Below are 51,811 nucleotides of genomic sequence, written 5' to 3' on the forward strand. Positions count from 1 at the left end.
TCAAGTATCACGCTTTTAGGAATAGCCCGAAAGCTGTCCATGTTAAGTTGGTCTATATCAGAAAAAGCCTTCTCCTTTGGCCTATTGTACACTTGCCTGAACATCTCCTTTTGGAGTTGCTTTTTCTCTTCCTTCTCTTCCTTCTGTCTCTGAATCTGTCTCTGAATATCCCGTAATATAGCCATCCTTGGGATTCTTCTCTTTGTCATCATCCATCACTCCTTCGATCTACATCATTTTACTTTTCATTTCCCTCGCGAAATTCGTCCAGCGTTGGAAGGCTTCTTCTGTAGCTTCGTCCCTTTTGAACCGCAAGAATACGTCCCCGTGTTTGCCTCTTCCTACCGCTACAGGACGCAGGCCACAGTCTAAGAAGAATTGAGCCTGAACCAAGTTATAAACATACACATCCCCTCTGTTTTTAGTTCGGGTCATCGTTCATCACCTCATCTTTCCACTTTTTGTCCCTCCCCCTTATTATACAAATGAGGTTAATTTCATTAAGGGAGGAGGAGGAGGAGGAGGAGGAGGAGGAGGAAGGATAAAACCATATATAACATTATGAATTTGTGCTGACCCTCTACGCCAAGACAGGGGAGATCCGGGATTATTTGCACATCGAGGCCTCAGCCGACGGGGAAGCGTGGTCGAAAGTACCCTATACAGTGGAGTTGGTCTCCGACGCGGATACTGCTTGGCAAAAACTCGCAGTACAGGGCGTAATCCCCAGGGATCTCGGTGCCCAGTTCTTCCGAGTGTCCTTTGCCGGTGACGGCTTTGCCCCTGAAGACTTGCAGCTGGGCCATGTGTACTTGGCCGGTGTGGCCATTCCCGAAAGCCTGGAATTGCTTCCCTATTGATTAATACATCCGAAGGCCCATCGGGGTTGAGCCTCCTCGATGGGCCTTCGACACAGGCGATTCTAGACAGAGATACCATACCCTTGACTTCGGTCTAGGCCCGTGTTAAACTAGACTCGGGTATTCAAATAGTAGATATAGTATCCACTGTGTGGATAATGGTGGATAGGTAAAGGTTTGACGGAAAAGCAAAAGCACTTCCGATCAAAGGGTCGAGAAGAAAAAACAGGAGGCGCAAAGATGCGCCACAACAGGGAGGGTCAAGGGTGCGGCGACCTCTGGTACTGATGCTAATTTCATTAATACTCTGCATTTCTTGGACTGGGGAAATTGCCCTCATGGAAGAACCAATCACGAACAACGACAAACACAAACCCGGTTGGCGCCTTGTCTTTGAAGACGATTTCGACGGCGAGTACCTTGATCTCACAAAGTGGAACTACCTCAACGGACCGCGGCGGGACGGCTATTGGTCTTCCTCGGAAGTCTTCCTAGACGGTAACGGCCACCTGATCATTCAGGTGAGCGAACGGGACGGCCGGTATTACTCCGGTGCCATCAACACCCGGAACAAATTTGAACAGGCCTATGGTTATTACGAAATCCGTTGCCAGTTGCCGAAGGAAGAGGGTTTCTGGACTGCCTTTTGGCTGATGACCGACGGAGCTCACCTTGTGGGAAACGAAGGTCGGGACGGCACCGAGATTGATATCTACGAATCGCCCTATCCCCACGAAGACCGCATCCAACATGCTCTCCATTGGGACGGCTATGGCCCGGAACACAAAAGCGCAGGCCATGCGCCCTATATAAAAGACATCTACACTGGGTTCCACACCTTCGCCCTGGAATGGAACGAAGATGAGTACATCTTCTACGTAGACGGACGGGAAACCTGGCGTACCGCGGCCGGGGGTGTCTCCCAGGTACCTGCCTTTGTTAAGATCACCGCGGAAGTAGGAACGTGGGCTGGAGATATTCGCAAGGCTAACTTACCCGCACAATTGATCGTGGATTATGTACGGGTCTACGACCGGATCAGGGAAGTCACTATCGAGTCTCCAGTGGCGGGCAGTACAGTCTTAGCCGATGCGCCCGTTCGCCTTTCGGTGCAACCGGATGTGAAAGTAGCCCATCTAAAGGTCCTGCAAAACGACGTGGTCATCTATGAGGGGAAAGAGGTGCCTAAGGACCTGCGGCTTTCCGCTCCGCTGAAGGAAGACGATGAAGAACACCGCCTGATGGTCCTGGTCACCGATCAAAGCGGGCAAGTCTTTACCCAGGTGGCAGATTTCAAGGTTAGACGTACCCACATCCATCTGCCGGAAACGGGTACCCTCTACGTGCAAGGACTCCTAGAAGTCCCCGGGCAGGTGGGCCTCGCACCCCAGGAGAAACTGGAAAACTGCACCCTACTTCTTCATCCTGTTCGTGCCTTTGAAGAATCGGAACCCATTGTGCTCTATTCTGCCGAAACCTGGCCTGGGAGCTTCTCCCTAGACACCCTGGCCTTCGCGGACGGTGCCTATGACCTCATCCTTCAGGCCCGCACAACCCTGGGCAACCTTTCCGAAGCAGTACGCCGTTTGGTCATCCGTAACTGGGAACGGCTCGAGGAGAACTTTGAACCGCCAGGCAAATGGTTCGGTGGTACCTTCGATCGATTGAAGACCATAGAGCGTTCCGCCGGTTGGGAATTTCCCACGGACCAAGGGGATATCTTCTTCGGCGATACCACCCGTATCGCTTCCTCCGGGGTAGAAGGGGAGTTCCTGCTGTGGGAACATCCTAGGTTGAGGAGTTTCCGCTTGGTTGTCTATGCCCGGGATGAGGCGGTGGTAGCCGATATGGAACTTGCGGTCTCCGCCGATGGGGATCGGTGGCAGATGCTCGAACCAAAAGTGGAAAGCAAAGAACAGGGGGACCAAGGTTGGAGTAAGATCTCCCTCATGGGCGAAATCGACCCAGCTTACGAACACAACTATTTCCGCCTGGGACTGCCTGCGGCTATAGATAAAGAGCGATTACAGATAGGTTACCTGGAGCTATGGGGCGTAGCCTCCGGGGCCACAGAGAACTAGCGCTAGGTCCAGAGGAAGACCAAGGGGAGTCCCGTTGGAGTATCAAACAGAGGGGACGGGGAGAGGATTAGGGATCACTCCGTTCCCAGGTCCACTCTGCATTAAGTGGATGTGGATCCACATTTCGGATCAAGGATCCAAACTTGTGGGGAAAAGGGGAGGAATCGCAAGGGATGTGTCGAAGTAGTCCTGCAGAAGACCCGGAGAATTGCCGTTCTGTATCGTGGCGGAACTATTAACGCAGAAACCTATACAATTACCACCGCATCACATAGATAGGCAATTACCTTCTACAATTGAGTTGTTCAGAATCTTTTGATGTATAAGAAGAATCCCAAGACTATCCAGCCGCCAACCTTTCGGGGGCAACGTGAGAGTGATGCATACGCCGGTGCCACAGACCAAAATTTGCGCCCGCACATCCACTCTAGAGTGGGGATGTTAGGCCCCGCCAATGAAAAGTAGATAGCTAGAACAAATACAGAAAGGAAAATCCCGGCAGAAGTCCGGGAGAGTATAAGGAGGCTTAAATTAATGAAACTACATCATCTCCAAAGAACATCAGTCTTATTCATCCTACTGCTGGGACTTCTCTTTCCCTTTGGGGCCTTTGCTGCCGATGAGATCGAGATGACCATTTGGGTTAACAATTGGCAGTAGAAGGTGATTCAGGGGATTAGGGAAGTGGCAGAACTCTTTGCCGAGCGGCACCCCGAAGTCAAGAGTGTCAGCGTGGTGGAAGGGGACCAGAACTCCTTGGCCGAACGGTTGACTTTGCGGATCGTCTCCAATACAGCACCGGACTTAGTGGCCCTGCCGGCACCGGCAATTCAGTACGCGTTGGCTGGACTCCTGCAGCCCATTGATGAATTCATCGCCGCCAGCGACATCATTTCCCTCGCGGATTACCCACCGATGGTGGTGGAATCCTTCGCTGGCCACGACGGGCTGTATGCCCTGCCTTCTCTGGAAGTGGGACCAGGCCTGTGCCTCATCTACAACAAAGATCTTTTCGCCGAGGCCGGCGTGCCGGACCGGGGACCGGAGACCTTAGACGAATTGTACCAGATTCACCGGAAGATGACCGTACTCAGCCCTGAGGGGAATATCACCCAATTGGGCTTCCAGCCCCTAGATGCCATGGGTTCCGCCTATTTCCCCACCATCTGGGCCACCATCTTCGATTTTGAGTGGTTCGATGCGCAGACCAATACCGTGGATATATTCGCCTTTGAACCAGCGGTGGAATTCATCAAGGATATCTACGATACCCCCGGTTATGAGCTAATCATCGGAGCCGGGACCGGTGGCTGGGCCGGTGCCATGGCTAGCCAACGTCTGGCTATGCAAATCAACGGCTATTGGCTACCGGGAGAACTCAGTGGATTAGGGCAGGATCCCTCAAGGTACGGCTACACCTGGGTGCCGACCGTGAAGGGTGACAAAGCCACCGCGATCGCACCTTGGGGCTTCGGCATTCCCAGTGGTGCCCAACGGCCGGATCTGTCCTTTGCCCTGATGGAGTTCTTTGCCACTCCCGAAGCCGCCCAGATTATGTTTGATGCCTGTGGTTATCTCAACGGAAATATCGCGGCTATCCGCGAGCTGGATATCACCCAGCTGTCGGTGGTGGCGCCGATCGTAGCCATGTTGGACGAAGCAGATCGGATCAATGCTCCGCCGCCGGCACCTATGCTAGAGCAAATCCGGGCCCAAATGCGGAACGAACTGGTCAAGGTATGGCGGACCGAGGAACCGCCCAGTGTGGCCTTGGATAATCTCCAAAGGCTCGTCCAGCAGCAGATTGACGAAGCCCTGGCACCCAAGGAATAGTGGTTATAGCCCCAGTATCCTGCTATCCACAGCCAGGACTGGCTGTGGATAGCCTTCCCCGAAAAAGCCCCTGGGGGTTTGGCTTACTTCCCCACACAAGATCGACACCCACGACTTTCCCGAGGGTTTTCGTACCGCACTGGGAAGCTTTTCCCAGGGCAAAGAACCGGCCTGCACCGGTGATCCCTTCCAAGAGAATAACGACTTTGCTCCCCGTTAAATGGTAAACTTAGATTAAAGTAGTGTAGCGCGACAAACAGGGAGGTTGAGTGGATGCAATTGTGGTATGACAAACCCGCCGGGGAATGGAATGAAGCCCTGCCTTTAGGCAACGGACGGATCGGTGCTATGGTCTACGGCGGAATCACCAGGGAGGTCATCAAGCTCAATGAAGACACCCTTTGGTCCGGTGGTCCCCGGGACCACGACAATCCGGAAGCAAAGACCTACTTGCCCCGGGTGCGCGAACTCCTCTTGGGCGGACAGTACGAGGCAGCCCACGAAATGTGCAAACGCATGATGGGACCAAACACCGAAAGCTATCTTCCCGTTGGCACCCTGAAGTTGGAGCTGGCCCACGGCAATGAGGTTTCCCAGTATCGCCGCACCTTGGACCTTTCCACCGCGGTGGCGGGAGTGGAGTATCTTGCGGATGGTTGCCGTTACTCCCGCCAAGTTTTCGTCTCCTATCCGGCCCAGGTCCTCGTCCTGCATCTACAAACGGACAAACCAAGGAGGTTACATTTCACAGTAACCCTAGACAGTCCCTTGTACCACCGGCTCAACACTGTACCGCCCAGACTCCTTTTAGAGGGTCGGGCACCCAAGAGTAATCCCAACTACTATCCTTACGACCCCTCCAAAGGCCCTAGGGAAGGGGGCATGTTCTTTGCTGCCCATCTGGCTCTGTTGACGCCCGACGGGGAGCTAAGACCAGGAAATGCCTGTCTCCAGGTGAAAAACGCCACCGAAGCAACGATCTTGTTGAGTCTGGCCACCAGTTTCGCCGGTTTCGATGTGCCCCCGGACAAAACCAATCGGGATTCCAACCGTATTGCCGAGGATTACCTGCACAAAGCTATGGAAAAGCCTTGGTCGAAGCTCTTGGAGGAGCACGTCCAGGATTACCAGGAGCTGTTTACGCGGGTCAGTTTGCACCTAGGGCCGGGACGGGGAGAGAACCTGCCCACGGACCGCCGGATCCAGCAATGGGGGGCAGCGGATCCGGAGCTAGTAGCTCTGCTGTTTCAATATGGCCGATATCTCCTCATCAGTAGTTCCCGCCCCCAAACCCAACCGGCAAATCTGCAAGGCATCTGGAATGCATCCCTCCAGCCTCCTTGGAATAGTAATTATACGTTGAACATTAACACGCAGATGAACTACTGGCCTGCGGAAGTATGTAACCTGAGCGAATGTCATACACCCCTTTTTGACCTCATAGAGGAATTGGCAATCAGGGGAGCCCGCACCGCAAAGGTGAACTACGGTTGCCGGGGTTGGGTGGCCCACCATAATACCGACCTTTGGCGCCAGGCAGCACCGGTGGGGGACTGGGGGAAGGAGGATCCCGTCTGGGCCACCTGGCCTCTGGCTGCAGCCTGGCTGTGCCAGCATCTTTGGGAGCACTATCTGTTCACCTTAGACGAAGAGTTCCTAAGGGAACGGGCCTATCCCTTGATGAAAGGGGCAGCCCAGTTTTACCTGGATTGGTTAATCGAAGATGCCGATGGCCATTTGGTTACAGCCCCTTCCACCTCCCCAGAGCATAAGTTCTATACAGAATCGGGCCAGCTGGTGGCGGGAAGTGTTGCCACCACCATGGACCTTTGCCTGATCTGGCAGCTGTTTACCGACTGCCTCGCGGCCCAAAGGCTCTTGGCAGTAGATCCAGAGTTACAAAGGAAGCTAGAGGAAGCTAGAAACCGGCTTTATCCCCTACAGATCAACGACAAGGGAGAACTACAAGAATGGTTTCAGGACTTCCCACCCCAGGATCCCCAGCACCGACATCTATCCCACTTGGTGGGGGTCTATCCAGGCCGACAGATCACCGCCGAAACGCCCAGACTCTGGGAGGCAGCACGGAAGGCCCTGGAATCCCGGCAGGATTTGGGCACCGGCTGGAGCCTAGCCTGGAAGATCAACCTCTGGGCCCGATTCCACGACGGCCAACGGGCCCACCGTTTGGTTGAGCTTATTCTAACACCGGTGGCACACAGTCCCAACAGCAGTGGTGTTTATCCAAACTTGTTGGCCTCCCATCCGCCCTTCCAAATCGACGGCAACTTCGGATTTACCGCGGGCATTGCCGAAATGCTGTTACAGAGCCACGGGGGTAAGCTCTTTTTGTTGCCTGCACTACCGAACAGCTGGCCCCAGGGAAGGGTGACGGGTCTGGTAGCCCGGGGTGCCTTCGAGGTGGACATCGCCTGGAAGGGAACCACCCTGCGGGCCAAGATCCTCTCCCGCAAGGGGGGGACCTGCTGGGTTACCGCCAAGGTGCCCTTGAGACTTGCCCCCGGTCAAAGGGTGACAAACCTGGTGAGTGCCCAAGGGAGCTTACGTTTTGATACCAAGGCCGGAGAGGTCTATGAAATCGTCTCCCTTTAGTTACGGATATATATAGATAAGAAGGGTTCGGTTCTGGGGGAAGGAGCAACCTAAAGGAGCAACCCGAACCCTTAAGAAAGGATGGAATCAATGTATCTGGAATGCGGGTTAGTTATCGTTCTCATTAGTTTAATCCTTTACTTAATGGAAAGTAGGGCCCACGCCCAAGAAAGGGATCCTATGGGTGAAGAGGTGGTGACCATCCACCTGACACAGTGGGGCAGCCTGGCCGCCGAACGGGAAACCAAACTTTTTGCGGGCCCCAGTCGCAATCTACCCACCGGGGTGTACAAAAAGCCCGGCGAAGCCATCACCATCAACGTAAGTCCCACGGACCAAAAGGAGCTTCCCCGGGTGGTAATTTCGGATCCTATCCTGAAGGACTACCGCGATGGAAATGCGGAAGGGATGGTCCTGCAGCCGGGGGAAAACGTGCTGTCTATGCCCGAGGGAGGCGTGGTACACCTGATTAACGAAAGCCCGCCCACCGCCGAGCCCCCGGTGGTCACCATAGCCGGTGGTACGAAATTGGCCTGTTTCGTATTGGGCCGACATACCCTCGCCGACTGGCAGAGGATGCTGGCTCTGTACAGGGATGTCCCCGCCATCGAACTGGTCGGTAACCGAGTAATGATCACCGCCGGTTACGAGACCGCAAGGGACATCGATGATCCCATCCGCTTGTTACAGTATATTGACGAGGCCATCGCGGTACAAGACAAGGTGTCGGGACTTGATGCAGAAGACCCGGATCCCCGTCATCGTCCCTGTCCCTACCGGCAGCACATGCGGGAAAACAACTCCCCGGGCACCTATATGTATATGTACTACAATCACACCGGGTACAACTCCGCAGCGATGAAAACCATCCTCAACACCCAAAACTTTACCCAGGACGGGTGGGGACCCTGGCATGAGTTGGGGCATACCTATCAACAGCGGCCCTGGAAGTGGGATGTGGTGGGGGAAGTGACTGTCAACATCTACTCCCTCTTTGTACAACGACACTTCGGTAACCAAAGCCGGTTGGAGGCTGAAAACTACTACGACAAAGCCTTTGCCTATCTGCAACAACCCACCAAGGATTTCAATAAAATCGAAGACCATTTCGTGAAACTGGTGATGTTCTGGCAGTTGGCCCTCGCCTTTGGCGATGACTTCTACCCGCAGTTGCATCGGGTGTATCGGGAGATGCCCCCCTGGCAACATCCTACCAACGACCATGGCAAGATCCAAACCTTCATAATCATCAGTTCCCAGGTAGCCGGGGTAAATCTTAGTCCCTTCTTTGAGATGTGGGGACTCGCCCCAGACAAGGCCACCAAGGAACAAATCCACCACTTGCCGGTCCTTGCCCGGCCCCTTTGGAAGCTGCGGGATAGGAACGTCCAGGAATTCTAGAGTAGGGGGCCCCGCGCCCCCTAGCCAAAGGATCTCAAATAGATGTGTTTTACCCCAGCCGCTCTGGGGGTGTATTTACAACCAAAGGCGCATGACCACCGTGGGTCCACCCCCTACCAGCGGAATCCTCTAGCCTGAGCAACAGGTTTGTAGCGACCAGCTCCCCGGGTCTTGCTTTGTGAAAGGGAGATAAATCTCCTGTAATCCGGTTCTTTGGTGGTTTACCACAGCGAGCCTTCATTTTGATCAGAAATTCTCATTTTATCTCTTGCAGTCCAGGGGTAATTCTGTATAATTATTGATCGTAACCGGAGGATTCGGTTATGCCCAGGCAATTAGCTGCCAGGTCTTGGACAAGGCTATGGTAACCGGCTAAAAGTAGGGCAAAATATCACCTAGTAGGGGGGCGACAACGATAGCAAACAACGTTATTGTCCGCTTTGAGAATGTCACCAAGCAATATGACGATGATCCACCGGTGTTGGAGAACGTCAGCTTCGAGTTGGAGAAAGGTAAGTTCTACACATTGCTTGGTCCTTCCGGTTGTGGGAAGACCACAATCATCCGTCTAATTGCTGGATTCACCGAGCCCACCAAGGGGAGAATTTATCTCAATGGACAGGATATTCGGACAATTTCCCCAAGGCAACGCAAGGTGAATACTGTCTTCCAGGACTACGCTCTATTTCCCCATCTTGATGTCTTCGAAAATGTAGCCTTTGGTCTTAGGGTAAAGCGCATGAGCCGCGATGTCATTGCCCAAAAAGTGATGGAAGCTTTAAGGTTTGTGAACCTCGTGGGATTGGAGAACCGGGAGATCAGCGGTTTGTCCGGCGGACAAAAACAGCGGGTGGCCATTGCCCGGGCCATTGTCAATGAGCCGGAGGTGTTACTCCTGGACGAACCCTTGTCCGCCCTTGATTTGAAGCTGCGCAGCGAGATGCAGTATGAATTGAGGGAAATGCAACGGCGATTGGGTATCACCTTTGTCTTTGTCACCCATGATCAAGAGGAAGCACTGGCCATGTCCGACGAGATCTTCGTGTTGAACAATGGTCAGATCCAACAAAGCGGAACACCCATGGACATCTACGACGAACCCATCAACAGGTTCGTGGCCGACTTCATCGGAGAATCCAACATTGTCCCTGGGAAGATGATCAAAGACTACCTGGTGGAGTTTGTGGGACACCAATTCGACTGTGTGGACGGTGGTTTTAACCCCAACGAACCGGTGGAGATCGTAATCCGTCCCGAAGACCTGGATTTGACCACCCGGGAAGAGGGCAAGTTGAAAGTACGGGTAGATTCGGTGCTCTTCAGGGGTGTACACTGGGAGATTTGTTGCTACGATGAAGAAGGGAACGAATGGCTGGTCCATTCCACCAAGAAAGCCACAGTGGGAGATGAGATCGGTCTGAACTTCGAACCTGAGGATATACATGTGATGCGCATAGGGGAGACCGAGGAGGAGTTCGACCGCAGGATCGAGGAATATGGAGAGATGCGCCATGTATAAGCGGACCCGGAATATCTACTTGGTGCCCTATGTGCTGTGGATTGTGCTCTTTGTAGTGGTGCCCATCCTGTTGGTGGCCTACTACTCTTTTTTTGACATTGAAGGGAATTTTACCCTGGCGAATTATGCTCGGTTCTTTTCGCCGATTTACCTGAGCATGGCATTACGTTCCTTTTTCTATGCCTTGCTGATCACCTTGTTTTCGTTGTTGGTGGCCTACCCGACGGCCTACTTCCTCACCAAGGCGAAACATAAGCAGCTATGGTTGCTGTTGATCGTCTTGCCGTCGTGGATGAATTTGTTGCTGAAGACTTACGCTTTCATCGGATTGCTGGGAACCTACGGGCCCGTCAATGCCTTCCTGGAGGTGGTGGGGATAGGTGCGCGGCAGATCCTGTTTACGGATTTTAGCTTCATCTTTGTCGCGGTCTATATCTTCATCCCCTTTATGATCCTGCCCATCTTTGGGGCCTTGGAAGAGCTGAATCCCTCCCTGGTAGATGCGGCTTATGATCTGGGGGCTTCCCGCTGGACCACCTTTTGGCGGGTGGTGTTCCCCCTCACCCTCAGTGGGGTGGAGTCCGGGTGTCAGGCGGTATTCATTCCATCGTTGTCGCTGTTTATGATCACCCGGCTCATTGCGGGCAACCGGGTCATCACCCTGGGTACCGCTATTGAACAACATTTCCTCGTGACCCAGGATTGGGGTATGGGTTCGGCTTTGGCCATCGTATTGGTATTGATTATGGGGCTTACCATGGTCGTAACCACCGGCAGGAAAAGGATCATGCTCGGTCTTGCCACCATGGTAACTAACGGAAGAAAGAAGGTGAACGAAGATGCGTAAAGGATTCAGGTTTTCCACTATCTATTTGATCTGCGTATTTGTGATCCTTTATGCACCGATCCTCTACCTCGCGTATTACTCCTTCAACAGCGGGGGGACGATGTATCAGTTCGAAGAGTTCACCTTGGAATGGTACCAGGAGGTTTTTCAGGACACGCGGTTGATCGTCATCCTGCTCAACACCGTGGTCATTGCCTTGCTATCGGCGGCCATCTCCACCATCATCGGGGTGGCGGGTGCCCTGGCCATTCACAACGTCCGACGGAGCGGTCTTCGCAACGCTTTGTTGACCTTAAACAACGTGATGATCGTGAGCCCAGACGTGATCATCGGAGCCTCGTTCCTGATCCTGTTTGCCATCATCGGGCTACAACTGGGATTCACCTCGGTGCTCATCGCCCATATTGCCTTTAGTGTGCCCATCGTGGTGTTGATGGTTCTGCCGAAACTACAGGAGATGAGCCCCACCTTGATCGATGCCGCCTATGATCTAGGGGCCACCCGCCGGGATGTGCTGACCCGGGTGATCATTCCCTATATTACCCCAGGGATTATGGCGGGCTTCTTCATGGCGCTTACCTACTCCCTAGACGACTTTGCCGTGACCTTCTTCGTCACTGGCGCGGGCTTCTCCACCTTGTCCGTGGAGATCTATTCCATGGCCCGCCGAGGGATCTCTTTGACCATCAACGCCCTATCAACCCTGGTCTTCTTGGTCACCTTGGGCCTTGTGATCGGGTACTATATCATTAGTAAACAAGGGGCGAAGCCCAACAACCGGGTGGAGGTGAGCCGATGAAAAGGTTAGTGCAGCTTTTTGTAGCCGTCTTTGCGGCGGCGTTCCTGTTGATCTATATCACGGCGCGCTTAAACTCCCTGCAAGGGTATACCGGGGGAAATACCCTCACCATCTACAACTGGGGGGACTATATTGATCCTGACCTCATCACCCGGTTTGAAGAGGAGACAGGTATCAAGGTCATCTATGAGACCTTTGAGTCCAACGAGGCCATGTTCACGAAGGTCACCCACGGGGGCAACGCCTTCGATATTGCGGTACCGTCGGACTACACCATCACCAAGATGAGGTCTTTGGGGTTGCTGCATCCTTTGGATCACAGCAAACTGCCTAACTTACAGTATATCGATCCCCGGTTTTTAGACTTATCCTTTGATCCCGGGAACCAGTATTCCGTTCCCTATTTCTGGGGCACCGTGGGCATTGTGTACAATTCGAAGATGCTAGGGGGCAAGGTCATCGAAAGCTGGAACGATCTGTGGGATGAGGACCTACGTAACCAGATCCTCTTGGTGGACAGTGCCAGGGAGGTACTTGGCATGGCCCTAGACAGCCTCGGTTACTCCCTCAACGAGACCGACACCGCTCGCCTTTTGGAGGCCCAAAGTCGTCTCTTTGAACTGGTGCCCAACATCCGCGCCATCGTGGGGGACGAGATCAAGATGTTGTTGGTAAATGAGGAGGCAGCCATCGGTATCGTCTGGTCCGGTGATGCCCTCACCATCATAGAGGATAACCCCGATCTGGACTACGTGATCCCCGCAGAGGGCACCAACGTCTGGTTTGATAACATGGTGATTCCCACCACCGCCAGAAACATCGAAGCGGCCCACCAGTTCATCAACTTCATGCTGGATCCCGAGGTCGCGGCCCAAAATGCGGAATACGTGGGTTACGCCACCCCCAACCAAGGGGCCATGGAGCTATTGGACGAAGAACTGATCGAGGATGAAAGGTTCTATCCGGGACCGGACATCACCGATAAACTAGAGGTGTATGAAGATTTAGGGAAGAAGATGAACGCGTTTTACAACGAGCTCTTCCTTGAATTTAAGATGCACCGCAAGTAAAACATGGGGCTAGGGTGCTAGCCCAATAGCACCCTAGCCAATTCATTCTGCACTAGCACCGCGCCGTCTTTCACTACCCGCATGCTGTCCCCTGAGATCTCATCAATCAGAATGGGCTTGCCATCCACCCGCCCAAACTCGTACTTGATATCAATCAATTCCAGACCCTTTTGGGCGAGGTCCTCTTTGATCAATGCGGTAATCTTCTGGGCAGTGTCGTGCATATACTGAACCTCTTCTCGGGAGGCAATCCCCAGGGCCACCATGGTATCCACCGTGATCAGAGGGTCACCCCGTTCATCGTCCTTAATGGTAAACTCTACCAAGGAGGGTAGAGGAGTGCCTTGGGTGACGTATTTGGCATAACGCCGGACAAAACTACCCCAGGCCACCTCCCGGCAGATTACTTCCAACCCATAGGAGTCGGCCGCCCGCACAATCAGACTGTTTTCCTTTGGCCCCACCTCGACAAAATGGGTGGCGATCCCATCCTGCTTCAGGAGGTTGAAAAAGTACAAAGTGAGACGGTAGGAGGAATTCCCTTTTCCCGCCACTTCCCCGATCACTTCATTGCCGCCGGCATCCAACTGGCCCTCGGTGCCCGTGACCGCGTCCTTGAACACCAACAGGAGGTTACCGTCCTCCAAAGCATACACATCCTTTGTCTTTCCTCTGTATCTTACCTGCAACAAGACTCATCCCCTTAGTTTGGACTACATAGACTACGTGCATATTTTAACACAGGCCCCATAGGTCGCCAAGATTGTCCCCAGGAGAAAACCAAATGCGATTATGCCCACTAGACCGGTACATTCAAAAAAGTTCACAGGCTGGAACTATTCTAGAAGGATTTGCAAGATAGACGTCGAATAACTCATTAGACCATTGTTGACCGGTATAGTACATAGACCCAGATCTAACGAGTCAACACGTTGTGTGTAAACGTATAATCAAGTATTCATCAAAGATAAGGAGGGATCTGTACCACACATTCCTGGACAGTATACCGGTATAACCGACTTCACAAAGCTGGAGCAAGGGAGGAAGGATCGTGACCGATAATTACAGCTGCTTGCTATTGTTTTCCCTCGTTCTTTTGGTGGTCGTGGCAATCTTCGGCTGGTCTGTTCACCCGGCCAAAGCCCAAGACCTTGCTTACAAATATGAACCGGACCTGTTTCCAGACTATATCCGGATCCCCATGGATCCTGACCAGTGGAAACAGAGTGGTGCTGCCGACCACTACTTTGTCGCACCAGGGGTGCGAAACTCCACCGCCCTTGGGATTGAAACCAAGACCCCGGCCACTTTATTTTGGAACCGCACCCTCGATCTGGACTGGGAAGGAGGCGCCAGTTACCTGGTGGCCTGCGCCTTCCAGGGGGAACTGCACGGTGTGGACAACGGGATAAACATCGTCCTGCGCTTTCGGGACGCCCAAGGTCGACTAATTTCGGGCGGCACAACCTACATTGACAAACGGCTCTTTGCGCCCTGGTGCAACATGTTGGGTTACATAGACACCCGGGGCACGTGGCAGGAGTATCGGTGGGTGGTGGAAGTCCCCGAGGGTACCGCCACGGTGGACGTCCATCTGGGCGTAATGAGCGCTAGCGGGAGAGTACTCTTCGACGATTTGCGCATTGTTAAGGTAGCCAGCGCCGAGGAGCGAAAAGCCTTCTACGATCAACGTCTCCAACGGGCTCAACAACGGGTGAGCGAGGATTTGACCAAGATCATCCGAAACGCCAACACCTTCAGGGAAAAAACCTTGGCCTATTACGAAGAATCTAGAAACCGGGCCGAGGACAAATTCCGACAGGTGGTGGCCATATTAGATCAGTGGATCACTCCGCAGCTGCAGGGCCAAACCCTCGATGGAAGCGCCAACCACGGAAACTTCCGGGCCGGCACCACCATGTGGGACTACCGCACCTCCGCGGAGCTCTCCTACGTACTCAGCGTCCTGTACAATCTCCCCGAAAGCAAGTTCTACCAGGACCAAAGGGTTCTAGAGGCCCTGAAGGCTGCAGGAGAATTCATTGCTAAGGGCTTTTTACCCCGGGGCGATGTACCCGGCCATCCCAACGACAGCTACAAGGACGAAAACGTCAACCGCTTTACCCTTTGTGCCTGGGTAGATGCATACATCATGATCGCCCCGTGGCTCAGTGAAGAGGAACACACTCAGTGGCTTACCAGTTTCTTCTTGGGAGCCGAATACCAGTTAGAGCAATACGCCCTGCGGCCGGTATACTATCCTAACATGGATGCGGCCTTCACCCTCTGCGTTGGCCTCATTGGCAGTCTCTTCGAAGAACCGGTGTGGCAACGGGCCGCGGCCTACCGCGGTGAGGGGTTGCGAGACTTCATCCGTCCCCAGGGGGCCTATGAGTATATGGCCCAATGGAATCCTGTACCGGTCTATCAAGATGTGACCGTCATGTACCTAGGACGATATTGGCGCCTACTTGAAGAGGAGTCCATCGGGGACCAACTGGCCCAGACCAGGGATTATTATCCCACCTTCTGTGAGGTGAGTGGATTTCTCTCCAACGGACTGAATACCCATTGGAAGCAACCGGCCTATCCCGAGGAGCAGGGGTGGGAATACTACGTGCATCCCGCAGGGCCAGAACTGATTGCCTATCTCACGGATTGTCCCTACAACGCCTACATCGCCCAGTTGAACCTTTCACGGGCCAATGGCTATTGGGGAGCCCTGATGCTTCAGTGGTTGACGGATCTAGCACCGGAGGCACCCTTGGACATCCCCGTTTCCCCAAGCCCCGATATCCAGGGTTTTCTGACCAAGTCGGAAGGGTTTTCGGGATATATTACCGGTGCCGATGAACCGCGCTTCAATTTCGCCACCGCCGTCGTGGTGGAAAGCAACCGGGCCAGTCAGTTTCTAGGTACTTGGTATCAATTCCAGCATCAAGGTAGGACCTATGCTCTGCACACCCATCACCGGCAAATTAGTCAGAATGTGGGGGAACAGTTGGCGGTGCAGCATACCGTAAGCACCCTCCAGTACAACACCTCTGGTCTTCCCCAGGTAGCCCCCGTGACCATTCAGGAAACCTGGATCCTGGGCCAAGACTTCCTCATCGGTTGCGATTGGGTGGAGTTTACAGAAGACTGCCCGGGCAGCGAACTGATCCTGGCTTACCGGTTCAACCAAGGGGCCACCAGTCTTTCTCCCAACGCTGGAAAGATATCTTTCCGCTATGGCGGATTGGCCGCGGAACTGCGGGCTGACGCCCGGTGGGACAGGAATTTTGAGCGGGGTTTTGTGGTGGACCTGGCACCGGGATCCTATCGGTTGGATGTTTATACGGCTAACTTCCAGTTCCGCCGGGAACCGGTGGATGTCTTCGTGAACGGTATACCTGTGGGACGCATCGAGGGAGGTGAAATGGGAGAAAAAACTGTGGAATCCTTCGACGTGGTCATCGAAGAAGGACAACTGCGCCTGAGCTTTCACGAAGAACGCAGTTGGGGTGTGGCTCTGGTGGGTCTTGGGCTGTACCGCCAGGATACCCAAGAGATGGTCTATCAGTTCGACTTTACGCAGGGTAGCGGAGCTGCCGTCTCCGGCTGGATCCCCGTTCCAGGCACTACAGTCTATAACCCCACCCGGGGCTATGGCTGGACAGAGGATGTGGGACGCTACGTCAGAACCAGCGGCGAAGGGGGGATCTGGGGTACCTGGGTCTATATACCCTTCCTGCGCAATCTGACTATCCCAGTGCTGAGCATCACTGACCCGGAGACAAAGGCTAGACTTTCTGCCTCCATTGTAGTGGTGCCTTTCCAGAACAGGGAACGTTTACCGGAGCTTGTGGTCAAAGAACAGGAAGAGCTCCTGGGCTTTGTCCTTGAGGGAGAATATGTGGTGGTGAATCGCAGTAATCAGGAGATCGGCATCAAAGAGGCATTGCAGCGGCTTTATCCCGACTTGTCGGTAACCACCGAAGGGACGATTGCCCCCTTCGGAACTCTAATCCTTAAGGAGGGACTGGAATAATGACCAAAAGACTAGTTCCATTGGTTGCAGTGTGGCTGTTGCTGGGGATTGCCGCCAGCACTTTGGCAGCGCCCACGGGGAAGATCACTGTAGGGTGGAAGGGTTACGATCCAGTGATTGAACAGTTGGCAGCGGAATTCGAAGCCCGGTACCCGGGTACCACCGTGGAGATTATCGACATGGCCGCAGGAACGCCCTGGTTGGAAAAGTTACAGGTATTACTCATGAGCGGCACGGCCCCCGATGTGGTCCGGGGCGAGATCCTGCGCATGGCTCACTTTATCGAACAGGGGGCCTTCCTGGCCTTAGATGAGCTCATTGCCCATGATCCCGAGTTTCGTCTCGAGGACTTCTTTGAACCGGCCATTGAGATGTACCGATACAAGGGGAAACTCTACGGACTACCCCGGGAGGCCAACGTGATGTCCATTTTCGTCAATAAGGATATCTTAGCAACCTTAGCGATCCCCATGCCCGATTATAACTGGACCTACGATGATCTGATTGAAATGGGTCGCAAGATCGTATTGGACGTCGATGGGGATGGTATCTGGGAACGGGTTGGTTGCGTATCCCGCCAGTGGAGCACCCGGATTCACAGCTTTCTGTTGGGGTTCGGCACCGATCTACTCACCGAGGACGGCAGCTGGTGGCGCCTGGAAGAACCTCGGGCCATCGAAGCGTTACAGTTTCTGCAGGATGCGGGCATCAGCGGGGCCATCGTGGCCGATAGCCGCTATGACTTCCCCGCGGGAAACACGGCCATGAAGCTCTCCGGTCCCTGGCGCAATCCCGCCTACCGGACGGCCGACTTCGAGTGGGATATTGTACCGGTACCCGAAGGACCCTACGGACGGGGTAGCACCCTCATTGGCGACGGATACTGGATTACCAAGGAAAGTCAGAACGTGGAGCTAGCCTGGGAGTTTATCAAGTTCCTTACCTCGGCAGAGGCTCAGCAAGCTACTGCGGGAGCAGGGGAGCTGATTCCCAGCAATAAGGAAGCCTTCTTCAGTCCCTGGTTCCTATTCCCCGAAGAGGCACCCTTTAACATTGATGCCTACGAAGTTGGGCTGCAGTACGCTTCCTCCATTCCTGCCGCACCGCGCTTTCGGGACTTTGAAGTGGCCATCGAGCCTACCTTACTGGAGATCCTCACCGGCCGGATCCCGGTGGAGCAGGCCCTGCACCAGCTAGAGCCGGTGGTTAGAACGATCCTACAATAATAAGGAGGTCAACCATAATGAAAAGCCGAGTACTGCTTACCGCCCTTTTCGTCGTATTGCTCACCGGTCTTGTGTGCTATGCCAATGACGTGATGATCAATGGGGATTTTGAAGTGGTAGATCCGAACAACGCTGACCGACCACTGGCCTGGTCGCCCCAGGCCTTTTCCACCAACAGCTCCTTTGCCTACGTTTACGACCCGGCCGGCGCCTTCAGCGGTAGCCGCTATGTTGCCATCACCGTACCCACCCGCGACGATCGGGGCCAGTGGGGGCAAGAGTTTCGGGATCTCCCCGCCGGGGACTACAAGCTTTCTTTGTACTACCGGATCGATGAACCATTGGTTACCGTGGGTAGTGCTGTTGGGTCCAGTGTCCGGATCCTTCGCTTGACTAAGTCTTGGGAAAAGGTCTTCCCCGACACCATGTACGATGTTGATAACTATACCTTTGGTGAGTGGGAGTATGCAGAATTCATCTTTGAAGTAACCCCCGAGGTAGAGGTCATATGGATCGAACTGTTCAACTGGTTTGGCGTAGGCACTGTCTACTTTGATGCGGTGAAGCTCGAGAAGGTGAACTAGATCAATGAAAGATGGAGGTGACACCCTTGAAACGGGCATTACATCTTCTCATCCTTTGGATGCTGGTCTTGGTGTTTGTCGGCTGCACCTTGGTATCTAGACCCCAGGTGAAAGTGGACGCGGGCCATGATTTTAGCACCATCGTTGGTCGCGAAGTACTTTTCGATGGCACCAAGAGCGTAGTAGGCCAGGCTAAGTCCCTCAAGTACCACTGGGAAATCAACGGGGAGACCTTGGTGGGACAGCAGGTCAGCTACGTGTTTACGGAGCCGGGCGAGTATCAAGTGCAGTTCGTGCTCACGGTGGATGGGGTGGAATTCACCGACAAGATCCGGGTCTTCGTGGCCGACACCAACCTTCTTAACAATGGAGACTTCAGTCAGATTAACCCCGACACCGGCATCCCCGTGGGCTGGGAACCCCAGGCCTTTAGCACCGAGGGCGAAGCCTTTGTGGTAAGGGATGCCGATGACGCCTATATCGGCCGCAACTATGTAGGAATCACCGTTACGAAGACCCAAGACCGGGCCCAGTGGTCCCAGCGGAAGGATAATCTGGAACCGGGTATGTATCGGGTAGCTGGTCGTTACCGGATTGATACGCCGATTGCCCAGCAAAACAGGGTCCACGTTCGGCTCCTGCGGGTGACCAAAGAGTGGGAGAAGATCTTCCCTGATACCTACTTCTATCTGCAGCAGGATACCGGTGGAGAATGGTTCTACTTCGAACAAGACTTTGAGATCACCGAAGAGGTGGAGGTCACCTTCCTAGAGTTCCAGCTCTTCCACGCCATCGGCACCGTCTATTACGATGATCTCATGTTGATGAAACTTCCGTAATCAGGCATAATTCCCTTAGGGCAGCTGAACACTGCCCTAAGGGACACAGTCTGTAGGTGAAATCGAATATGGTTCAGCAAAGTAAAGGGCCACGGCCGGTGTTCGAGCCAGTGGTGGAACAGATCAAGCAGGGGATTATCTCCGGCAAGTACAAGCCCGGCGATGCCATCCCCTCGGAACGGGTCCTCAGTCGTCAATTCAAGATCAGCCGGATGTCGGTGCGGAAAGCCATCGACACCCTAGTGCAAGCAGGATACTTGGTCAAGAAACCGGGATTGGGCACCTTTGTCCCCGATGAAAGCACCCGCCAGGAACAGACAGGGCAAGTGGAACTAACGGTGGAACACAATCCCTACCCAAGATCGGGATTGATCATGCGGATCATCGCCAAGAGCTTTGAACGACACAATCCCTGGGTGCGGATTCGCTTTGTCCCCAGCAGTGGATCCGCCGATGTGTTGTTCGGAGACGAGATCCGCCTCCGGGAGTTAGGCCAAGGGGGAAGTATCCTTCCCTTGGACCAGTACGTGGCCAAGGATTTGGAGCTAGATGCGTATTTCTCCCGACTCTTCACATTCTTGACCCATGAGGGCCATTTGTACGGTGTTCCGGTGGTCTGGTCCCCGGTGGTGGTATTGTACAACCGAGAGATCCTGGAAGAACTAGGTCTTGCTCCACCGTCTGATTCCTGGTGCCCTCGGGATCTTGTAGAACTTTGCAACGCGATCACTGACCCAGCGGAACGACGGTTTGCCTTTGGCTGGACCGAAAACTACAAACGTTGGGTCCCCTTTGTTTGGAACTGCGGGGGCCGGATCTATGACCAGGCCAAGGATCGCATAACCATCAGTGAAAAAGAAACCATCGAGGCCCTGGTTACCTATCGCAAGCTTTTGGAACACAGCCCCGCCTTCCGGATCAAACGGGACTTTTTCAGCAGCGAACAGCTTTTCGTGGCCGGTGCGGCCGCCGTGGTGCTAGGGACGGCCTATCTGGTGGGGGAACTGAAAAGGGGTCGTCTCCAGTTCGGCTGTGCACCCATGCCTACTATAGAAGGTGTCCCGCCGGTCAGCGCAGTGGCCCTGGAGGCTTTGGGCATCAGTGCCGGCTCAGAGAAAAGGGATCTGGCCTGGGAATTTGTGAAGTTTGCCCTGACCGAGGGACAGAGGGAATATGCCCATTGCCGCTATGGACTACCGGTACTTAGACAGTGGGAGGATGAGCTTTGCAAAGAAGAGCCATACTACCGGGTGTTTTATGCCCAGGAACCCCACCTGGCCTCCGTTTGGCCCTTACCCGACGTTCGACTCTTGGCCATGTTTAGCAACAGCATGACCATGCTCTGGTACGGACAATCGGAGGTGGAAAACGCCGCTCAGGAAGTGGAGGCCGTGATAAACCTGGCCCGCCAAAGAAATATGTATCAATTGCCCTTCGGCTGATCTCAAAGGAAGGAAAGATATCGATGATACGGAAAACCGCAATTCCCACACCAAGACAACTGGAGTTTCAGGACTGGGAGATGGGACTGTTTGTCCACTTCGGCATCAGGACCTTCTATGAAGGACACCGGGATTTCGACGGAAGACCCATGGACCCGCGCCAGTTCAATCCCGTCGGCCTTGACTGCAACCAGTGGATCCAAACCGCGGCGGAGGCAGGGATGAAGTATGCCATCCTCACCGCAAAACATCACGATGGCTTTGCCAATTGGCCTTCCAAGTACACCAAGTTCTCCGTAGCCTCATCCCCGTGGCGGGAGGGGCAGGGCGATGTGGTGAAGGAATTTGTGGAAGCTTGCCGACGTTATGGGCTGAAGCCTGGGCTCTACTATTCACCCGCCGATGTGGACTGCCCCTTGTACGCTGATCCCAAAGCCTACGATGATTATTTCATCAACCAGATCTCCGAGATCCTCACCGGTTACGGCCCCATTGACCTCCTTTGGTTTGATGGCTGTGGGTCCGAGGGACACGAATATGATTGGGAACGGATCGTTGGCGAGATTCGGCGGATGCAACCGGACATCCTGATTTTCAACATGGGAGATCCCGACTACCGCTGGGTCGGCAACGAATGTGGTCTGGCACCTTACCCCTGCTGGAACACGGTGGATGCGGTGGCTTTCAGTATCTATAAGGACCAGGAGGAGTTGCAGGAACCCCTGTGGTTACCGGCGGAATGTGATTGCCGGATGCGGTTTTCCAACTGGTTCTACAGTGATCACGATGCCCATACGGTAAAGAGCCTGAAGGAACTGATGGGCCTTTACTACTATTCCGTCGGTCGGGGGGCAAACCTCCTGATCAACATCGGTCCTAACCGAGAGGGACTGTTGCCGGAACCCGATGCCCAGCGCCTGAAGCAATTTGGCGCGGAGATCCGCCGCCGATTCGAAAGACCCTTGGTCAGCTTCTCCCAGGGACAACTTACCCCCCAGGGCTGGGAGTGTACCGCGGAAGAACCCGTCCTCATCGACCATATGATCATCCAGGAGGATTTGCGGCAGGGCGAGCATGTGGAAGGTTTCACCATTTCCATTTTACCCACCCACGGCTCCCAAGAGATCGTGATCTATGAGGGAAAGAACATTGGGCACAAGGCCATCTGTCAGTTTCCACCCGTACGGGCCCGGAAGGTGAAACTGAACATCACCGCAGGAAGTGAGGACTTCACCCTGCGCTCCGTGGCCCTGTATTGTGTCGAAGACTAAAGCCGGGGAAGTATCCTTGTTTTTCCCGGAGGGATGAACGATGATTGCCCTTTTGTGGCTGTCCAAGGGAAAGGCCCTGGCTAGTCTGCCCAAAGGCCTTTTCCCACAAGTTGCCTTCGGTACGGTTGGATAATGACGAAGAAGACTCAACGGACCGGTTATTAATATCGGTGGTTAGAAACAAGCGGAAACGGGGTATCTTCTTGGAGGCGGAGCAGGGTAGAAGACCGGGGCTTCTTTTCAAGAGGAACCCAAGTGGAAACGGGTAAGGTATTACCGGATGCTTCATTGCTGCCTTGCTCGTCGAAGTTCAGGAAACCCTGTGGATAGTTTTTCTCGCGGGAGGAGTACCAGGTGTCTTTAAGCGGCGGCTTCTTAGTCTTGGGCCTGGTTGCATCTTTCGATAAGGTGCGCTATCATTAGGGTTGAACGTTAGGTAGAAAGGATTAGGTTGTAGGCACCGATGAAAAACAGCTAATTCAGCAAGAAACAAAGGATCGTCTTCTAAAGGGGTACGGATACAAGGTACCCTTAGTGTCCTTTTGTTCTTTTTTGTGCTGGATTGGCTGTAGTTAAGACTGTATCGTTTACCATGTCTACTTGTGGCCTCTCCAGCACAGGGGAATTGTGAAGGGAGAGGCCTTTTTATGCTCCTGTTAGAAGCTAACCAAATCGAAAAATACTACGGTGACCGTCTAATCCTAAGTGTCCCGACGTTCAAGGTATATCAGGGGGACCGGATCGGACTGGTGGGACGGAACGGTTCCGGAAAGACTACCTTGCTAGAGATCCTGGCCAGGCGACTTACCCCCGATCGAGGACAGGTAAGACACTACTGCCCCTTGGCCTACATCCGTCAGTTTTCCGCGGAAGAAATCACCGCGGATAGGAGGTTGCTAGAGGAACTTGGCCTCAGCAATAAGGTGAACCAACCAACCTACAGCGGAGGGGAGCTGACCCGGATCCGGATTGCCAATGCCTTGAGCTATGAGCCTGTTTTGCTCCTAGCCGATGAACCTGGAGCGAACCTAGATCACACGGGAATAAGACTGCTTAAAGAAAAGCTGCGTTCCCTTGAGTCCTTTATCCTCGTGAGTCACGACCGGACACTGCTCGATGAGCTTTGTAACAAGATTGTGGAAATCCAGGAGGCCACCTTAACGTGGTATGAGGGGAATTTCACGGCTTACCTCCTCCAAAAGGACCGGGAACTTGAGGAACAAAGGCGGGCCTATGAAAACTATGTACAAGAAAAGAGACGGCTAGAAGCAACCATCCGGGAACGAATGCAAAAATCCAGTACCATGCAGAAGCCTCCCCGACGGATGGGTCCTTCGGAAGCCCGCCTCCATAAGGCAAAGGGCCGGGCCAAACAGGAGAAAGTCCACCGGGCGGCAAAGACCTTGCAAACCAGGCTGGAACAACTGGAAGCAGTCCCCAGACCCCAAAAGTCTCCCGAGGTCAAGGTGGATCTATCCCTGACAGACCCGCCAGAAAACCCGATCCTCCTCCGGGTTCATAACTTAACCTTCGGGTATGGTCCCAAGGTGTTGGTACAGGGGGCCTCCTTCCATATTCCGCGGGGGTCCAAAACCGCCCTTTGGGGAGCCAATGGCACCGGTAAAACCACATTGCTGAACCTGCTATTTAGCGGGACCCATGAAAGGATCTTTTGGGTGCCAAAGGCAAAGCTAGGCTACCTCCACCAGGGCTTTGAGAACCTAGATCCGAGGAAATCGGTGTTGGAGAATGTGATGGAAAGCAGCGTGCAGACCGAGACCGTGGCCCGCACCATCTTGGCTCGGCTGCTCCTCCGGGGAGATGAGGTGCACAAACCGGTGGCGGTACTGAGCGGTGGGGAAAAGGTGAAGGTGTCCTTAGCCAAACTCTGCGTCTCTTCCGCTAATGTTCTGCTGTTGGATGAGCCCACCAACTATCTGGATCTGGCGTCCCGGCAAGCCGTAGAGGGTGTTTTACAGGACTATCCGGGCACCGTTCTTTTCGTTTCCCACGATCAGGCCTTTGTAAACGCGGTGGCAACCCAATTACTGATCTTTGAAAAGGGTACGATCCGGCCCTTCATGGGAAATCTAGAGGCCTTGAAAAACAAAGAAGAGAAGGGACCGGACCAGGGGCTAACCGAGATGATCCGAAAAATGCGCCTGGCTGAACTGAGCCAACGGTTAGCGGAACCGGGGGCGGACAAAGCCGCGTTGGAAGCCGAATGGGAACGGATCATCAAACAGTTGGATTAGTCAGGACAGACGGGATACCCCGCTCCTAGAAGGGGTGTGGGTCCCGTCTTTGCTCTGTCCCACTAACGTTCGAGAGAATATCCCTACCACTGAGAGCTCTTCCCCGAGAAGGTGGAGAAACTAAAACAAGTTCCGATCAACCCAGCTTGTTCCCAGAGTCTCTCCGTAATGGGCACTGGTACTGACCCCTTCTTTGACAAAAGACAGAATGTAGAGTTGCACACAGGGAGACTACGCCGCGATCTCTTCGTTGGAGACACTTCACACCAAAACCAGCAGCTCAAACAAGAATCCTCAGGTGACTCAACAGAATCCGCAAACCCATGCCAATGAGGATTACTCCACCGGTGAGCTCCGCCTTCGCTTGATATCTTGCCCCAAAGACATTGCCAATACCTGTCCCCAGCAAAGAAAAAAGAAAGGTGGTCACACCGATCAAAGCCGCGGCGGGGAGAATGTTCACTTGCAGGAAGGCGAAGGTGATTCCCACGGCCAAGGCATCGATACTGGTGGCAATGGAAAGAAGGATGAGGGATTTGAGGCTGAGATTTGTGCATTTCTTTTCTTCCCTCGGTTTGCGGGCTTCATGGATCATTTTCAGACCAATGAAGGACAACAACAGGAAGGCCAGCCAATGGTCGACGGAGGTGATGTAGGCTTGAAACTGTACCCCCAGCGTATAACCCACCAACGGCATCAGGGCTTGGAAGCCGCCGAAGAACAGGGCCACGAGGGCACACCGACCCAGGTTCCTGTTTCCCATGGACAAGCCCTGGCAAATGGCCACGGCAAAGGCATCCATGGATAGCCCCACGGCTATTAAGAACAATTCTAGAAATCCCATTTGGAAGTTCCTCCAAAGCAGCCTTAGCTTGCCATATTCTTAGTATGGACAACATACGATGAATATTATAGCATAACCTACCAGGCAGGGGGGACAAACCTCCGGTGTCCTTGTGGGAACGACCGGAAACTGCTATCCTAGGGCTTAGGACAAAGGCAAAGGGAGATGGCCCACAATGGCCAAAAGGCACCACTACGTCTATATCCTCCAGTGCCGGGACGACACCCTCTACACCGGGTACACCACGGATCTCATCCGGCGACTGGGACAGCACAACCGGGGTAAAGGGGCCCGGTACACCAAGGGAAGAATACCCGTGCGGCTGGTCTATTGGGAACAGGTTCCCTCGAAGGAACTGGCGTTGGCCCGGGAACACGCCATTAAACGCCTATCTCGGAAGGAAAAGCTAATGCTAATTCGAAACCAAGGGGGTGGGACGGCTATGCTGAAAGTGGCCTTTGTGTGTATCCACAACTCCTGTCGATCCCAAATGGCTGAAGCCTTGGCCAAATATTTCACCCCATACCTCTTTGTGCCTTACTCTGCGGGAACGGAGCCAGCCGCGAGAATTAACCCCGATGCGGTTCGGATCCTAAAAGACCTTTACGGGTTGGATCTGGAGAAGGACCAATACCCCAAGTCCGTCGCCCAACTACCGCCGGTAGACCTTGTCATCACCATGGGTTGTGGCGTGACCTGTCCGACGATACCCCATCGGTACCGCGAGGATTGGGGTATCCCCGATCCCACCGGCCAAAAGGATGAGGCCTTCATCCACACGGCGCGGCTCATCGAGACCAAGATAAAGGAACTGCGTAGACGCCTTCTTGCAGGGGAACTGGTCCTCGATTAACCTAGCGGGGAAGGCCAACAGAGTCACCCCAAGGACCCCAGGCGAGAAAACTCAGCAGCCGCTACAGGGAATTCACAGGGTCGAGCCCAATCCCTACCGGGTAGGGCACAGGATACTCCCGACATCAGATCCGCCTTGCAGGTGTGCATACTTCCAAATCCGTCCTCCTGCCTAGGCCCACCCGGCGGCCTTCTTCACCCACCTGCCGAAAGACACTGTGGGCCTGAGCGAAGGTCCATCAGGAACTCCATACCTCTACCGGGTTTCCCAAATACCAACCCTAGAACTCGCCGTCGCAATTCGATAGGCTACCCGGGGGATTCCTGGTGCTAACCACCAAGACATCCCGCATCCGGGATAGCCAATATGCAATGAACAGATGAAGGGAGTAAGCACCGCCACCAAGATACCCCCGGTAAAGGGTAAACGGCCCCTACAAACGGGGGAAGAAGGGAAGGGGAGAAAGCATCGCAAACACATCCCCAGGACAATTAGGAATGCAGTCAAGACACTAGCAAGGAGCAAGGCACAAGGACCAAGGAAACCACCCACCGATCGTTCAATGATTGACTAATATGGTGGACTCAAGAGTCGCACCAATCAACGCACGTGAGACTGGCAGAACAGGAAGACTCATAGCCTACTCCCGCACAGATTTGGCGGAACATCCACTGTCTAGAATCTCGCAGAAAAACGTCCCTTACGGCAGGAATCACTATCACCACACAAGGGGGTTGTCCCACCGCCAGGACAATCCCCCTAGAATTCCCTTTGGACATTGGTAAGAAATCGGTCCTGCTCACTGTCCTGAAAATAGCAATAATCCAGGTTTCCTTCCCTCATTAATCGCTGATACTCCTCCTCCGCATCTTTGCGACACTGTGGACAGGCCAGCCAAGGTACCACCACGGCGCCGATCCGGGTGGACCTCCCACTCATCCTTAAGATCCCCACCTGCCTGGTAGCGGTGGAATAGATATGGCGCCAGCCCGAACACTGTGGGCATAGACGAATCCTCTCCTGTTGCTCTTCAAAGATCCCATCGGTGTCGTAGTAAATCTGGCGCTCTCGGTGGTAAAAGGGTCCATCACCAAAGGCCCGTGAGTGCCCCGGATCCTGGCGGGACTCCCACAGGACTCTCACCTGGGCGACGGTGTCCCGAATGGCTGCAGTAACGGCTTTACTTTGGGTCACTTTGGTCTCGTCCCAGTCCGGTTCTCGCACCTGGCTATAGTCCAACCCCCCAAGGGCCAAAAGGATCCCGACGTTTACATAGGGCAGGGCCCCTTCGATGGAATAGCCGCCCTCTAAGATCACGATATCGGGATTGAGCATTTCTGTAAGCCGGGCGTAACCTTGGGCACTGAAGCGCATGTTGGTCAGGGGATCCGAGTAATGGTTATCTTGGCCTGCGGCATTGATCACCAGATCCGGCTGCCACGCGGACAGAATCGGCATCACCAGTTCCTCCAAGACATAAAGTATGCCTGCATCCCCTGTCCCCGGCGGAAGGGGAATATTCACCGTCTGACCCCGGGCTGCCGGGCCACCCCGTTCGAAAACGCCTCCGCTTCCGGGATAAAGAGTCCGGCCATCCTGGTGGAGGGAAATATGGAGGATATAGGGATCGTTGTAGAAAATGTCCTGGGTACCGTCGGCATGGTGGGCATCGGTATCCACGATGGCAATTCTCATCTGGGGTCCGAAACGATGTCGGATGTGTTCCACCATGATGGCCTCGCTGTTTACCGTACAAAAGCCCCGGGAGCCGTGGACAATACGCATGGCGTGGTGCCCCGGTGGGCGCAGGAGGGCAAAGGACCGTTCCACCTTGCCTTCCAAGACTAGATCCGCAGCCAGCATCGCGCCACCCGCGGCGATGAGATGGGACTCGGTAACAAGACTGGCCACTGAAGGGACACAAATATGAGCCCGCTGGACGTGTTTGGTCGCGGCGACCGTGGGACGGTATTCCTCAATGCCTTCAATATCCAGCAAGCCTTCTTCCATAATCTGGTCCCGGGTATAAAGCAGCCGTTCCTCCCGCTCGGGATGATCCGGAGTGATGCACCAGTCAAAGGCAGGGAAAAACACAAGTCCCACGGACCGTTTTGCTTTTAGCATTGAGAATCAGCTCCTTCTGACCCAAAGACCCCGTGGACCCTATACACCTTAGGACGTACCTGGGCCCGAATGGTGTGGATCTGACCTACTGTCTGAAAGCCCCGCACCACATTGAAGCTTTCGGCTTCCACCACATAGACATCGTCACAATCAGCTAATCCCAACTCCTGGGCATATTGTCTACCCTGGGCAATGGCTTCCGCCCGGGCCCGTTTTCCATCGAAAAGAAGTGCCCGGGGAATCCTCTGTCGAATACCCCGTTCCGGGACGGTAAGTACTTCCTGCTCTGTATCCGCGTGCAAGGTGATACTGGCGGTGGGGCGGGCAGCCGCAGCCCCAATCGCGTTGGCACCGGCATGGGCCGGTAGGATCTCCCAGGGTAGACCAAGTTGCCCCGCTGCAAGGGGTACAAAGACCCCAGCGGGGGCTCCCAAGCCAATGATCCTTCGGGGTCGAATATCCGGTGGGGCAAGGATCTCCGAGATGGTATAGACCGGCACACAGGCCAAGTGATCATAAATATCCCGAATGGCCTGGGCTAGCTGCTGGGCGAAGGCGGTCATGATCCCTTGGGCCACGTCCTGCCAGTCAAGCCCCCAGGGTTTGCCAAAACACTTTAAAGACTCCACAGCCCGGTCCCGGCTGCCCAGGGGAGCCAATCCCAAGGCCACCGCGGCATCGATGGGGGTAGGTCCTGTTCCACCCAGGGCCGCAGGCAAACCCGCTCGGGTGGGACCCAAGCGAAAATCAAGCTGCTGGTCCTCGGTGGGTACCACCTGTACCGTACTGTCGCCTCCCAGGCCAAGGGAACGGCTGAACAAAGCCGGCACCAGGGTACGGTAACCGGCAATTTCGGCTCCCTTACGTTCAAAAAGCGGTTCACCGTTGACAATTACGGCGATATCGGTGGTAGTACCACCGATGTCCACCACTACTGCGTTATCTTGGGGATGCTGGGTAAGCGCCAAGGCCGCCATGATACTGGCTGCAGGCCCCGAAAGGATGGTCTCCACCGGGCGCAGGATTGAATCCTCGAGGGACATGGTTCCTCCGTCGGCTTTGAGGATCCGCACCTCCTTGATGACCCCATGGTCTGCCAATACTTGTTGGATGGTCTGCACAAAGTGCAGCTGTTGTCTTGCTACCCGGGAATTCAGGTAGGCAGTGGCAATCCGGCGCGGAAAATTCGAGCGCCCCGAAAGACGATGGCCTAAGGTGATCTGGCTGAACGGGACTCCACTTTTCCGCACCACCCCTTGCACAGCTTCCTCCTGGCTGGGATTACGGTGGGAGAACTTACCCACAATGGCCAGGGCCCCCATTCCTTCGGCATTGACCTTCCGTACCGCCTCCAATACTTCCTGGGGATCAATGGGAGCAACCTCCCGTCCCCGGTGGTCCACATAGCCCCGGAGCTGGTGCAAGGGAATAGGCAAGGCCAGCTCCTGCAGATTCACACCCGGACCGGGAATCGCCAATACAGCGGTAGGCTCACCTTTCCCTTCTACAATGGTATTGGTGGACAGGGTAGTGGAAAGATGCAGTGCCACCGGTTCCTCACTGTGATAGGCCCGGAGGATCTCCCTGAGGGCTTTCGTTGTACTTGCCAAGAGATTCGCGTGATCTGTGGGTGTTTTGGCCATGGCCAACACCCGTCCCTGGGAAATCAAGGTTGCGTCGGTGTTGGTGCCCCCCACATCGATACCGATAATCGCCACGTTGCTGCACCGTCCTTTATCCAGTCTCCTTCTGGTATATATTAACATGTTCTGAAAGGCGCAAGCCAACTCCTGCTTCTCATTCAACGAGGCAACATACCTGAGAGTCACATCGTCCCAGGACCTGTGTCCCAATCCAACCTTCCCGGTTTCCCCATAAAAGACGGTACAGGCAAACTTAGTAGGGTTTTGACTACATAAGCGAGACAATTCGCTTAGTTTTCCCCTAGGACTTTGGTAGTATTGCGTTACAAATTGTGCTATGATTGACACAAGCTTCCAAGAGCCAGGAGCGGACTAGTTAGTCAAATCACGGCCACAACGTCGTTCTATACCATTGCCGGCATAGCCTGCCTGTGTCATAATATAACGCGAATGTGTCCTTGGCACAATCGTTTCGACAGATCCAGAAGGTCTTCTACACCGGGGATGCCCATGACCGGCGAGACGACGCTGGTGGGAAGGGATGGTGAATCCATGATCTTAAATAAACGAAAACTGGCTCTCATGGTGCTTGATGTGTTTCTCGTGCACGCTTCTTTAATCTTCAGTACATTCCTTTACTACGGTCAGGAAACCTCGGAGATTATCGCACAATGGCCCATTTCCCACTACGTCGTTGTCTCCCTACTGACCTTGGTGGTTTTTGGGTTTTCCGGAATGTACAGCGGTGTGTGGCGGTATGCTTCCAGCCAGGATCTACTTCGGATGACCCTGGGAGTGACCATGGGAACCATAGCGGTGGTTTTCGTAACCCCTCTACTGCATTCAGTACCCTTGGCAAAAGGTGTCTTTGTCATCCACTGGTTTGTGACCATCGTTGCCCTGGGGGCTTTGCGTTCAGGGGTAAGACTGTACAGGGAGCATCAGGCCCGGATTACGGCTGCGCCCGCTAACCAAACCCGAGTACTGATCATCGGCGCCGGAGATGCCGGCACCCTGGTAGCCCAGGAACTGTGTAACCATCGAGAGTTGGGGAAAAAGGTCGTAGGTTTTGTCGATGATGCGTCGGACAAGCTCGGACGATACATCCGGGGCATCAAGGTCCTGGGCACAGTGGAACAGGTGCCGGAGTTAGTGGCGGCCCATAACATTGATGAGATTATTATCGCCATCCCCTCGGCGTCGGGCAATCAGATCAAACGGATCTTGTCCTTCTGTGACCAAACCACCGCCAAAGTACAGATAGTTCCCGGTATTTACGAGATCCTGGAAGGCAAGGTGGATCTGGGGAAACTTCGGGAAGTGCAACTGGAGGATCTGCTGCGCCGGGAACCGGTGCGGATCGATCAAGAACATGTGCGCGGTCACCTGTCGGGCAAGACGGTGTTGATCACCGGCGGGGGTGGTTCCATCGGTTCGGAACTGGCCCGCCAGGTGGCTCGGTTCCGACCGAAAACCTTGGTTTTGTTTGACATCAGCGAGAACAATCTTTACCAGATTCAACATGATTTGAAAGACGAGTATTTCCAGCTAGATTTACATACGGTGGTGGGCAGCATCCGAGACTGGCACAAACTAGAGGCTGTTTTCTCTAGATTTCGCCCCGATGTGGTCTACCACGCCGCGGCCCACAAACACGTGCCCCTCATGGAAGACCATCCGGAGGAAGCGGTGAAGAACAATGTCTTTGGCACTTACAACGTGGTGCAGGTGGCGATCAAATATGGTGTAAAACGCTTTGTCATGATCTCCACCGACAAGGCCATCAACCCCACCAGTGTCATGGGGGCCACCAAACGCATCGCGGAGATGATCGTCCAAGCGGCTAACAGGCTGAGCAGTACCGAATTTGTGGCGGTACGCTTTGGCAACGTATTGGGCAGCTGTGGTTCCGTGGTACCCCTGTTCAAACAACAGATCGCCAAGGGGGGACCGGTGACCGTCACCCATCCGGAGATGACCCGATATTTCATGACCATTCCCGAAGCTTGCCAGCTGGTGCTCCAGGCTGGGGTCTTAGGACATGGTGGAGAAGTCTTCGTGCTGGATATGGGAGAACCAGTGAAGATCATCGATTTAGCGCGGGATCTAATCCGTCTTTCAGGGTTACAGGTGGGTAAGGATATTGAGATTAAGATTATCGGCACCCGGCCGGGAGAAAAACTGTATGAAGAGATCCTCACCGACGAAGAACATACGGAGAGTACCAAGCATGAGAAGATTTTCGTGGCGAAATTGCAGGATGTGGACATGGACCAACTGGAAAGACAGTTAGGTCTCCTGGAAGAGATCATCAAACAGTCCCCTCCGCCGGAGGTGGTACGGCAAGCCCTCAAAGCCCTTGTGCCCACCTACCAACCCCCGCAAGAACCCGTGGAGGTGCCTGGTTTCGCCGATGCAGCGGCAGCGAGGGAATAACCGGAGACTGTCTTCGGACTGTCACCGCCGCAATAAATATTAAACTAAACCCAATTAAGGTAAAAGGAATTCACAATCGTTAGGCGAAGTAACAGGGCTATATCGTGTCAAGCAGTTTGGTCTAGTTGGATGGAATACCAGTAAGGAAGGATGTAACCGATGGATCAAAAGGTAAAAGTGCTTCTGGATACGGATCTTGGTTCAGACATCGATGATGCCCTGTGTCTGGCCTATTTGCTCACTGAACCCCGGTGCGAGTTATTGGGAATTACCACCGTTAGCGGTGACACCCAGGCCCGGGCCATGATTGCCGACGCCCTTTGCCAAAGTGCTGGGGTGGAAGTACCCATCTATGCTGGACGCCGGGAAGTGCTCCTCACAGGCAGGGGGCAGCCCCATGTTCCCCAGGCGGAGGTCTTGCCGGAGGTTCCCCACCGGACGGAATTCCCGACAGATTACCTGCAATTCATGCAGCGCACGATCCGGGAGAATCCCGGAGAAGTGACTCTCTTGGCGGTGGGTCCCATGACCAACGTGGGACTGCTTTTCGCCATGGATCCGGAGTTGCCCAAATTACTCAAGAGAACGGTACTGATGATCGGTCAGTTCCTTACCGAGGGACGGGAGTGGAATGCCTTGGTGGATCCCATCGCTTCAGCGTTGGTCTACCACTACGCGGAGTGCCTTTCCATCGGTTTGGACGTGACAAGAAGATGTGTCATTTCCGCGGAGGAAGCCAGGGAGAAATTCACTGGGCCCATTTTGGGCACAGCCCTGAAGTTTGCCGAGATATGGTTCCGCCAGCGGGACCGGATTACTTTCCACGACCCCTTGGCGGCCACGGTGATCTTCGAACCGGATCTATGTACCTATAGGGACGGTCACGTCACCGTGGAAATCGCTGATCCCGCCATCGAGGGGACGACCTACTGGTCCGAAAACACCAACGGTAACCCCCACCGGATTGCGGTGGAGGTTAACCCAGAAGCCTTCTTTGACCACTATTTTAGAACACTCAGTAAAGCCTCATCCTGAGAGGCCCCACGTTTTTCTGCCGGAACCCGTCCTGTTACCAAGGACAACCATTAAACATCGGCATGGGAGAAGGACGTCCCATGCCGATGTTGGGTTTTGAACTCACCGAGGATTATCCGAAAGAGTCCTCGCCTCACCGTCCAATAAAGTTCATTACTTTCACCCTGGTAAAGTCGGGGTAGGGGGGGTTGTCCATCCGCAGATAGGCCGCCGGTTTGTAGCCCAGGTTATTGGCCACCATGGTTCCCGTCCCCAGGGCAATAATATCATCGTGACAATAATTGATGTTGTTGTTGGTGATGGAATTGTTGAGACAGGTTTGATCTTCATAGATCCCCGTCTGCATGATGACCTGATCGCCCCAGTTGAAGATGCTATTGGCGGTAACCTGAATGCCCTTAGTACCGGAAAGGAGCATGATCCCGTTGTTCAGATTGCCCTCTAAGTCCCGCACACCGGTATCAATGACCTCGTTGGCACTGATGGTCCCCCAATTGACATCTTTGAGGACAATCCCGTGGCCACGATGCCAGCAGAAAACATTACTGGAAATGTTGATCTCGTTGGAGGATTCAACCAGCACTGCGTCTTTACCCACCTGAAAAGACCTACAGCCGGAGATCAGAACACTGTTGCTGGTGTTAAACAGATGATAGGCATGGTTCTCCGGTTGAAAGACCGCGCAACCGAGGATGTTAAGGACTATGGTGTTACTGCACGCAATTCCTGTACCGCCCCCGTAGGTGATACAGTTCGCGACCACGTTGGGGACGAAATCCCCAGCGGCACTGTTGCAAGCCAGTTCATCGAAGTAGATGTTTGCTTTCCCATTGTCTGCCGCGCTACACTGACTTATACTACATAGGAAGGAAGCGTTCCGCACCCAGATACCGTACCCGGCAAATCCTTGGCATAGCACTGCCCGCACATGGCAGTCCCCACAGCCGTCCAACACGATGCCCGCCAGGGCCCCGCATGGTCTTTCCGACCGGACCGTCAGATCCGCGATGGTCACTCCCTTGGCCCCCTGACAGATCACCCCCACGGACTCATTTCCAGAGCTAACCTCCAGGACCGTTGCTTTTCCACTGCCGCATAGCTCAACCCGGTCCCCAGGCGAATCGGTTCACCGATGGGGAAGGTGTCGTTGCTTAGAATGACCCGGCCGCCACTGGTCAGGGAATCAACAGCGGTCTGGATAGCCCTTGAGGCATCCTCGGCAACAGCCAATTGCTTGCCATCAACTTGACCCACCACCCGAAAGACGTCGCCATCACGATAAACCAAATAATTCTGTTTCAGTGCCACGCTCTTTACCCCCATAAACACAGATTGCTAAGCCCGCAAGCTAGACAACTAACGCGCGCTAGTTGCTGGGAGAATTCGACAATGGGTCGCCCTGTCCCTGCCATAAGGGTGAAGGCAAGTGCGAAATTTATCTCCCTTTTGACAAGGTGTGTTGTTCCAGAAGAGCTAGGTGTTGCTGCTCATTGATCTCCACGACAAGCCTGGCCTAGTCGCAGTATTGACCCGTGTCAGCCAACAACGTATAATCTAACTAACAGCACTAACTCGCGTTAGTGGTCTATTTTTCGTTGCAACCGCCGTCTAGACGTTGGAATCATAGGATAAAGCCCACCAATCAGAGGTAACCCCCTTGTTTGGATCAGGTCTGTCGGCGGCATTGCGCAAATCAGAAGGGCTCGGTATTGTTGTAGTAGAACCTAAACATGGGATATAAATGACAGAATCCTTGGTGCACGCAAGGTTACTAAAGGAGGCATGGATATGTTACCACGGGAACGGGTACATGCGGCGCTCCGGCACGAGAGGACCGATCGCATTCCCTTTGAGTTGGGATTTGTACCAGCGGTCCTACAAGAGTTCAAGAAGCGGACCGGCGCCACGTCGCCCGAGGAGTATTTTCAATTGGACATGCGCACAGCCCACCTAGGTCCCAGCAACCAGGTGCACGATTACCAGAAATACTATTCCGAAGACATCAGCGGACTGTGGCTAGACGAGTTCGGGGTAGCCCATCGTCCGGGGGGATATTATCATTTCACAAAGATGCTCCATCCCTTGGCCGGTGCCCAGGATCCTGCGGAAATATTGGCTTATCCCTTCCCCGATAGCGACGCACCCTACCGGATGGCCCACCTGGAAGCCCAGGTGCAGGACTACCACCGGCGGGACCTTTTTGTCAGCGCCTTTGTGGGCCACATCTTTGAGACTGCCTGGTACTTGCGGGGCATGGAAAACCTCCTCATGGACTTTTACCTAAACCAAGACCTTGCTTCGGCCCTGTTGGACCGAATTACGGAGCTCAATGCTTCCCTCGCCCGGGGGTTTGCCCAGGCCGGGGTGGACATGGTCCGTTTAGGGGACGACGTGGGTTCCCAAAGGGCACTGTTGATGAGCCAGGAAACTTGGCGAAAGTGGCTAAAACCACGGATGGCCAAGGTGATCGCCGCGGCAAAGGAGGTCAACAGAGAAGTACATATCTGGTATCACAGCGACGGCGTTATCGGGCCCATTCTCGATGATTTGGTGGAAATAGGGGTCAATGTGCTAAATCCCGTACAACCGGAGTGCATGGATCCCTTGGACCTTCGGCGTCGTTACGGTAAGAAGCTAGCTTTCTGGGGAACGGTGGGTACCCAGACCATTATGCCCTTTGGTACCCCGGAGGAAGTCTTTGCCTACGTCACGGACCGGATCCGCACCCTTGGAAAGGAAGGCGGCCTTGTGCTAGCGCCCACCCACGTGTTGGAACCCGATGTGCCCTGGGAGAACATCACCGCCTTTGTGGCCGCGGCAAGGCAGGAGGTACGAAAAGTAGTCTAGGGTGGAAGGGAGCAACCGGCTTGGTGGCTCCCTTGCTTGAATCAATAGGTGACCGCATACTCGGCCACTTCGTCCACCGGCAGAACCTCACCATCATTGGCCGCGGACTCTACCATCTTCAGCACTGTCAAGGTATCCCCAAATTCCAGTTCCGGGGTCACCGCGATGGGTTCCTCGTGGTTCATGGCCTTATGGAAGTTGAGCAGTTCTCGGTAAAAGCCCTGTTCAGGCTGGTAGGGAATCTGTTCCTGGGAACCGTCGTTGTACGCGATATTGATCGTTCCCGCATCCTTCTCCTCCAGATAGATCATGCCCTCGGTACCGAAGATCCGCAGTCCGATCAAAGGTCGCTGCATCTCCATGCCCGCGCAATAGAAGGAAAAGTGACCGGTAACACCACTGTAGAACTGGAAATTGGCGTTGATCACCAAGAAGGGAGACCAATCCTCCTGGCAGGGCACACCGAAGGCCTGGACCTGCTTGATGGCACCGAAGATATGGCGAAGGGCGCCGATATCATGTACCGCCGTATCGGTGATCACACCCCCCGGATAGACGGGATGTTGCCGCCATTCCTTAGCGGCAAACTGGTTCCCGAGCATATCCTGGGGCATGTTTACCACCCGGTTTTGGAGGAAATAGACCACGTCACCCACCCGTTTTTCCCGGACAAAATCCCGCAGAAGGTCTGTCTCGGCATCATAGCGGTAGTTTTCCGCGATCATGATGGGCACCCCATAACGACGGGGCAACTCCCGGGCCGCCTCAATCTCTTCGAGGTTGCTACCTAAGGGCTTTTCACAGATGATCCCCCGGTGGGAATGGGCCACCATCTCCGCGACTTCCTGGGTGATCCGGAAATTAAGGGGAATGGGGACGATGATGTCAATTACGTCCAAGTCTTCTTCGCTGATCATCTTTCGATAATCGTCATAGATGTGTGCCTCGGAGATCCCAAGCTTTTCACCCCAAGCCCGGGCTTTGTTGAACTCCAAATCCGCCAGGGCCACCAGTTCATACTCCTGGGATAGCCTTTGGAAGGCGGGCAAGTGCAGCCGTTCAAAGGCCATCCCCGTACCGATAATGCCAACCCGCAAGCGTTTCATCGGATCCCTCCTCCAAAATATAAACAGCTACTTTATTATCCTTCCCGGCGAAAGGCAAATATTCGGGACACCGTTGGACCTTTGGGAAGAAGATGGCAGAGCCCAAATTGGCACCCACAGACCCGGCAGACGCCAATCCCGGGAAGGATAGGAACAGACAGGGGAGAAATAGCAGAGTCCTACAAGAAAACAAAATTGTACAAATGGGTATATTTACTTTTACTTTCGCCCATGATATAATGCAAGAGCTCAAGTCCACAGAACAGGGACATAACGTTATTTACCCCTCCTCCTATGGTTTGTTGCTCGGGGAAATAAGTTAGCTCCTTCTGTGTTGAGCAATAAACCTTTGTGAGGAGATACCCTAAATGTACCAAGACAAGACCCTATCATGTCGCGACTGTGGAAAAGACTTTACCTTTACTGCATCGGAGCAGGCCTTCTATGCGGAGAAGGGGTTCGAAAACGAACCGAGCCGTTGTCCCGAGTGTCGTGCAGCAAGAAAACAACAGCGTAATGGCAACCAGAGATCCACTGCCCAAACGGGGCAGCGGGCCATGTACCGAGCGGTTTGTTCCGACTGTGGGCAAGAAACCCAAGTGCCCTTTCAACCCAGCGGGGACCGGCCGGTGTATTGTCGGGATTGTTTTTCACAGAAGCGTAGCAGATATTAATTAGCGGTAGCCGAGACTCCTTTGCCCCTAGGGGTAAAGGAGTTTTTTCATGTCTAGCCCAAGGACTTTTCATCTCTTAGGGGGTGGTGGGTATCGACCCACGTAAGATACTCGTAGATGCCGATGCCTGTCCCCGCTCGGTGTTAAAGATTTTACAACAGATAAGCAGCGAATTCCATCTGCCACTGTTCACCGTATCGTCATTCAATCATGACATCGACAACCCCTTGCACATCACCGTGGGCAACGGACCCGACGAGGCAGATCTGGCCATCGTGAACCGGGTGGCGCCGGAAGACATCGTGGTTACCCAAGACTGGGGCCTGGCCGCCCTGGTCCTAGGACGTAAGGGCCGGGTCCTCAACTTCTTCGGCAGGGAATATACGGCCCAAAGGATCGACTTCCTGCTGGATGAACGTTTCCAAAAGGCAAAATTCCGACGCAGCGGCGGCCGCACCAAGGGGCCGGCGGCCCGAACCAGGGAAGATGACCTGGCCTTCGAGCGGGGGCTCCGCCGGATCCTAGAGGAAGGAAGACCGGGGCTACGGGCATGAAATTTCCTCCTCGGGCAGGGTTCACGGGGGGTCCTGACGAAAGAGTAAAAAGTATCCACACCGAACTAGGATCCCAGGATTAGATGCAGCATCGGTGGGGACAAGCTATGGATGTAGCGTAGTGATGAAGCGGAGGACGATTCCAGTATGAAAGCAGTAATTCTCGCTGCAGGCAAGGGAACGCGTCTGCAGGGGTTAACTAAGGATCGCCCCAAGGCCCTGATGGATGTGGGGGGGATCACCGCCATCGAACACATCATCCAGGGATTAAAAGGGGCGGACATTGATCAATTGATCGTGGTAATCGGCTACCACGGTGAGATGATCCAGGAACTGCTGAAAGATGGCAGCAAGCTGGGTGTAAGCATAGAATATGTAGAGCAGAAGGTCTTAAACGGAACGGGTTCCGCCCTGCATCTAACTAAGGATGTGGTGGGCCCATCACCCTTCGTGATGACCTATGGTGACATCATCATCTCCCCGGGGAATTATCGGGACATGAGAAGCCTTTGGGAACAAATCGAGGCCGACGGACTCTTGGCCGTAAATTGGGTGGAAGACCCCTACGCGGGTGCTGCGGTATATTTCGACGAAAACAAGCGAGTAACGAAGATCATTGAGAAACCCCCACAGGGGACCTCCACTACCAACTGGAACAATGCGGGCCTGTTTGTCTTCTCACCGATTATCTTCACCTACACGGGCCGTCTTACCCCTTCAGTACGAGGCGAGTACGAGCTTTCTAGCGCCATCGCCCAAATGCTTGCAGAACAGCGCAAGTTATATGCCTATCCTTTAGAAGGACACTGGGGGGATATCGGAACCGTGGAGGAGCTGGAACGGATCCAGACCCTCATGCGGGAGAAAGAATAAATCGAAAACAAATCTCTTACAAGGGAGGTTGGGCCGCCACCACTAAGTAAGAGGCCCTGATGCTTTATGAAAGAAGACAGTCTTTTACAAGCCTTTAGCGCCCATTTTCCACAGCAGTATCCCTATGGTAAAACGAAGGCACCGGGTCGCGTCAATTTGATTGGTGAACATACGGACTACAATGGACTACCAGTGTTACCGATGGCTATCTGCCGGTCGATTCGCACCGTCTTTGCCCCCAGGGAGGACAGCAAGGTAGTACTGCGCAACCTGGACCCCCATTTCCCCGAACGGGAATTCGACATAAAGCCGGATATTGAACCGTATCCCACGGGGGATTGGGGCAACTACGCCAAAGCCGCGGTCTGGAAGCTGGTTAATACGGTTTTAGAAAAGGAACCCCGTTTCAAATTCCGGGGCATGTCCGTCCTGGTTCACGGTGACATCCCTAAGGCCGCGGGTCTGAGTTCTTCTTCGGCCCTGGTGGTCTCCATCGGCTTGGCCTTCAGCGCAGCCAACGACCTTGGATTCTCTCCAGAGGAGATGGCCAAACTAATGGCCTCGGCGGAAAGATATGTGGGCACCGCCGGGGGAGGGATGGACCAGACCATCTGTCTTTTGGCCCAAGAAAATTGTGCCTTGAAGATTGAGTTCTTCCCTGACCTGGCCACGCAACCGGTCTCGATACCGGAGGATTATCACGTGGTGGTCTTTAACAGTCTGGTTACAGCCCCCAAAACCGAAAGGGTACGCCTGCTGTTCAACATGCGGGCCAAAGAGAGTGAACTGGCCACCCGGATCGTCTCCCGCCACCTTGTGGGGGTTGAGCTTGGTAACTTAGGTGAGTTGATCCTTCGGTATGGGAATGGTCCCGAAGAGCTTTTATCGCAAGCTCAGCGCATTCTACAGGGTCAGTGGACACCGGCAAGGGTGGCCCAGGAATTGGAGCTCTCCCTGGCAGCTTTTACCGAACAACACATGCGTACCGGCGGGCGAGAAGACCTGCTGGATGTGCCAGACTCGGGATTTGCCCTCTGGCCGCGATTCCGCCATGCCCTCACCGAAGGACATCGGGTGCGGCAAGCCTTCGCTTATCTCAAAGCAGGTGATGCGGAACGCTTCGGTGATCTGATGAACGCCTCCCACCAGTCCTGTGCCGTGGATTATGGGATCAGCTGTGCTGAACTGGATCAGCTGGTCACCTTGGCCCGGCAGCATGGGGCCCAGGGAGCGCGGCTGACCGGAGCCGGCTTTGGCGGCTGTGCGGTGGCCTTGGTGGAGAAAAAACGCGTCGAGCCCTTGATTGAGGCGATGACCAGGGAATACTATGGGAAGTATATCCGCGAAGAACGGCCCGAGCTTTACACGAAGCTACAGCGCAACGGAAACCAGGAAGTCATCCTACACACCCAGCCCCAGGCAGGGGCCTCCTGGGAGATCCTGGCGGCAGAGCAGGTGGTGGCCGCAGCCGCGGATGATACTCTGTGATCTTCCAGCCAAAATACCACGTATCCAGGAGGGATCAGCATGGCTAACGGGGATATCGGGATTGTGGGTCTGGCGGTGATGGGGCAGAATCTGGCCCTCAACTTCGCCGATCACGGTTACAGGGTCAGTGTGTACAATCGCAGCGCAGACCGCACCCGTTCTTTTCTAGAGCAAAACCCTACGGAGAGTATCAACGCTTTCTATTCTCTGTCCGATTTCGTCGCCTCCCTCGTGCGGCCACGGCGGATCCTATTGATGGTCAGCGCAGCTGCTGTGGACCCGGTGCTTTTGGATCTCTTAGAACTGGTGGAACCGGGGGATCTCATCATGGATGGGGGGAATTCGTTCTTTGAGGATACCATCCGCAGAGAGGCCCTCTGCCGGGAAAAGGGAGTCCAGTATCTTGGAGTAGGCATTTCCGGAGGAGAGATGGGCGCCCGCCATGGTCCAAGCCTGATGCCCGGCGGGGATCCGAAGGCCTACCACCTAGTGGAAGACCTCCTTACAGACATTGCCGCCAAGGCCGCGGACGGCTCACCCTGTTGTGCCTACCTCGGCCCCGGCGGGACAGGTCATTTTGTCAAGATGGTACATAACGGCATTGAATATGCCCTCATGCAAGCCATCGCGGAGTGTTACGCCCTCATGCGCCATCATCTGGGCATGGGAGTGGAGGAGATCGCCAACGTCTTCGACCAGTGGAACCAGGGAGAACTGGGAGCCTATTTAATCGAGATCACGGTCCACATTCTGCGCCGTGTCGATGCGACCCTTCAGCGCCCCTTAGTGGATGTGGTCCTCGATGCCGCGGAGCAAAAGGGCACAGGCATGTGGACCGTGGGCCAATCCCTTGACTTAGGTGTGCCCACACCTACCCTGGCCGAAGCCCTCTATGCCCGATACCTGTCTGCATTGCACCTGGAAAGGCAGGAAGCCGCAAAGCAACTGCAGGGCCCCGCCCCGGTGGAACCGGCCAATAGGGAAAATACCATTAGGAACCTCAGGGAAGCTCTCTATGCCGCCATGATCTGTATCTACGCCCAAGGCTTTGCTTTACTCAGACAAGCCTCCCGGGATTTCGGCTGGGAACTGGATTTAGAAACGGTGGCCAAGATCTGGCGCAATGGATGTATTATTCGGGCAAAGCTCTTGGCTCCTATTGCCCAAAGCTTTGCCCAAGAACCCAATCTCAAGAATCTCCTGTTGGCAGAACCCTTCCGGGCAGCCTTAGCCAGGGCCCAAGCTTCGTGGCGCAGTTGTGTGTGTCTCGGAATAACCTCGGGAATCGCCATCCCCGCCCTCGGATCCGCCTTGGCCTACTATGACGGGTATCGGACTCACCGGTCCAGCGCAAGCCTCATCCAACTGCAGCGGGACTACTTCGGCTCCCACACCTACCGCCGAATCGACAAACCCGGGTACTTTCATACCGACTGGTCCCGTGAGGAGGAGGTATAGGGATGTTTTTCGCTAAGAGGAATGTCACCCCGGAACCCAGCACACTGGTGATCTTCGGCGGCACCGGCGATCTGGCCTGCCGGAAGCTTTATCCCGCCCTTTATAACCTCTATCGAGTGAAGCGTCTACCCCCCGGCACCCAGGTGGTAGGCGTGGGTCGACGGGAGTACGACCGGCAAGCCTTTCAAGACTACGTGGCCGGCTGCATCCAGGAGCATTCTCGAAAGAAACCCCATGCCCTGGAAGTGGACTTTCTACGTCTATTCCATTACCAAGCCCTGGATCTTGCCAAGTCGGATACCTTCGCCTCCCTGGAAGCTTTCCTTGCGAAGCTTACGGGCAGCCAGCAAAAGCAACACATCTTTTACATGGCGGTCCCTCCGGAGGTTTTCGCTCCCACCGTACGGAAACTGGCAGCGGCGGGTCTAGCAAAGGACAGCCGTGTGGTGCTGGAAAAACCCTTCGGCTGGGACTTGGCTTCGGCCCGCGCTTTGCAACAGGAACTGGCCGCGGTGTTCCCCGAGTCGGCCATTTTTCGGCTGGATCACTACTTGGGGAAGGAAATGCTGCAAAACATCATGATGATCCGCATGGCCAATACAGTCTTTGAACCCCTTTGGAACAAGGATCATGTGGCCAGCATTCAACTTCAGGTGAACGAATCGGTGGGGATCGGTCAACGGGGCCGCTACTATGAACAGGCGGGGGCCCTGCGGGATATGGTCCAAAACCACTTGATGCAGGTGTTGGCCTTCACCGCTATGGAGCCGCCCCGGGATTTTTCTGCGGATGCCCTGCGGGATGAGAAGGTCCGGGTGATCAAGGCCCTGCGACCCCTGACGGAGGAGACCATTGCCACCCAAGTGGTGCGGGGACAATACGGTCCGGGGACGATCCATGGGGAAACGGTAGTCGGTTACCGGCAGGAACCCTATGTAAGCCCGGACTCTCAGCGGGAAACCTTCGTGGCCATGAAGCTATACATCGATAATCCCCGGTGGCAGGGGGTACCCTTTTACCTCCGTACCGGAAAACGCCTGCCGCAACGCTCAGCCCAAGTGGTGGTGGAGTTCAAGAAAAACTCCAACCTCTCGTTTCTAGGGGATTTGGCCCCCAATTTGTTAGTAATCAAAATCCAACCAGAGGAGGGGGTCGCATTCCAGTTCAACGTGAAGGAACCGGACACAGAGTTCAACCTGCGGCCGGTGCTGATGTCCTTCTGCCAAAACTGCGACTACCCCGAAAACTCCCCAGAAGCCTATGAGCGTCTGCTCCATGACATCCTGGTGGGGGATGCGACCCTCTTTACCCGCTGGGACGAGGTTGAGGCCACATGGGAGTACGTACAGAGTATCTTAGAAGCTTGGGAAAGGGATACTTCCGAGATTCCCCAGTACCCCGCAGGTACCTGGGGACCGGAGGAAGCCCAGCAACTACTAGCACAGGATGGAAAGGTATGGTGGGTTGACTGTGAAGATCGCCTACGATGTTTCCATGACAATTGAACCCAAAATGCCAGTCTACAAAAACCGGGAACAACTGCGCCCCCAGTTTATTACCATTGCTAGCCACCGCAAGCAGGGTATCCACCAGACCCGGGTGTCCCTGGATTTACACACGGGAACCCACTTGGATGCTCCCTTCCATATGCTAGCCGACGGGAGCACCATCGAAGCCTATTCCCTGGAAGAACTAATCGTCCCTTGCCAGGTCTACGATCTTACCCACGTAAAGGACCACATCAGTGCAGAGGAACTGAAGGGGTTGCCCTTCACACCGGGACTATTTGCCCTGTTCAAGACGCAAAACTCCCTGGTTGACAATCCAGGGGAGGATTTCATCTATGTAGATGTCACCGCCGCCCAGTTCCTGGTGGAAAGACAAGTATCCGGAGTTGGCATCGACTCTTTGGGAATCGAGCGGGATCAGCCGGATCATTTGACCCACCGAACCCTCTTTCGAGCGGGGATCAAGATTCTGGAGGGACTTCGCCTGGGACACGTACCCCCGGGGAATTACACTCTGCTCATCGCCCCGTTGAAGTTGACAGGGGTGGAGTCGGCACCGGTGCGGGCCCTTTTGTTGGAGGAGTAATAACAGCTGGAAAAACCCGAACCCCTCCCAGCACATGTCCTTGGAAGAACCGCAAGGAGGTAACCCAGTCAAGTAGGGGGTAGGTCTCCGCAGATCTTACCTGCATCTCAGAACCAGATTTCGATTGCAGCAGGGGAGAGTATCCATGACCAAGACAGTCCGCTGGGTCCTTCTGGGATGTCTTTTGTTGCCCTTGGCACGATGCTATGAAGTCAATGTTTACTGGTTCTCGGTGAGGCAGGACCAGTTAGGGTAGGGGCAATGGTAAGGACCGATCAAATCCTTGCGGGAAAAGAGGCTAGGTTCATGGTCTGGCAGCTCAGGTTCTTTTTCCCCCATATGACATACACAGAAGAAGGATAAACACGTACTATGGGATCCTGTCCACGACCACCAAACCCAGCGATACTTCCCGCCCAACTGTTTTCCTTCCAGACCCAAGGGGACAATTCCTTTACCTTTACGGCCGTCGTGCCCGAAGTGTTTGGACGATTTCTACAGATAGCTTTCGGTTTTCCTGGGCAGAAAAATCGACACGGTCAACACTTCCGCCGTTAATGACCGTGTGACGGTCTGAAATGGCCCTTACCCCCTGTTGGGCAGAACGGGCATATACCCAGTAGATGAACGAAGACTGGTCATTCATGACCGGTTAGCAAGCCGTTGATAGACCCGGGGACTGATCCCCGTCTCCGCCTTAAAGGCTCGACTGAAGACCTGTACCGACGAATAACCGAGGCGGTGGGCGATCTCTTTCACCGACAGATGTTCCAACTCCAAAAGGGTGCGGGCCCGCCGCATCTTCAAAGACCGGTGATACTGAATCGGCGTGATTTGCAGTTCCTGTTTAAACAGCCGGATTAGGTCAAACTTGCTCACCTGAAACTCCTTGGCTAGCAGATCAAGGGTGATGTTTTCTTCCACATGCTGTTCCAGGAACGTCTTCACGTGTTCAATCATTTCCTGGGTACTGCTGGGATCACCCTTGGACCGTTCCGCTAAACTGCACAAATGTGCGATGAGGGCGAGGAGCTTGCTGTTACAAAGGAACATATTGCCGAAAGAAGGGCGCATCCAGAGGTCAATAATCTGTTCCACCCGGGACTGCACATAACTGGGGTCCGGCAAAGAGAGCACCAGTCCTCCATCCACTAAAGGCAGGGTATAATCCTGTCTCTCCCCACCTTGCATTTGCCAGCATTCAAAATAGAGCATGGAGACAGCCATCCCAGAAGTGGTGGATAACTGATGGGGAGTGTCCGGCGGAAGATAAAGGATGTCTCCGGATTGAAAACTTGTGGTGGTTCCATCCCTTGCTTCCACCATCCCTTCACCATCCAGGACATAAGCCAGGATGTGCTTGGCCGTGGTGGACCGCCGCATCTGCCAATCCGCAGGATAAGTTATCACCAAGGCGTCCCGGATGACCACCAAAAGCTCCACAGGATACCACTCCGGGGTCACCACATGTTCCGTAAGACGGGAAACCAGGGTATTCAAATAGCGGCCCCGATCCACATCGATGGCCATCTGCACCGGCCAACCATCCATCGCCCGATAGAGCACCCCGTAGTTGGCGCCCGGTTCTGTCTTTACCCGAACACGGACCGGCTCCAAGGTCACAACCGAAGGATCGCAAAGATACATCACCGTGAGCGGGTCATACATGATGGGGGGTGTGTTCCCCATCGCCTTAGCCCAGTGTTGGTACAGGGTCATGAGAAAGCTGGTGCCCGCCAAGCCAGAGTTGAACAGTATTCCCCGTTGGGCCTGGGTTAGGATACAACCCAGGGTCACTTCCCGACCGATCAACACAATGGGAATTCCCGAGGAGAGGACAACCTCTGCAGCCTTTGGATCTTGGCTGATGTTCCATTCCGGTAGTCGTTGGGTCACCCAGCCGCCCATGAGCACCACCTGACGAAAGGACGTGACCCGATCGGGGTAGCGACGGAGAAAATCTGCAAGATTTGTTAAGGGTCCGTTGGCCACGTAGACGATGCCCCGGCGTTGGGCTGTGACCTTTTCCAGCCACTCGAGGGCGGAGAGGGGACTAGCCTCCCCTAGGGGCACTTTGGGGATAGCCTCTTCCATCTGGGTGAAGGTATCGCACTCCGCCGGGGGTTCCCCCTGGTAGCGGGGCGATAGCCCAATGCTAACGGGGACGTGGAGCTCACCGTAGGCACCCAGCAAGCGCCGGGCAATTAGAGCCCGGGCCCGGGGGAGATAAAAGGTGGTGGTAACGCCCAACAGTTCAATCTCCGGAGAATTCACCGCCAGAGCAATGGCGAAGGCATCGTCAATGTTGTCCCCGATTTCTGTGTCGATAACAACCGGAACTCTCAAAGGATCACCCCGCGCAATATATGCTAACAGCGTGCCAATCCAAGCCAAAGGGGAGTGGGCTGAGAAAAATGAAATATTTAGTGTATTAACACTATAACACGAATGCTTTCAGGAGGTAAGTACACAGTGACCTCTGTTCACAAGATCCTGATTGATACGGACATCGGCAACGACATCGATGACGCCTATGCTTTGGCCTTTGCCCTCATCCATCCCCAACTGGAAGTACTGGGGATATCCACCGTGGATCATCATGTAGAACTCCGGGCTCGGCTTGCCCAGACCATCGTAAAGACCACCGGAAAAGACATTCCCGTCACAATCGGTGCCGAAGGCTCACCTACGAAAACAAGAACACCTCATCTGACGACCCAACTGGCTTGGGCCGCGGAACACCTATCCACCGCGACTACATATCCTTTGTCTTCCTGGGAGTATTTCAACCAGGTGGCCCGGGAACACCCCGGCGAGATCACCCTCGTCTGTCTCGGACAGCTGACTAACGTGGCCATCGCCTTAGACCTATATCCTTCCCTCAAGGAAAACCTCAAGGGACTGGCCATCATGGGTGGAGAGACGGTGTATTTCCGCCGTGAACACAACTTCGCCAATGACTACCTGGCCGCGGACCGGGTGATCAGCTCCGGGATAGAGACCTTCCTGGCCACCTGGAGTGTGAGCAAACAACTGACTTTAGACGAGATAACCCGTCAACGATTCAAAGCTAAAGGGGGCCCCATGTTGGAACTGTTGCTTACCCTCCAGGACGTATGGGGATATCAACCGGTGCTTTACGACCTTTCGCCCTTACTTTGGTTGATTGAGCCCGGTATCTTCCAAACGGTGCCCATGCACCTGCGGGTGGAAAGTGTGGGAATGTTTACCCGGGGCTGCCTGATAAGTCTAGAAAAACATGCGACAGGATTACCCATCGATGAGTGCGTTCCCTATGGTTTCAGTTACCAAGAATCCCCGGAAGTGTGGGTAAGTCAAGACATGAACGTTGCGCAAGCCAAGGAAGTTTTCGTCCAAACCCTGTTGGGCTAGGGGAGGTGGGCTTACCGGCAAAGGAAAGCATCGCACATAAGGCTCGAAGAATAACAAAAACAGAGAAAGGAGTGGCAAAGATGCAAAAGCGGTTTACTGTTCTGGTCCTTTGTCTGCTAGTGGGATTGTTGGTCAACTCAGTGGCATCGGCGAAGACTGTTGTCACCGTGTGGGCCTGGAGCGATGTCCTAGGAGAATTCATTGCGCGCAAGGCCGAGGAATTCAATCAAATGCAGGATGAGATCGAGATCATTGTTGAGCAGCACCCCTTCGACGGGTACTTGGACAAACTGCAAATGGCCCAGGTCAGTGGGGTGGCCCCGGAGATTTTGCGGGGTGGTTTTGAAGGCTTGATTTCCCCTTACCCCGACGATTTCTACGCCCCCAGTCTGGTGGAACACATGAAGAGTCAACAGTTACCCTTCTTTGAGGATTTCATCGCCGAAGACGGGAAGGTCTATGCCTATCCCTTCAGTCTGTGGACCACGCCCCTTTGGTACAATCGGGTTCTGTTTGCCGAAGCCGGCCTGGGAGATCAGGATGTGCCCAAAACCTGGGACGAACTGATCCAAGTGGCGAAGAAATTGACAAAAGTAGGGGCGGACAATCAGGTGGTCCAGTATGGATTTGTCACGGAACCTACCGATTTTCTCCAAGTCTGGTTGCCCCAAGCCGCCCCCGACTATTACCACACCGGTGACCGGCAGGCCACTTTGGTGGGCACGGGGGCCGTTGATGCCTACCGCTTCTTCCTGGATCTAATAGAAAACCAACTCATCCCCTGGCCCGTTACCGAATGGTGTGGTACCAAGTTCCTCAACCAGACCGCGGCGATGATCATGGTGGGTAGCTGGTTCTACGGTACAGCCCAACAGGCCACCTTTGATTGGGCTATCGCACCCCAGCCCCGGCCCACCCTGGATGCACCTTACGGTGCCACCTGTATTGCCTCGGACTGGCGGTTTGGCTACGGTATCGACGAAGGGTTGAAACAGGCCGGGGCCGAATTTCTCCGTTACGTGTACAGTGAGCCCAATTCGGTGGAATGTGCCTTATCCACCGGTCTGCTGCCGGTCCGACTGGAGTATTACCAAGCACCAGAGCTGGCGGAAAACCACTTCTTCCAAGTCTGTGCCCAAATACTTCCCCATTCCACGTACAAGTTGGATGGAACCGTATGGGACACCGTCTGGAATGCGTTAAGCGGTGCCACCAACACCGCTCTGTGGGAACTGATGCATCCCACCCAGGCGGTAACGTTGATGGAAAAGCAGGTCAATACCGCCTTGACCGACTACTACCGCTAAACCTTGCCGGGTCCCCCTTTTCCGGGGGACCCACCTTGGGAGGTGTCCCTATGGCCCGAAGGGTCCTATTGGCCTTCTTAATTCCCATCCTGTTGTTGGGTACTGGTAGGGAGGTATGCGGGAGAATGGTAAGTGTTTATCCCCAGGAAACCGACGAAGTCTTTTCTAATCCTCTCATGGGCTGGTGGTATATTGATAACGCCATTCCAGGACACATGGACGCCGGTCGTTCGTTACCCTATATCAAGAACGGCACCTCTTGGGAGCTGGTGGACCATGTGGCCATCTTGTCCGCCTGGGGGGCCATCGAGGTGGAACCGGGTCGCTTCGATTGGAGCCTCATCGACGAGGCGGTAGAGTTTTGGACAAGCCAAGGCAAGCGTATCCACTTCCGAATCTCCACGGATCCCATGATCATGCCCCATGTAGGTTTTGTCATTGGTGCCCCCCAGTGGCTGTATGACCTCGGGGTCCCTTACAAGGTGAAGGACGGAGCGGGGTGGGGGAAAGAAGCGGAATGTGCCTACCCCGACTATACCCATCCTCTGTATGTCACCCATTTGAAGAGATTCTTGGCAGAATTTTCCGGGCGGTTCAAGGACCATCCGGCGGTGGAACTGGTACAGCTGATGGGATATGGGGCATGGGGGGAGTGGCACAGTGGGTATGATTACCCCACCCTGGAAAAACGCCTTGAAGCCCTGCAGATCATCATCGACGCCTGGTCCGAAGCCTGGGCGGGAAGTAATGTAATCCTGGTGCTCTCCAACTCCTACGAATGGCAAGAGGAGCTGACCCCCTATGGCATCTCCATCAATCACTGGCCTAAGCCTAGCTATGAAGAATATGTACGGGCCTCCGCCTTCGACTACGCCTATTACCAAGTGGAAAACATCGCACTAAATCGCAACGGCCTATCCAGCTACGTACATGATCCCTATGACGGTCGACTGATGCTGGAATTCTTTGACCGCACACGTAAACCCATCTCCGGGGAAATCGCCGGTTCTTTGGGTTTGTATCAAAACCTTCACGACGGCTACAATCCCCGCCGGGCCATCGATGAGGCCCTAAACTACCACGTCAATTACCTGATGACCCTGGGATGGGATATTACCGCCTTCAATCTTGCGAAAAACCCCAACGTGGATTCGGCCCTATACTTTTACAACCAGGAATACAACCGGCTCATTCCCTATGGCCTACGGTGGATGGGTTATCGTTTGGTGCTCACCCAAGCCCACTTCCCCGGGGTAGCGGCGCCGGGCGAAACCTTTACCCTCATACATGCTTGGGAAAACCGGGCCGTGGGCAGGCTGTATAGGAAATATCCCTTGGGTGTCTACCTGCTTCGGGATAATGAACTAGTCTTTTCGGCTATAGATGAAAGCTTCGACCCGACATATATCGTAAGCGGAAGCACCTATGAATACCAAACCCAAATCACCCTGCCCGAGGATCTTCCCACCGGCGAATATGATCTTTACATCGCCCTAGTGGATGAGCACCAGCAGCCCGCGATTCGGCTCCCCATAGAAGGGCACGATGGTCAGAACCGCTATCTTTTAGGAAGAATACAAGTCAAGGAAGAGGTTCCCTTACCAAGTCTTGCCAATCCCACAAGGCACCTTCTGTTCACAGAGGATTTTGAGTCTGGAAAACCAGCAGACTCCGGTCTGCGCGTCATCAGTGGGGAAGTGGAGGCTACTGGGCACAGTCCCCTCACCGGTCAATATACCTTTACGGGAAGCTCCACCGGACCCAGGGGAGACCTACTAGTTGCCGGTGCCAAGTCCCTGGGCCTAAAGGCCAATGGCACCTATGTGATCAGCTTCGACTATCGTGCCCTTGCGAACCAAGCAAGCTTTCCCGATAACTTTCCCGCATACTACTTCCTTGCCCGCAGCCGCCAAGGTGGCCTTGGGGGACTGCGCGCCTATCAGACTTGGCAGGATCAACCGGAACTTCCTTGGGCCCGCAAAACCATCCTGCTGACCTTGGGTCCCTATGATGACTACGAGTTGGTCTGGGGAGCTGACCCGCCAGGGATCCTCTCCATCGACAACCTGCGGATCGAGGAAGTGGACCCGGCCATAGTGGTACTCCATGAAGGGTTCGACGGAGCAATCCACCCGGGACTAGTTCTTCACGACCAGGCCCACATTGAGACCCGGAACGCCGTTGTTGGCAGTGGTTCCCTAGCCATGGCACAAGACTTCGGGCAATTACCGATGGCGATGCAGTGGGGTTTTCTGGAAGACGATTGTCACTATCTTTCCACGGACCGAGTGAGTCAAGCATAAGTGGGGGAGAGCTCCCTCTCCAATATTTGGAAGTCAGAAACTGCTACCCTCGGTCAGCAGTCTGTTGAAGAAGTTCGACATCCCCCCGGAAGAAGTCCTGCCTGCGTAA

The 51,811-nt window shown here is 54.4% G+C and carries 38 protein-coding genes and 1 pseudogene; 31 read left to right on the forward strand and 8 right to left on the reverse strand.

What is annotated here, in order from left to right:
* Positions 1-569: 569 nt before the first annotated feature.
* The 9 genes from GXX57_00335 (at position 570) to GXX57_00375 (ending at position 13,023) form a co-directional block, all read left to right on the forward strand.
* Positions 570-860, forward strand: a complete 291-nt coding sequence (locus GXX57_00335) for a hypothetical protein (GenBank protein HHV43101.1) — start codon at positions 570-572, stop codon at positions 858-860.
* A 266-nt stretch (positions 861-1,126) separates the two neighbouring features.
* Positions 1,127-2,941, forward strand: a complete 1,815-nt coding sequence (locus tag GXX57_00340; GenBank protein HHV43102.1) for a glycoside hydrolase family 16 protein — start codon at positions 1,127-1,129, stop codon at positions 2,939-2,941.
* Positions 2,942-3,604: 663 nt separating this feature from the next.
* Positions 3,605-4,774, forward strand: coding sequence for an extracellular solute-binding protein (locus tag GXX57_00345; GenBank protein HHV43103.1), 1,170 nt, complete (start codon positions 3,605-3,607; stop codon positions 4,772-4,774).
* A gap of 273 nt (positions 4,775-5,047) precedes the next feature.
* A complete protein-coding gene (locus GXX57_00350; protein HHV43104.1) occupies positions 5,048-7,387 on the forward strand; it encodes a glycoside hydrolase family 95 protein in 2,340 nt (779 codons plus the stop codon).
* Between the two features lie 90 nt (positions 7,388-7,477).
* On the forward strand, positions 7,478-8,788 hold the full coding sequence (locus tag GXX57_00355) for a hypothetical protein (GenBank protein ID HHV43105.1): 1,311 nt from the start codon (positions 7,478-7,480) through the stop codon (positions 8,786-8,788).
* 415 nt (positions 8,789-9,203) lie between these two features.
* Positions 9,204-10,307 (forward strand): ABC transporter ATP-binding protein, encoded by a 1,104-nt coding sequence (locus GXX57_00360; protein ID HHV43106.1) that lies wholly within the window; start codon positions 9,204-9,206, stop codon positions 10,305-10,307.
* Positions 10,300-11,154: an ABC transporter permease gene (locus GXX57_00365; GenBank protein HHV43107.1), complete on the forward strand. Its 855-nt coding sequence runs from the start codon at positions 10,300-10,302 to the stop codon at positions 11,152-11,154. Before GXX57_00360 ends, GXX57_00365 begins: the two co-directional genes overlap by 8 nt.
* Positions 11,147-11,953 carry an ABC transporter permease gene (locus tag GXX57_00370; protein HHV43108.1) on the forward strand — a complete coding sequence of 269 codons (807 nt, stop codon included), beginning with the start codon at positions 11,147-11,149 and terminating at the stop codon, positions 11,951-11,953. Before GXX57_00365 ends, GXX57_00370 begins: the two co-directional genes overlap by 8 nt.
* On the forward strand, positions 11,950-13,023 hold the full coding sequence (locus GXX57_00375; protein ID HHV43109.1) for an ABC transporter substrate-binding protein: 1,074 nt from the start codon (positions 11,950-11,952) through the stop codon (positions 13,021-13,023). The genes GXX57_00370 and GXX57_00375 overlap by 4 nt, the downstream gene beginning before the upstream one ends.
* Before the next feature lie 17 nt (positions 13,024-13,040).
* Here the strand turns inward: GXX57_00375 and GXX57_00380 are convergent, their stop codons facing one another.
* Entirely contained in the window at positions 13,041-13,712 is a 672-nt protein-coding gene (locus GXX57_00380; protein HHV43110.1) for a phosphoribosylaminoimidazolesuccinocarboxamide synthase, read from the reverse strand.
* 362 nt (positions 13,713-14,074) lie between these two features.
* Between GXX57_00380 and GXX57_00385 the strand changes: the two genes are divergently transcribed.
* From GXX57_00385 to abc-f, 7 genes are all read left to right on the forward strand, one after another.
* Positions 14,075-17,053, forward strand: a complete 2,979-nt coding sequence (locus GXX57_00385; GenBank protein ID HHV43111.1) for a hypothetical protein — start codon at positions 14,075-14,077, stop codon at positions 17,051-17,053.
* Positions 17,053-18,279, forward strand: a complete 1,227-nt coding sequence (locus GXX57_00390) for a sugar ABC transporter substrate-binding protein (GenBank protein HHV43112.1) — start codon at positions 17,053-17,055, stop codon at positions 18,277-18,279. The genes GXX57_00385 and GXX57_00390 overlap by 1 nt, the downstream gene beginning before the upstream one ends.
* 17 nt (positions 18,280-18,296) lie before the next feature.
* A complete protein-coding gene (locus GXX57_00395) occupies positions 18,297-18,863 on the forward strand; it encodes a hypothetical protein (protein HHV43113.1) in 567 nt (188 codons plus the stop codon).
* A gap of 26 nt (positions 18,864-18,889) precedes the next feature.
* Positions 18,890-19,702 carry a PKD domain-containing protein gene (locus GXX57_00400; protein HHV43114.1) on the forward strand — a complete coding sequence of 271 codons (813 nt, stop codon included), beginning with the start codon at positions 18,890-18,892 and terminating at the stop codon, positions 19,700-19,702.
* A gap of 68 nt (positions 19,703-19,770) precedes the next feature.
* Positions 19,771-21,144: an extracellular solute-binding protein gene (locus GXX57_00405; protein ID HHV43115.1), complete on the forward strand. Its 1,374-nt coding sequence runs from the start codon at positions 19,771-19,773 to the stop codon at positions 21,142-21,144.
* A 23-nt stretch (positions 21,145-21,167) separates the two neighbouring features.
* The gene (locus GXX57_00410; protein ID HHV43116.1) at positions 21,168-22,415 is read left to right on the forward strand and encodes an alpha-L-fucosidase; all 1,248 of its coding nucleotides are present in this window, start codon (positions 21,168-21,170) and stop codon (positions 22,413-22,415) included.
* Between the two features lie 647 nt (positions 22,416-23,062).
* Positions 23,063-24,670 (forward strand): ABC-F type ribosomal protection protein, encoded by a 1,608-nt coding sequence (gene abc-f, locus GXX57_00415; GenBank protein ID HHV43117.1) that lies wholly within the window; start codon positions 23,063-23,065, stop codon positions 24,668-24,670.
* Between the two features lie 280 nt (positions 24,671-24,950).
* On the opposite strand, the gene GXX57_00420 is transcribed toward abc-f, so the two are convergent.
* Positions 24,951-25,514 (reverse strand): manganese efflux pump, encoded by a 564-nt coding sequence (locus GXX57_00420; GenBank protein HHV43118.1) that lies wholly within the window; start codon positions 25,512-25,514, stop codon positions 24,951-24,953.
* 175 nt (positions 25,515-25,689) lie between these two features.
* On the opposite strand from GXX57_00420, the pseudogene GXX57_00425 reads away from it, so the two are divergent.
* Both GXX57_00425 and GXX57_00430 read left to right on the forward strand, forming a co-directional pair.
* A pseudogene (locus GXX57_00425) lies at positions 25,690-25,935 on the forward strand (GIY-YIG nuclease family protein).
* A gap of 21 nt (positions 25,936-25,956) precedes the next feature.
* Positions 25,957-26,367 (forward strand): arsenate reductase ArsC, encoded by a 411-nt coding sequence (locus GXX57_00430; GenBank protein HHV43119.1) that lies wholly within the window; start codon positions 25,957-25,959, stop codon positions 26,365-26,367.
* Between the two features lie 759 nt (positions 26,368-27,126).
* On the opposite strand, the gene GXX57_00435 is transcribed toward GXX57_00430, so the two are convergent.
* Together GXX57_00435 and GXX57_00440 are read right to left on the reverse strand one after the other, a co-directional pair.
* Complete coding sequence (locus GXX57_00435; GenBank protein HHV43120.1) at positions 27,127-28,491, reverse strand: histone deacetylase; 1,365 nt, start codon at positions 28,489-28,491, stop codon at positions 27,127-27,129.
* The gene (locus GXX57_00440; protein HHV43121.1) at positions 28,485-30,209 is read right to left on the reverse strand and encodes a hydantoinase/oxoprolinase family protein; all 1,725 of its coding nucleotides are present in this window, start codon (positions 30,207-30,209) and stop codon (positions 28,485-28,487) included. The genes GXX57_00435 and GXX57_00440 overlap by 7 nt, the downstream gene beginning before the upstream one ends.
* Positions 30,210-30,686: 477 nt before the next feature.
* Between GXX57_00440 and GXX57_00445 the strand changes: the two genes are divergently transcribed.
* Together GXX57_00445 and GXX57_00450 are read left to right on the forward strand one after the other, a co-directional pair.
* Positions 30,687-32,570: a polysaccharide biosynthesis protein gene (locus GXX57_00445; GenBank protein ID HHV43122.1), complete on the forward strand. Its 1,884-nt coding sequence runs from the start codon at positions 30,687-30,689 to the stop codon at positions 32,568-32,570.
* Between the two features lie 159 nt (positions 32,571-32,729).
* Complete coding sequence (locus GXX57_00450; protein ID HHV43123.1) at positions 32,730-33,605, forward strand: nucleoside hydrolase; 876 nt, start codon at positions 32,730-32,732, stop codon at positions 33,603-33,605.
* A 133-nt stretch (positions 33,606-33,738) separates the two neighbouring features.
* Here the strand turns inward: GXX57_00450 and GXX57_00455 are convergent, their stop codons facing one another.
* Together GXX57_00455 and GXX57_00460 are read right to left on the reverse strand one after the other, a co-directional pair.
* On the reverse strand, positions 33,739-34,644 hold the full coding sequence (locus GXX57_00455) for a right-handed parallel beta-helix repeat-containing protein (GenBank protein HHV43124.1): 906 nt from the start codon (positions 34,642-34,644) through the stop codon (positions 33,739-33,741).
* Entirely contained in the window at positions 34,641-34,913 is a 273-nt protein-coding gene (locus GXX57_00460) for a hypothetical protein (protein HHV43125.1), read from the reverse strand. The genes GXX57_00455 and GXX57_00460 overlap by 4 nt, the downstream gene beginning before the upstream one ends.
* Positions 34,914-35,393: 480 nt before the next feature.
* Between GXX57_00460 and GXX57_00465 the strand changes: the two genes are divergently transcribed.
* On the forward strand, positions 35,394-36,452 hold the full coding sequence (locus GXX57_00465; GenBank protein HHV43126.1) for a hypothetical protein: 1,059 nt from the start codon (positions 35,394-35,396) through the stop codon (positions 36,450-36,452).
* 41 nt (positions 36,453-36,493) lie between these two features.
* On the opposite strand, the gene GXX57_00470 is transcribed toward GXX57_00465, so the two are convergent.
* Positions 36,494-37,558, reverse strand: coding sequence for a Gfo/Idh/MocA family oxidoreductase (locus GXX57_00470; GenBank protein ID HHV43127.1), 1,065 nt, complete (start codon positions 37,556-37,558; stop codon positions 36,494-36,496).
* Positions 37,559-37,926: 368 nt separating this feature from the next.
* Between GXX57_00470 and GXX57_00475 the strand changes: the two genes are divergently transcribed.
* The 7 genes from GXX57_00475 to GXX57_00505 all read left to right on the forward strand — a co-directional run bounded on the left by GXX57_00475 (position 37,927) and on the right by GXX57_00505 (position 44,699).
* Positions 37,927-38,232 (forward strand): zinc-binding protein, encoded by a 306-nt coding sequence (locus GXX57_00475; protein ID HHV43128.1) that lies wholly within the window; start codon positions 37,927-37,929, stop codon positions 38,230-38,232.
* Positions 38,233-38,324: 92 nt separating this feature from the next.
* Positions 38,325-38,786 (forward strand): DUF188 domain-containing protein, encoded by a 462-nt coding sequence (locus GXX57_00480; GenBank protein ID HHV43129.1) that lies wholly within the window; start codon positions 38,325-38,327, stop codon positions 38,784-38,786.
* A gap of 147 nt (positions 38,787-38,933) precedes the next feature.
* Positions 38,934-39,659, forward strand: coding sequence for a nucleotidyltransferase family protein (locus GXX57_00485; GenBank protein ID HHV43130.1), 726 nt, complete (start codon positions 38,934-38,936; stop codon positions 39,657-39,659).
* Between the two features lie 66 nt (positions 39,660-39,725).
* Entirely contained in the window at positions 39,726-41,147 is a 1,422-nt protein-coding gene (gene galK, locus GXX57_00490; protein HHV43131.1) for a galactokinase, read from the forward strand.
* A gap of 39 nt (positions 41,148-41,186) precedes the next feature.
* The gene (gndA, locus tag GXX57_00495; protein ID HHV43132.1) at positions 41,187-42,605 is read left to right on the forward strand and encodes an NADP-dependent phosphogluconate dehydrogenase; all 1,419 of its coding nucleotides are present in this window, start codon (positions 41,187-41,189) and stop codon (positions 42,603-42,605) included.
* A 2-nt stretch (positions 42,606-42,607) separates the two neighbouring features.
* Positions 42,608-44,110 (forward strand): glucose-6-phosphate dehydrogenase, encoded by a 1,503-nt coding sequence (locus GXX57_00500; GenBank protein ID HHV43133.1) that lies wholly within the window; start codon positions 42,608-42,610, stop codon positions 44,108-44,110.
* A complete protein-coding gene (locus tag GXX57_00505) occupies positions 44,076-44,699 on the forward strand; it encodes a cyclase family protein (protein HHV43134.1) in 624 nt (207 codons plus the stop codon). The genes GXX57_00500 and GXX57_00505 overlap by 35 nt, the downstream gene beginning before the upstream one ends.
* Before the next feature lie 642 nt (positions 44,700-45,341).
* On the opposite strand, the gene GXX57_00510 is transcribed toward GXX57_00505, so the two are convergent.
* Entirely contained in the window at positions 45,342-47,045 is a 1,704-nt protein-coding gene (locus tag GXX57_00510) for a helix-turn-helix domain-containing protein (GenBank protein HHV43135.1), read from the reverse strand.
* A 126-nt stretch (positions 47,046-47,171) separates the two neighbouring features.
* Here GXX57_00510 and GXX57_00515 point away from each other — a divergent pair, with 126 nt between their 5' ends.
* From GXX57_00515 to GXX57_00525, 3 genes are all read left to right on the forward strand, one after another.
* A complete protein-coding gene (locus GXX57_00515) occupies positions 47,172-48,092 on the forward strand; it encodes a nucleoside hydrolase (GenBank protein HHV43136.1) in 921 nt (306 codons plus the stop codon).
* An 80-nt stretch (positions 48,093-48,172) separates the two neighbouring features.
* Positions 48,173-49,399 carry an extracellular solute-binding protein gene (locus GXX57_00520; protein HHV43137.1) on the forward strand — a complete coding sequence of 409 codons (1,227 nt, stop codon included), beginning with the start codon at positions 48,173-48,175 and terminating at the stop codon, positions 49,397-49,399.
* 50 nt (positions 49,400-49,449) lie between these two features.
* Positions 49,450-51,702 (forward strand): DUF4832 domain-containing protein, encoded by a 2,253-nt coding sequence (locus GXX57_00525; GenBank protein HHV43138.1) that lies wholly within the window; start codon positions 49,450-49,452, stop codon positions 51,700-51,702.
* The last annotated feature ends 109 nt before the right edge of the window (positions 51,703-51,811 follow it).

The sequence above is a fragment of the Bacillota bacterium genome (genome assembly GCA_012839765.1).
Lineage (GTDB): Bacteria > Bacillota > Limnochordia > DUMW01 > DUMW01 > DUMW01.

Coding starts and splice junctions, on each gene's coding strand:
- GXX57_00350 (HHV43104.1), top strand. CDS start 5,048: ATGCAATTGTGGTATGACAAACCCGCCGGGGAATGGAATGAAGCCCTG.
- GXX57_00355 (HHV43105.1), top strand. CDS start 7,478: ATGTATCTGGAATGCGGGTTAGTTATCGTTCTCATTAGTTTAATCCTT.
- GXX57_00365 (HHV43107.1), top strand. CDS start 10,300: ATGTATAAGCGGACCCGGAATATCTACTTGGTGCCCTATGTGCTGTGG.
- GXX57_00370 (HHV43108.1), top strand. CDS start 11,147: ATGCGTAAAGGATTCAGGTTTTCCACTATCTATTTGATCTGCGTATTT.
- GXX57_00375 (HHV43109.1), top strand. CDS start 11,950: ATGAAAAGGTTAGTGCAGCTTTTTGTAGCCGTCTTTGCGGCGGCGTTC.
- GXX57_00390 (HHV43112.1), top strand. CDS start 17,053: ATGACCAAAAGACTAGTTCCATTGGTTGCAGTGTGGCTGTTGCTGGGG.
- GXX57_00395 (HHV43113.1), top strand. CDS start 18,297: ATGAAAAGCCGAGTACTGCTTACCGCCCTTTTCGTCGTATTGCTCACC.
- GXX57_00405 (HHV43115.1), top strand. CDS start 19,771: ATGGTTCAGCAAAGTAAAGGGCCACGGCCGGTGTTCGAGCCAGTGGTG.
- GXX57_00410 (HHV43116.1), top strand. CDS start 21,168: ATGATACGGAAAACCGCAATTCCCACACCAAGACAACTGGAGTTTCAG.
- abc-f (HHV43117.1), top strand. CDS start 23,063: ATGCTCCTGTTAGAAGCTAACCAAATCGAAAAATACTACGGTGACCGT.
- GXX57_00420 (HHV43118.1), bottom strand. CDS start 25,514: ATGGGATTTCTAGAATTGTTCTTAATAGCCGTGGGGCTATCCATGGAT.
- GXX57_00430 (HHV43119.1), top strand. CDS start 25,957: ATGCTGAAAGTGGCCTTTGTGTGTATCCACAACTCCTGTCGATCCCAA.
- GXX57_00435 (HHV43120.1), bottom strand. CDS start 28,491: ATGCTAAAAGCAAAACGGTCCGTGGGACTTGTGTTTTTCCCTGCCTTT.
- GXX57_00445 (HHV43122.1), top strand. CDS start 30,687: ATGATCTTAAATAAACGAAAACTGGCTCTCATGGTGCTTGATGTGTTT.
- GXX57_00450 (HHV43123.1), top strand. CDS start 32,730: ATGGATCAAAAGGTAAAAGTGCTTCTGGATACGGATCTTGGTTCAGAC.
- GXX57_00465 (HHV43126.1), top strand. CDS start 35,394: ATGTTACCACGGGAACGGGTACATGCGGCGCTCCGGCACGAGAGGACC.
- GXX57_00470 (HHV43127.1), bottom strand. CDS start 37,558: ATGAAACGCTTGCGGGTTGGCATTATCGGTACGGGGATGGCCTTTGAA.
- GXX57_00475 (HHV43128.1), top strand. CDS start 37,927: ATGTACCAAGACAAGACCCTATCATGTCGCGACTGTGGAAAAGACTTT.
- GXX57_00485 (HHV43130.1), top strand. CDS start 38,934: ATGAAAGCAGTAATTCTCGCTGCAGGCAAGGGAACGCGTCTGCAGGGG.
- galK (HHV43131.1), top strand. CDS start 39,726: ATGAAAGAAGACAGTCTTTTACAAGCCTTTAGCGCCCATTTTCCACAG.
- gndA (HHV43132.1), top strand. CDS start 41,187: ATGGCTAACGGGGATATCGGGATTGTGGGTCTGGCGGTGATGGGGCAG.
- GXX57_00500 (HHV43133.1), top strand. CDS start 42,608: ATGTTTTTCGCTAAGAGGAATGTCACCCCGGAACCCAGCACACTGGTG.
- GXX57_00520 (HHV43137.1), top strand. CDS start 48,173: ATGCAAAAGCGGTTTACTGTTCTGGTCCTTTGTCTGCTAGTGGGATTG.
- GXX57_00525 (HHV43138.1), top strand. CDS start 49,450: ATGGCCCGAAGGGTCCTATTGGCCTTCTTAATTCCCATCCTGTTGTTG.